Source organism: Shimia aestuarii, assembly GCF_022814865.1.
In the GTDB taxonomy this organism is placed as follows: domain Bacteria; phylum Pseudomonadota; class Alphaproteobacteria; order Rhodobacterales; family Rhodobacteraceae; genus Shimia; species Shimia aestuarii_A.
In genome coordinates this window covers 55898-111642 of record NZ_JAKVRD010000011.1, presented here as the reverse complement: position 1 = coordinate 111642, position 55745 = coordinate 55898, and the positions used below count along the sequence as shown (strand labels likewise).

Sequence of the window (55745 nt, the reverse complement as noted above, 5' to 3'; positions counted from 1 at the left end):
TTTCACTCGTGCTGGGTACGGGACAGAAAACCAATTCAACAAAGCTATGAAGAAGCTCCGAGACACTGGGAAAGTCCGCAAAGAGGGCGAAGGAAAAGGGGCGCGGTACTTCCCCATGTCCCCCGGATCGCCGACGCCCAAATGACCCCAAACCACCCATCGGATTGTTGGTGCCTTGGTTCCTTTCCTATAGGAAAGGAACGGGCACTAACACCACCCGGCCCCATTGAGCCATACCCAAAGGCTGCGCAATCGCCCTACCCTTGCGCAGCCTTCACATGGTCAATCATTGCATGAAGATCAAATCCGATGGCTTCCGCCAGCGCTACAACTTCAACAACATCAATTCGCCGCTGCCCGCTCTCAAGTCGAGCGATGAAGGACTGATGTTCGCCAATCTTTTCAGCAAGTTCAGACTGCGTCAGTCCTGCAGTGATACGGGCCTCGGTCAGGAAACGCACCAACTCGACCTGCCGCGCAGAACGCAAAGTTTTTTCCACTGGCTGCCCCATCTCGCCTTGACGGGGACACCAAGTACAGTTCAGCTTTCAGTATCTAAAAAGTAGATATTTTGAGGAATGTGTGCGATGTCTTTCTTCTATCCAGTTAAGGTCAATGCCGCTCTTGCGACAATGGGTTTCCATCCCAAGTTGGTTGACGGAGCTTGGCGCTCAGACATGCAACAGGCAGGGAAGAGAGCTGGTCTCACCGCGCAAGAAACAGCGTTCTGTATTGTCGGCGAATTCTTTCAAAACCGCCTTGATGTCCCCGATGCTGTCGAAAGGAGCCTTGCCATCTGGAAGCAAGATGGGAAGTTGAACATCAACGCTCGTCCCATCCAGGCAGCCCTGCAGCAGCTTGGTTACGCTACACCGGGCTTAAATCCGAGCACCACAGATCGCTTGGCAGCACAACTCTAGTCGTTTGGATTATCGCAATTGTTCTTCAATAAACGAAAAAACGCTGCTGCATTCATCTCGAACAAGATGCTTGATACATTCAGGCTTGGCTTCGCTACGTCAAGCTACCTCGACACATCAACCGGGCAAATAGCTTACCCCTATGGCTTCATGGCCGATGAATATGTCGTAGGCTATTCGACGGGTTTTACTTTCGCTTGGCTCGACATCAAATTCGAAGGCCACAAGATGTCTTATGCCCAGCGTGAGGAAGTCCTCCACAGGGTCTTCCATGCACTGGCACCGAACGACACACGCAGAATGTTAGAAATTGCGGGAACTGTGAACTCAAAGAGTGCAGCCACCCATGCCCAATTCTTCGAAGGATACGATGCGGCAAGCCTCTTTGTGGGATTGATGAATGGTGTGAGACTTAGAGCAGACTACACCAATCCAAAACTAGAAGCTGCCAAGAAGATCGCACCGACATTGCGACAAGCCGGGATTGCTCTTGGCGGCGCGGCTTCGGGCAGCAAAGACTCTGAAACGCTCGCTTCAGCACTTCTTCAAGTAACGCTAAGGGAGCACATACGCGAGCAATACTGAAATTCTCGTCAGTGTTCGTAAGTCGGCTTTGTCGAGTTGCCAGAGGCTTCCTGAACTTCCCTACTCTTGACCCTTTGCCGGGCTGTCTCCAACCGTTCGGCCAAGCCGCTCTTATCGTCAACTGTGGCTTTCGTCGAAGACAGTGCAGGCTTCTCGACGCGCAGAGCACGGGCAGCTGCTTGAAGCCTGATGACCAACGGAACGTTGGGGTCTTGATAGACCGCGCGTATGAACGCATGGGCATCCCCGTTGAACTCATTCTCAATTTCATTGTCCACGATGGCGGCGGATGCTTCCCGCATCGCCTCCTCCAACGCAAGTGTCTTGTTGTTCTTCCGCCCCGGCGGACGCCCCGGCCCCGGCTTGTAGTTTCCCTTGCGTTTCGACGTTGTTCGCTTCGGTTTCATTGTGCCAAACCTTTTATCCTTTTATGTGGTACAATATTACCTCAACTCATGCACGCAGTCGAAAGCTTTCTTCGATTTTTTTCTTGATTACAAAAAGGTATGGGCCTTTGCGAATTGGAAAAGTATGGTTGGAGAGCCATACCTGAAAACTGGCCTCAACTATTTTTGGGGTCATTCCCCGCGCGCGAGAGGGGGGCACTCGGCGAAAGGCCCCCCGGTGGCGGGGAGGTTGTGCGGCGAAAAAAGTTTCGCGGAATTCTGCGACATCAAGGCACCCATCGGAGCTATGAGCCATACCAATCAGAATTGGCCGTGTGGCGCGCCCAAATGCCGTTCCGCACCCATGCCACCCAAAACCAACGAATGCCCACCCACGCCCCCGGAGAACTGCGCAATGGCGGCATCGCGCGGCACATCATCGCGACCATTCCGCCAAATCGGTCAATCAACCGTGATCGGTTGGTTTTGGAAGGATACATACGTCACTGCGCGTATAGTCCGAAGCGCGATGAGCTTGGTTGTGATCATGAGTGATTGCACGCATCAGATCACTCACGGGGGATTATTTGGGGGATCGCATTTCTTCGCGCGCTGCAAGGGTGTTGTTTTTATTGCGAAAATTTGGAAAAATTGGTGCCCAGAAGAGGACTCGAACCTCCACGTCCATACGGACACTAGCACCTGAAGCTAGCGCGTCTACCAATTCCGCCATCTGGGCACGGGTTGGTGAGGCAGGCGTTTAGACCTGCTGCAAGGTACTGTCAACGGCGATTCTTTTGTTTCGAGCGATTTTTGGCCCCCTGTTTCTTGGGCTGAAACAGGGTTTGCGCCTTGCGTTTTGGGGGTCAAGAGGCGTATTTCTCTTGGCAGATTTCTGACCTCGGAGGGTTCCCATGCCGAAACTTGTGACCATCTATGGCGGTTCTGGCTTTGTCGGGCGGCACATCGCGCGGCGTATGGCGCAGGAAGGCTGGCTCGTGCGGGTGGCGGTGCGTCGTCCGAACGAGGCCATGTTCGTCAGACCCTATGGCGCGGTTGGGCAAGTGGAGCCGGTTCTTTGCAATATCCGTGATGATGCGTCCGTGGCCGCGGCGATGGCCGGGGCGGATGCGGTTGTGAACTGTGTCGGGGTGCTTGGCGAGCATCGCAAGAATACATTCGAAGCGGTGCAGGCCGAGGGCGCGGGCCGTGTGGCACGTCTCGCGGCGGAGGCCGGGATCGAGACGATGGTGCATGTGTCGGCGATTGGCGCAGATGCCGAATCCGACAGTGGCTATGCCCGCAGCAAGGCCGAGGGTGAGGCCAATGTTCTCGCGCATATGCCCAACGCGATGATTTTGCGCCCGTCGGTCCTGTTCGGGCCGGATGACAGTTTCTTCAATCGCTTTGCGTCGATGTCGCGGCTTGGTCCGATCCTGCCGCTCGTTGGGGCCGAGACGAAGTTTCAGCCGGTCTATGTCGATGACGTGGCCAAGGCGGCCGTGATGGGGATCAAGGGCGAGGCGACAGGCCTTTATGAGCTTGGCGGGCCGGATGTCGAAACGCTTCGGGATCTGATGAAAGAGATGCTCGAGGTGGTGCATCGTCGCCGTCTTATCCTCAACGTGCCGTTCTGGATTGCGCGCCTCATGGGGTTCGGGTTCGACATGGTGCAGGCGGTTCTCATGGGTCTCATCGAGAACAAGGTCCTGACCCGCGATCAGGTCAAGCTCCTGCGCAAGGACAATGTTGTGTCGCAAGGGGCCAAGGGCTTTGTTGATCTCGGGATTGCCCCGGTCAATATGGGCGCGATCCTGCCGGATTACCTTTGGCGCTTCCGCCCATCAGGGCAGTATGACGCGATCAAGGATTCGGCCCGGAACCTGCGCGCCTAAAGCACATACTCTCGAATGATTAAGGGGCGGATGCGAAAGTGTCCGCCCTATGTGTATGCGATGACGAGCAGCACCGCGCCGAGGATCACACGGTAGATCACGTAGGGCGTATAGCTCACCGATTTCAGAAGCCGCATCATGATGCCGAGGGCGAGCAGCGCGGCGACAAAGGCAAAAGCTGCGGCAATGGCGCCGTCGCGGGCGGTTGCCATGTCGGCATTGCCCGCGACCTCGATGCCGAGGAGCGTGCCGCTGGCGAGGATTGTCGGGATCGACATCAGCATGGCGATGCGGGCGGCCTCGCTTCGACCATAGCCGAGGTAGCGCGCGCCGGTGATTGTGATGCCGGATCGGGAGGTGCCGGGAACAAGGGCCACGGCCTGCCAAAGGCCGAGAGTGATAGCATCGCGCAGGGACCAATCTTCGGTTGTTTTTTCGGATGCGCCCGTCTGATCCATCCACCACAGCACAAGACCGAAGCCGAGCATCGTCCAGCCGATCACCGTTATAGACCGCATAGCATCGCTCAGGCCCGTGAGCTTGAGGATAAGACCCGCGATGACGACCGGGATCGTCGCGATGATGAGAAGGAAGGCGAGGCGGCTTCCGGGTGTGTCGATCTTCCCAGTAAGAAGGCGCGGCAGGCCCGCGAGAGCGATCCGCACATCAGCCCAGAAAAAGAGCACGACGGCGCCCAAAGTGCCGACGTGAACCGCGACATCTATGGCCTGCCCCTGGTCGTCGAGGCCGGTGAGATTCGGCAAGAGAATCAGGTGCCCTGAGGAGCTTACAGGGAGAAACTCTGTCACGCCTTGGATAATGGCGACCAGTAGGATGTGAAAAAAGCTCATGGTGGGTGAGTCCTTTCGCCGTTTAGCCTAGGGTATAAGCTATTGGAAATATTTAGAAAGTCCTAATTTATGTCCGAACCGGACATAAATGACGCCGGATTTCCGCCTATTGTTGCAGTGCAGCGACGATATTTCTTCATTTAGGTCAGCACATGTGACTTTATTCTTGTTTCGGCTTTATATAAAAGCGCGTGACCAAGATTATCAGGAGGCAGCTGTCGTGGCCAAGCAACCCATGCTGAAATTTGTGTCTGTTGAACGCACCATGCCGGAAAAGCGGGAGGCGGATGAGCGGGCAAAGGATTTCCACGAGATCTATGCGGAATACGCGGATGCGAAGGCGGCCGAACAGGCGAGCCGGTGCTCGCAATGTGGTGTGCCTTATTGCCAGTCGCATTGCCCTCTGCACAACAATATCCCGGATTGGCTTCGCATGACGGCAACGGGCCGTCTTGAAGAAGCCTACGCGATCAGCCAGGCGACCAACACCTTCCCGGAAATCTGTGGCCGTATCTGTCCGCAGGACCGTCTTTGCGAAGGCAACTGTGTGATCGAGCAATCGGGTCACGGCACGGTCACCATTGGTTCGGTCGAGAAATACATCACCGACACGGCATGGGAAAAAGGCTGGGTCAAGCCGATCTCCCCGGCGCAGGAGCGCCCCGAGAGCGTCGGGATCATCGGCGCGGGCCCCGGTGGTCTTGCGGCGGCGGACCGTCTGCGTCGCGCGGGCGTGCAGGTCACGGTCTATGACCGCTATGACCGTGCGGGCGGCCTTCTGACCTATGGTATTCCGGGCTTCAAGCTCGAGAAGGATATCGTCATGCGCCGCAATGCGCAGCTTGAAGAGGGCGGTGTCACCTTCAAGATGGACTGTAATGTGGGCGAGGACATCTCTTTCGATGAGATCCGCAAGGCACATGATGCAGTGATTATTGCGACGGGCGTCTACAAGACCCGCGATCTTAGCGGCCCCGGTTCGACCGCCAAGGGGATCGTGCGCGCGATTGATTACCTCACCTGTTCCAACCGTCTCAACTTTGGTGACACGGTCGCGGAATACGAGAGCGGCGAGCTTAATGCCGAGGGCAAAAAGGTTGTCGTCATCGGCGGCGGCGATACCGCGATGGACTGTGTGCGCACGGCGATCCGTCAAGGCGCGGAGAGCGTCAAATGCCTCTACCGTCGTGACCGCGCCAACATGCCCGGTTCGCAGCGCGAGACGCAGAACGCCGAGGAAGAGGGCGTCGTGTTCGAATGGCTTGCTGCGCCGAAGGGCTTTAGCGGCGATCCGGTCAACGGCGTGATGGTGCAGCGGATGCGCCTTGGTCTGCCGGATGCGACGGGCCGCCAATCGCCCGAGGTTATCGAGGGCGCGGATTACGTCGAAGAGGCCGATCTCGTCATCAAGGCGCTTGGTTTCGAGCCGGAAGACCTGCCGACCCTCTGGGATCAGCCGGAGCTTGAAGTGACCCGTTGGGGCACCGTCAAGGCCGAGTTCACCACAGGCGCGACCGCGATGGACGGGGTCTATGCCGTGGGCGACATCGTGCGCGGCGCGAGCCTTGTTGTTTGGGCGATCAAGGACGGGCGCGATTGCGCCGATGCGATCCTGGACCGCCTCAATGCGGGGGCCTCGGTGGCGGCAGAATAAGCGTTCTGTATCACGTCGGTATTACGTCGGTATTGCATCGGTGCGATTTAGAGAGCCGGAGAGACGGCCCCGCACCGAAGGTCAGCCAGCCTGACCAAAAGGATTGAGAAAGGGTTACACCATGACCAAGTATGATGAGAACTGGGTCCGCGAGGAAGAAGCCAAGCGCAAGTGGATGGCCGAGAACGGTCTCTATAGCGAAGAGGAAGAACATTCTTCCTGTGGCGTTGGCCTCGTCGTGTCGATTGATGGCAAACCGAGCCGCAAGGTTGTCGAGGCGGGGATCACCGCGCTCAAGGCGATCTGGCACCGGGGTGCGGTTGATGCGGATGGCAAGACCGGCGACGGCGCGGGCATCCACGTGCAGATCCCGGTTCCGTTCTTCTATGACCAGATTGAGCGCACCGGTCACAAGCCGCGCATGGACGAGCTTATTGCTGTTGGTCAGGTGTTCCTTCCGCGTACGGATTTTGGCGCACAGGAAGCCTGCCGGACCATCGTTGAGACCGAAGTCCTGCGTATGGGCTATCACATCTATGGCTGGCGCCACGTGCCGGTCGACACGACCTGCCTTGGTGAGAAGGCCAATGCGACGCGTCCCGAGATTGAGCAGATCCTGATCTCGAACGAGAAGGGTGTCGACGAAGAGACCTTTGAACGCGAGCTTTACGTGATCCGTCGTCGGATCGAGAAAGCGGCGCTGGCGGCGAATATCACCGGCCTCTACATTGCGTCTCTTTCCTGCCGGTCGATCATCTACAAGGGCATGATGCTCGCCGAACAGGTCGCGGTGTTCTACCCGGACCTCGAGGACGAGCGGTTCGAGTCAGCCTTTGCGCTTTATCACCAGCGCTATTCGACCAACACCTTCCCGCAGTGGTGGCTCGCCCAACCGTTCCGCATGTTGGCGCATAACGGCGAGATCAACACGCTCAAGGGTAACCTGAACTGGATGAAGAGCCATGAAATCCGCATGGCGAGCGCCTATTTCGGCGAGCTTGCGGATGACATCAAGCCGATCGTGCCGGGGGGTGCGTCGGATTCGGCCGCGCTTGACGGTGTGTTCGAGGTTTTCGTGCGCGCCGGACGGTCTGCGCCGATGGCCAAGACGATGCTTGTTCCGGAATCCTGGTCGCAGAGCGCGGTCGAACTGCCGGAGACGTGGCGCAACATGTATTCCTACTGCAACTCGGTCATGGAACCGTGGGACGGTCCGGCTGCGCTTGCGATGACGGACGGTCGCTGGGTCTGTGGCGGTCTTGATCGGAACGGCCTGCGCCCGATGCGCTATGTTGTGACGGGCGATGGCCTCCTGATCGCGGGCTCCGAGGTTGGCATGGTGCCGACCGATGAGGCGACGGTTGTGGAAAAAGGCGCGCTTGGTCCGGGGCAAATGATCGCCGTGGACATGAAAGAGGGCAAGCTGTTCCACGACAAGGAACTCAAGGACTGCCTTGCCAATGCGCGCCCCTATGACGAGTGGGTCGACAAGATCAAAGACCTTGAAGGCGACCTTGCCGACGTGCCGGAGAAGCCGATCTTCTCTGGGGCCGAACTGCGCAAGCGCCAGATCGCAGCGGGCTATACGATGGAAGAGCTCGAGCAGATCCTGTCGCCGATGGCAGAGGACGGGAAGGAATCGCTCGCTTCGATGGGTGATGACACCCCGAGCGCGGTTCTTTCGAAGAAATACCGCCCGCTGTCGCATTTCTTCCGCCAGAACTTTAGCCAGGTGACCAACCCGCCGATCGACAGCCTTCGCGAATACCGCGTGATGAGCCTCAAGACGCGGTTCGGCAACCTCAAGAACGTGCTCGACGAGGACGGCTCGCAGACGGAGATCGTCATGCTTGAGAGCCCGTTTGTCGGCAACGCGCAGTTCGACAAGCTTCTTGCGGCGTTTGACGACACGGTTGTACGGATCGACTGTACCTTTGGGGCGGGCGAGGGCGCGGGTGCGCTTCAGGCCGGACTCAAGCGGATCCGGGCCGAGGCCGAGGACGCGGTGCGCTCCGGTGCGGGCCACATCATCCTCAGCGACGAGAAGCAAGGCGAGAGCCGTGTGGCGATGCCGATGATCCTTGCCACCAGTGCAGTGCATAGCCACCTGACGCGCAAGGGGCTTCGGACCTTCTGTTCGCTCAACGTGCGGTCGGCGGAATGTATCGACCCGCATTACTTTGCCGTGCTGATCGGCGCGGGTGCGACGGTCGTGAACCCCTATCTTGCCGAGGACAGCCTTGCCGACCGTATCGAGCGCGGGCTTCTTGAGATGGACCTGACCACCGCCGTTGCGAAATATCGTGAGGCGATTGACCAGGGTCTCCTCAAGATCATGGCGAAGATGGGTATCTCGGTGATCTCGTCCTATCGCGGCGGTCTCAACTTTGAGGCCGTGGGCCTTAGCCGTGCGATGTGTGCGGAATTCTTCCCCGGCATGACGAGCCGTATCTCCGGGATCGGGGTGAGCGGTATTCAGCGGAAGGTCGAGGAAATCCACGCGCAGGGCTTTGTCTCGGGGCAGGATGTGCTTCCGATTGGCGGCTTCTACAAGGCGCGGAAATCGGGCGAGACCCATGCTTGGGGCGCGCAGACGATGCACCTCATGCAGGCGGCCTGTAACAAGGCATCCTACGAGCTCTGGAAACAGTATTCGGGTGCGATGCGGAGCAACCCGCCGATCCACCTGCGCGATCTTCTCGACATCAAGCCCATCGGCAAGCCGATCCCACTTGAAGAGGTCGAATCGATCACCGCGATCCGCAAGCGGTTCGTGACGCCGGGCATGTCGCTTGGGGCGCTCAGCCCGGAAGCGCATAAGACGCTCAACGTCGCGATGAACCGGATCGGGGCTAAGTCCGACTCGGGTGAGGGCGGGGAAGATCCGGCGCATTTCGTACCGGAGCCGAATGGCGACAACCCGTCGGCCAAGATCAAGCAGGTTGCGTCGGGGCGTTTCGGTGTTACCGCCGAATACCTCAACCAGTGTGAAGAGCTTGAGATCAAGGTTGCGCAGGGCGCCAAGCCCGGCGAGGGCGGTCAGCTTCCGGGGATGAAGGTCACCGACCTGATCGCGCGTCTGCGGCATTCGACGAAGGGCGTCACGCTCATCTCGCCGCCGCCGCACCACGATATCTACTCGATCGAAGACCTTGCGCAGCTGATCTATGACCTCAAGCAGATCAACCCGCGCTGTAAGGTGACGGTCAAGCTCGTCGCGTCGTCGGGTGTCGGCACGATTGCCGCCGGTGTGGCCAAGGCCAAGGCGGACGTGATCCTCATCTCGGGCCACAATGGCGGCACGGGTGCATCGCCGGCGACCTCGATCAAATATGCGGGTCTGCCGTGGGAGATGGGCCTTACCGAGGCGCATCAGGTTCTCGCAATGAACAACCTGCGCAGCCGTGTCACGCTTCGGACCGATGGCGGTCTGCGCACGGGTCGCGACATCGTCATGGCGGCGATGATGGGGGCCGAGGAATATGGCATCGGCACCGCCGCGTTGATCGCGATGGGCTGTATCATGGTGCGTCAGTGCCAGTCGAACACCTGCCCGGTGGGCGTCTGTACGCAGGATCCGGAGCTTCGTGCGAAATATACCGGCAATGCCGATAAGGTCGTGAACCTCATCACCTTCTACGCGCAGGAAGTGCGCGAGATCCTCGCGTCGATCGGCGCGCGGACTTTGGATGAGGTGATCGGGCGCGCGGACCTTCTCGCGCAGGTGAGCCGGGGTGCCGCGCATCTCGATGATCTCGACCTGAACCCGCTCCTGATCACGGTCGATGGTGCGAAAGATATCGTCTATGACCGCAACAAAGAGCGTAACGCCGTGCCGGATACGCTCGATGCGGAGATCGTGCGCGATGCGCATCGCTTCCTCGAGGATGGCGAGAAGATGCAGCTTTCCTATGCGGTGCAGAACACGCACCGGACCGTGGGCACGCGCACCTCGAGCCATATCGTGCGCAACTTCGGTATGCGCAACGCGCTTCAGGACGATCACCTTACCGTCAAGCTTACCGGCTCTGCGGGTCAGTCGCTTGGTGCCTTTGCTGCGCCGGGCCTCAAGATCGAGGTTTCGGGCGATGCCAACGACTATGTCGGCAAGGGCCTTTCGGGCGGCACGGTTGTCGTGCGCCCGCCGCAGGTCAGCCCGCTCACGGCGTCGGACAACACGATTATCGGCAACACGGTGCTTTATGGCGCGACCGATGGGCATCTCTTTGCCGCGGGCCGCGCGGGCGAGCGTTTCGCCGTCCGTAACTCGGGCGCGAAGGTTGTGGTCGAGGGCTGTGGCTCGAACGGGTGTGAATACATGACAGGCGGCGTCGCCGTGATCCTTGGCGAGATTGGTGCGAACTTTGGCGCCGGCATGACCGGCGGCATGGCCTATCTTCATGATCCGGACGGCAAGGCGGAGAACGTCATGAACCTCGAGACGCTCGTCATCGGCCCGGTTGCAGTTCAGCATTGGGAAGACCAGCTCAAGGGCCTTATCGAACGCCATGTGCGCGAGACCGGAAGCCGCAAGGCCGCCGATATTCTTCAGCACTGGGACATCGAGAAGGCGAACTTCCTTCAGGTTTGCCCGAAAGAGATGCTGGCGCATCTGCCCGCACCGCTTACGCAAGAGCCAGAAGCGATGCCCGCAGAGTAGTCGCGGCACAGATCATCAGGATTGGCCCCGTCGAGAGCATCGGCGGGGCCTTTTCTTTGGTGGGGGCGACATGGTGCCGGTTGCCTCGGCGCGCTGGGGGCCTTATTCCCGAGAGTATTTTGAGCAGCAGGGTTTCATGGCCAAGTCGAAGACCAAGAAAGCAAAGCGAATTGGCATTGGGGCACGTCTTTGGGGTCGCGTGCGCAGGCCGTTGCGACAGATCGCTCTCTGGAGCGTGTCGATCCTGATTCTCTCGGTGCTTGTCTTCCGGATCATCAATCCGCCAACCACTATCACGATCCTGAGCGAGAAGGCCCGCCTTGGCGAGGTGGATCGCGAATGGGTCGCGATCGAGGAAGTGGCCCCGGTTCTCTTGCGGTCGGTCGTAGCCGCGGAAGACGCGAACTTCTGCCTGCATTGGGGATTCGACGTGCAGGCGATCAAGGCCGCGCTCGCCGAAGGTTCGGGGCGCGGGGCCTCGACCCTTAGCCAGCAGACGGTCAAGAACGTCTATCTCTGGCAAGGGCGGAGTTGGTTGCGTAAGGCGCTTGAGGCGCTGATCACACCCTTGGTCGAAATTGCATGGACCAAGAAGCGCATCCTAGAGGTCTATGTGAACGTGGCAGAGTTTGATGAGGGCGTGTTCGGGATCGAGGCGGCGGCACGGCATCACTTTGGGGTTGGACCGGATGCCTTGACCCCGGTGCAGGCGGCGCGGCTCGCGGCGGTGCTGCCCTCGCCCAAGCGGTATTCCGCTGTCCGGCCGGGCAATGGTCTTCGGGCGCGGTCGGCGCAGATTCTCGATGGTGCAGAGACGATCCGCGTTGATGGCCGCGCAGATTGTTTCGCGGGCGGAGCCTAGGTTTTCGAGGATTGAAAACCGGACCCTGAACGGGCATTGAGGGAGGACCGTCCCAAAGCCTAGTGAAGTTTCGATGAATCGCCTGTTCCATTTCCCACTCTCACCGTTCTGCCGCAAAGTCCGCCTCACGCTGGCGGAGAAACGCATTGAGGTTGAACTTGTCGATGAACGGTATTGGGAACAGGATGCCGATTTCCTGCGCCGCAACCCGGCGGCAAAAGTCCCGGTTCTCAAGATCGACGGCAAGATGATGGCCGAGAGTATGGCGATCTGTGAGTATCTCGACGAGAAATACCCCGAGACGCCGCTCATGCCGAAAGATGTGGATGCACGCTATGAAGTGCGCCGCCTCGTGGCGTGGTTTGATGACAAGTTCCACCACGAGGTGACGTCGAAGCTCCTTTACGAGCGGGTCAACAAGAAGGTGATGGGCCTCGGCTATCCCGATAGCAAAAACGTCAAGGCGGGCGCGCAGAAGATCAAGTACCACCTCGATTACATGGCCTGGCTTCTCGATCATCGCCGCTGGCTTGCCGGGGATGCGATGAGCCTCGCGGATTTCGCCGCGGCCGCGCATCTGTCGTCGCTCGACTATATCTCGGACGTGGATTGGAACCGGTCGGCGGCGGTCAAGGATTGGTACGCCAAGATCAAGTCACGGCCTGCCTTCCGGTCGATCCTTGCCGACCAGATTCCGGGCTTCCCGCCGCCTGCGCACTATGCCGATCTCGACTTCTAATGACGATCTCAAGGCGCGGCTTGTGGCCGAAGCCAAAGAGATCGGGTTCGATCTCTGCCGGATTTGCCGCCCCGACGCCGTGCCGCATGTGCCGGAAGGGTTGGCCGGGTTTCTGGGCAAAGGGTATCAGGGGCAGATGGGTTGGCTTGCCGACCGGGCGCATTGGCGGGGCGATCCGTCCGCGCTCTGGCCCGAGGCGCGGTCGGTCATCGTTCTTGGCGAAAGCTACACGCCCGCGCATGATCCCACGGCGGTGCATGGAGAGGCGGATCGCGGGGCGATCTCGGTTTATGCGCAGAACAAGGATTACCACGACCTCGTCAAAAAGCGGCTGAAGCGGCTTGCCCGATGGCTCATTGCCGAGACGGGGGATGCGACGCAGGTCAAGGTTTTTGTCGATACCGCGCCAGTGCCGGAAAAGCCCTTGGGACAGGCGGCGGGCTTAGGTTGGCAGGGGAAACATACCAACCTCGTGAGCCGCGATCTTGGGTCGTGGTTCTTTATCGGGTCGGTGTTCACGACGATAGAATTAGACCCTGATCCGGCGGAAATCGACCATTGTGGGTCTTGTCGTGCCTGTCTTGATGCCTGTCCGACCAACGCCTTTCCAGCGCCGAACAAGATCGATGCGCGGCGCTGTATCTCTTACCTGACTATCGAACATCACGGACCGGTGGATCATGAATTCCGACCGCTGCTCGGGAATCGGATCTATGGTTGCGACGATTGTCTTGCGGCCTGTCCGTGGAACAAGTTCGCCGTCGAGGCACGCGAATTGCGATATCATGCGCGCGAGGATCTTGTCGCGCCGAAGCTCAGTGAGTTGGCGGCGCTTGATGATCCGGCGTTTCGGGCGAAGTTCTCGGGCAGTCCGATCAAGCGGATTGGGCGGAACAGGTTCGTGCGCAATGTGCTCTATGCCATCGGAAATAGCGGCGATCCGGCGTTTCTTACCCAAGTGCGCGGATTGAAGAGCGACCCGGACGAGACGGTGGCCGATGCCGCGACTTGGGCGGAAGAGCGGCTTGCAAAGGTCGCAAACAGGCAGGATTAGAGCCTGATTTCAGGGCAGAACAAGCGCGCGAACAAGGGGACGATGCGATGACGGTAGCACTCGGCGTTGATACGGGCGGCACCTACACGGATGCGGTGTTGATCCGGGACGAGCGCGAGGTACTGGCCTCGGCCAAGGCGCTCACGACGCGCCACGACCTTGCCGAGGGGATCGGCAACGCGGTGGCGGCGGTTCTTGCAGAGGCCGGGATCGCGCCGGAGGAGATTTCCCTCGCCTCGCTTTCGACGACGCTTGCCACCAACGCTCTTGTCGAGGGACAGGGCGGGCGTGTGGCGTTGATCCTCATTGGTTTTGCAGAGAGTGACCTTGAGAAGCATGGTGTTCTCGACGCCTTGGCCGGTGATCCTGTGCTCATTCTTCAGGGCGGGCATAATTACGCGGGCGACCAGAAGGCACCGTTGGATGAGGAGAGCCTCGCAGCATGGCTTGCCGAACATGGTCAGGACGTATCGGGCTATGCGGTTGCGGCGCAGTTTGCGACGCGCAACCCGGCGCATGAGCAACGCGCCGCAGCGATGGTGCGCGAGATCACCAAGCGCCCCGTGAGCGCCTCGCATCACCTGTCTTCGAAACTCAACGGGCCGAAGCGGGCGCTTACGGCAGTGCTCAATGCCCGCCTGATCGGGATGATTGACCGGCTCATTTCGCGGGCCGAGGCGCGGCTGGGCGAACTTGGCGTGACCGCGCCCTTGATGGTGGTGCGGGGCGATGGGGCGCTTATCTCGGCGGAGTTCGCCCGGCGGCGTCCGATCGAAACGATCCTGAGCGGGCCGGCGGCGTCGATTGTCGGGGCACGGTGGATGACGGGAGCAGTCGATGCGCTTGTGTCGGATATTGGCGGCACGACCACGGATATTGCCGTGCTGCGCGACGGGCGGCCCGCGATTGACCCAGACGGTGCACGAGTCGGTCCTTATCGCACGATGGTCGAGGCCGTGGCGATGCGGACCTTTGGGCTTGGCGGCGATAGCGAGGTACATTTCATCGGAGAGGGGCTCAAGGGGGGTGTGACGCTTGGGCCAAGGCGTCTTATGCCGGTGTCCCTTGTCGCGATGGAGGCGCCGGAGATCGTGCATCGCGCGCTGGACGCGCAACTTCGCCAGAGCGCGCCGGGGGAATATGACGGGCGGTTCGTGCGTGCCGTGCCGGGGATTGAGGCCGGGGGTCTCTCGCCGAAAGAGGCGGCGCTCCTTGAACGGATTGGCGCGGGTGTGAGGCCGGTGGGCGAGATCATTCGCACACGGATGGAGCAGAAGCCCCTGCGCCGCCTTGTCGAGCGCGGATTGGTGCAGATCGCGGGTGTCACGCCGTCGGACGCGAGCCATGTCCTCGGCACGGTTGCAGCGTGGGACAAGGAGGCGGCGCAAAAGGCGCTCATGCTCTTTGGGCGGCGGCGCACGGGGTCGGGTAACCGGCTCGCGCCGGAGGCGGAAGACATGGCACGGATCATCGTGGATCAGTTGACGGAACAGACCGTTCTGGCCTTGCTAGAGACTGCTTTTGCCGAGGAGGGGGAGGCGTTCGACCTGCCGCCAGAGGTGCTTGCGCGGCATGTGTTGATGCGGCGCGGGCTTGAGGGACACAAGGGGTTGGTGCGGATCGAGGCCGGGCTGAACCAGCCGGTGATCGGCCTTGGTGCCTCGGCGGGGAGCTATTACCCAGCGGTTGGTGCGCGGCTTGGCTGTGCGATGGAATTGCCGCGCCATGCGGGGGTTGCGAACGCGATTGGCGCGGTCGTGGGGCGGGTGACGATCCGGCAAAGCGGCGAAGTCAGCGCGCCGGCCGAAGGGCGGTTCCGCGTGCATCTCGAGGCGGGGCCAGAAGATTTCTCAGAGTCTGAAAAGGCTCTAACTCGCCTTGAAACGCATCTTTCCGAGCTGGCCCGGCAAGAGGCCGAGGCAGCGGGAGCGGAAGGTATTCGCATCACCGTCACGCGCGATATCAAGACCGCCGAAACCGAAGGGCGCGAAGTATTCATTCAGGCGATTATCTCGGTCGAGGCGTCGGGCCGACCCCGGATTACCGAAGGTTAAACCGGGTCGCCCCGGTCGATGGCGCTCAGGAAGCGGGCGGCATCTTCGCGGTTGGCCTCGTGTTTCTCGTCGCTCATGCGCGATAGCGTTCGGTAAGGCAGAGCAAGGCGCGGGTTTTGGCCGAGGGTTCCGGCGTTGCGATCAAGGAAATCCCAGTAGAGATAGTTGAACGGACAGGCATCTGGGCCGTTCTTTTTCGTCGGGCTATAGCGGCAGGATTTGCAGTAGTCCGACATGCGATTGATATAGGCGCCGCTTGCGGCATAGGGCTTGGACGCGAGAAGCCCGCCATCGGCAAAGAGTACCATGCCCGTGACGTTCGGCATCTCGACCCATTCATAGGCATCGGCATAGACGATCAGATACCATTCGTTGACCTCTTCCGGCGACAGGCCCGCAAGGAGGGCGAAGTTGCCAAGTACCATGAGGCGTTGGATATGGTGGGCATAGGCCCATTTTCGGGTGTCTCCGACGCATTGCGCGAGGCAGTTCATCTGCGTCGGTGCGCCCCAGTAGAGCGGCGGCAGGGGGCGGTCGGCGTTGAGGGCATTCTCCGCGGCGTAGTCTGGCATCTCAAGCCAATAGATCCCGCGTACGAATTCGCGCCAGCCGAGGATTTGGCGGATGAAACCCTCGACCGCATTCAGGGGGGCGTGGCCTTCGTGATAGGCGCGTTCGGCGGCGCGGATGCATTCGATGGGCAGAAGCAGCCCACAGTTCAGGTAGAAGCCGAGATGGCTATGATACATCCACGGCTCGCCGGTGAGCATCGCATCCTGGTAGTCGCCAAACCGGGGAAGACGGTGGGCGATGAAATGATCGAGCATCTTGCAGGCATCTGCGCGGGTCACGGCGAAATGAAACGGGCGTAGGTCGCCGAAGTGGTCCGGGAAGGCCTTGTCGACAAGGGAGAGGACGGCCTCTGTCATCTCGTCCGGCGCGATCTGGTAGGGGTTGGGAATATTGAGCCCGTCCTTGGGCGGTTTGCGGTTCTCCGCGTCGTAGTTCCATTGCCCGCCGACAGGGTTCGTGCCGTCCATCAGAACGCCATGGCGCTTGCGCATCTCGCGATAGAAATACTCCATTCGCAGTTGCTTGCGCCCTTGGGCCCAGACGCGGAACGTCTCGTGGTCGCAGAGAAAGCGCGGATCTGGGAGGATATCGACGGCGAGCTTCAGCCGTTCAGACCATGTCTCGAACTCTGACGAAAGACGGTATTCGCCTGGTTCAGTGACACATACCGCGTCGAAATCCCCCTTGGAGAGTGTCTCGGCCACGGCGTCAAAGAGCGAGGCCACGGGCGCGGCGGGGTCATAGGCGATATAGGTCACGGTCCAGCCGAGGCTGCGCAATTCTTCGGCGAAATGGCGCATGGCAGAAAAGACCAGCGCGACCTTCTTCTTGTGGTGTTTGACATAAGTCGCCTCGCCAAGAACCTCGGCCATGAGGATCACATCGCGGGCGGGATCGCCCCCGGAAAGAACCGGGAGCGTGTGGGTGAGCTGATCCCCGAGGATCAGGCGCAGGGTTGATTTGCTCATGCCCGTGATACGCACGGGGAAGGGCGTTGGATCAACCGCGCTTGGGCAGAACCCAGTCGGGGCGCGGGAAATGGCAGGTATAGCCGTTGGGGTGTTTCTCGAGGTAGTCCTGATGTTCTTCTTCGGCCTGCCAGAAATCGCCGACCGGCGCGACCTCGGTCACGACCTTGCCGGGCCAGAGACCGGAAGCTTCGACATCGGCGATGGTGTCGAGGGCCACGGCCTTCTGATCTTCGTTCACGTAGTAGATCGCCGAGCGGTAGGACATGCCGAGGTCATTGCCCTGACGGTTCTCTGTCGTGGGGTCGTGGATCTGAAAGAAGAACTCGAGGATCTCGCGATAGCTGATCTTGGCGGGATCAAAGAGGATCTCGATGCCTTCCGCATGGGTGCCGTGGTTGCGATAGGTCGCGTTGGGAACATCGCCGCCGGTATAGCCGACCCGGGTTCCCACGACGCCATTCATCTTGCGGATGAGGTCTTGCATCCCCCAGAAACAGCCCCCGGCGAGTACAGCGCGTTCAGTCATCTCAGATCTCCTCCACTTGCGGAATATAGGCGCCATAGCCCTCGGCCTCCATGTCGTCGCGATGCACAAAGCGCAGGCTTGCCGAGTTGATGCAATAGCGCAGGCCGCCCCGGTCGACGGGGCCGTCGGGGAAGACATGGCCAAGGTGGCTATCCCCATCACGCGAACGGACCTCGGTACGGATCATACCATGAGTCGCGTCGTGATGCTCGGTCACGTGGGTGGTATCGATGGGTTTGGTGAAACTTGGCCAGCCGCAGCCGGATTCGTATTTGTCGGACGACGCAAAGAGCGGTTCGCCAGAGACGATATCGACATAGATGCCCGGCTCCTTGTTATGCAGGTGTTCGCCGGTGCCGGGGCGTTCGGTGCCGCTCTGCTGGGTGACCCAGTATTGTTCCTCCGTGAGCGCAGCCACGGCTTCGGGGGTTTTTCGGTAGGTGGTCATCGCGGCCTCCATGTCCTGTTTTCGCCTGAATAGTAGATGGTGTGGCGGCGAGAAATACAAACGCCTTGTTACCAATCCTGACGCGAAGGTGATCTGATCGGGGCCGGGATGCGTATAGAAAGGCAAAAAGGGAGTGTATCATGCGCTATGTGGTTGCTTTTGTTTTCGCCCTCTTGGCCGCGCCGTTGAGCGCGCTTCAGCTCGACGCGCCGTTTCAGAATATCGACGGTGGTAGCCTTCGGATTTCCGACTGGGCCGGACAGCCTGTGCTTGTCGTGAACACGGCGTCGCGTTGTGGCTTCACGCCGCAATATGAGGGGCTTCAGGCGCTCTATGATCGCTATCGCGATGCGGGTCTTGTGGTGTTGGCCGTGCCGTCGGACGACTTTCGTCAGGAGCTTTCGAGCGACGAAGAGGTCAAGGCGTTCTGCGAGATGACCTATGGGATCGACATGCCGATGACCGGTGTCACCCATGTGAAAGGCAGCAAGGCGCATCCTTTCTTTGCCTCGCTCAAGAAGGAGGCCGGGTTTGCGCCGCGGTGGAATTTCAACAAGGTTCTGATCGCGCCGGACGGGTCGGTTGCGGCGACATATCGGTCCCGCACGCAGCCTCTTTCGGGCGCGATCACCAAGGAGGTCGAGGCGCTATTGGCGCAGTGACCTCCCTGTCTTCTTAGGCCATGGCCGCCTTGAGCGCGGTATCCATCAACGCCTTGATCCCGTCGCGCGAGGTTTCGGCGACGACGCGGCCAAGTTCTTCATCGCCACGCAGGACGACGAGAGTCGAGCGGCGCGGGATTTGCAGGCGGCGGGTCAGATCGTCCTTGGCGTAGTCGTCCCAATCCACATTGATGAAGGTGATGTTGGCCTCATACGCGGGGTCTTCGGCCTTGAGCGCGTTAATGACCTTTTCCTGTGCTTTACAGGTGCCGCACCAGCTTGCCTTGAAATCAAGGAAGACGGTTTCCCCGGCGGCGAGGCGCTCGTCGACGAGGCCGGGGGTATAGGCTGTGGCCGATGCGAGGGCGGTGCGGGGGAGCGCGAGGGTTGCGGCTGAGAGGGCAAGAAAGTCGCGACGTTTCATGGGCTTTTCCTTTTTGGTCAGAGGGAAACAGAGAGGTTGAGGAGCCAGTCCGGCATCACGCCAAGGAGCCATGCCTCGACCATGTGATGCAGGTTGAAGAGAAGGGCGAGGCCGACAGCGACAAAGACAACCCCCATCGCCGGGCGCGCGGCATGGGCGATGCGGCGCATGAGGGCTTGGCGGCGTTGCAGGGCCGATCGCGCGCCGTAGCCAAGGACGAGGATGATCGTCGAGACGCCAAGGGCGAAGGCGACCATGATAAGGCCGGCCCAGAAGAGATCATTGCCTTGGCTTGCCAGTGAAATCGCGCCGCCGAGGGTCGGGCCGACGCAGGGGCTCCAGACCGCGCCGAGCAGCATACCGCCAAGAAACTGCCCGCGCAGTGTTGAGCGGTCGACGGTATCTAGGCCGCTATCGGCGGAGGCTGCGACGCCCGCCGTCGCCGTTGTGAAGGCGGCAGAAAAGCGCGGCACGAGAAGCACGAGGCCGAAGGCGACCATAAGCGCCGCGCCGCCCTTGGCGATGTCTTCTTGGGTCAGGCCGAGCGCATAGCCGAAGGCTGTGACGCCGAGGCCAAGCACCACGAAAGAGAGCGACATGCCGAGGGCAAGAAAGGCGGGGCCATGGCGCGACGCCTGTAGCGCGGTGGCCAACACGATGGGCAACACCGGCAGGACGCATGGGTTGATCAGGGTCAGCAGACCAGCGGCATAGGCAAAGACGAGTTCCATATATAGGACATGCCGCGATGGGGCCGTCCTGTCATCTCAAAGCTTCTGACGCGGGATCACTTGGGCGTGTGGGTTTGTTTCGAAAGCTGCACGGCGAGGATCCCTGCCGAGATGATGGCGACGCCGATTACGTCCATGATCCCAAGGGCTTCGCCAAGGAGGAGCGCAGCGATGGCGACGCCGAAGAAGGGATTGAGGAAGTGGAAGGTTGCGGCCTTCACGGCCCCGATCCGGGCGACAAGCGCGAACCAGATGAAGGTCGCAAGCAGGCCCGGCGCGAAGATCGTGTAGGTCAGCGCGGTGATCATTTTCGGGTTCCAGTTGAACTCCCACGTCTCAAAGAGAAGCGAGGCGAAGAAGAGCACGATGGCGCCGACGAACATCTGTAGGCCGACGATCATCATCATGTTGCCGCTCGCTGTGACGCCGCGCATGGTCAGGGTGGCGACGGCAAGGGCGACGGCGCCGATCAGGCAATAGGCGATGCCGAGCATATCGACCCCGGCGCTCATTCGGGAGCCCATGATGAGGATCACCCCGGCAAAGCCGAGGACGAGGCCGAGTGCGGCAAGTTTGGTCAGTCTTTCCGACAGGAAAGCCCAGCCTGCAAAGGCCACGATGAGCGGCATGGAGGAGGCGATGATCGAAGCGAGGGAGGCTTCGACCGTGGTCATGGCGAGGAAATTCAGGCCGAGATAGAGCGCGTTCTGGCAGAGGCCAAAGACGAAGGTCGCGCGCCATTGTTCGCGGGTCAGGTTCCAGTTCTGGCCCATGGCGCGGGCGATGAGGACGCCGATGATGCCGGCGATGGCAAAGCGGATGGCGGAGATCGCGAAGGGCGGGGCGTCGGCGACGATGATGCGGGCAGAGGTGAAGGCCGAGGACCAAATGAGGGCAAAGAGGAGGCCCATGCCGATTGCGCGAATGTCCATGGGCTTTGCCTCACATGTTAATCTTGCCGGGATGTAAACGCATTGTGCGCCGGGCTGCAAGCAGCCGGGCGAATCACCCGCGCGTCACCGTGGTTAACAAAGGCCCACATGGGAAAATCGCGGCTCGGTATCGCGTCGGTATCACGTCGGTATTGCGGTGGTGTGCGAGACGGTGAACCCCGTCCTTACCGCAACGCGCGATGGTAAATCAGCCGTGCGGACGCAACGCGAACTCGATCACCTGCACCTCGTCCGAGAGCGTGATTTCTGGGTAGTGCTCACGCATCCCTTCGAGCATGACGGGATCAGGCCAGTCTTTGGCTCGGCCGACAAAGGCGGCGGCCTTGGACAGCGGCATATCGGTGCAGCGCGTGGCGGTCACGTCGACGGTTTTCGAGGGGTCGCCCTCCATCGCAAAGCGCAGGGGGCCGGGAACGATCCGCGCCTCGCGCCAGCGGATGGTCGAGGTCTTGGCCCCGCTCAGGATCTCGGGGAAGAGCCGGTCCACGACAAGGAGCGTCTTCGCCGGGATTGGCCCGGTCATGCCATATCGTCGGCGTGGGAGGAGGACATTTCGCGGAAGCGTTCGAACATCATCACGTATTCCGCCGGGATGTCGCGGAAGGAGAGCAGGCCAACCAAGCGGCCGTCTTCCAGTACCGGCAGATGGCGGAAGGCATCGCCAAGTTTCGCGGCGAGCGCGTCGGACACCTTGTCGTCAATCCCGACGGTGACGGGGTCGGGGGTCATGACCTCGGCGGCAGTCGCGGTATCGGAGGCAAGCCCGGCTGCCGTGCCTTTGAAAACGATGTCGCGTTCGGAGATGATCCCGACAAGCGCATCGCCGGAGAGAACAGCCACAGCGCCGACCCGTTTCTCGGCCATGAGCCGCGCCGTCTCGCGCAGCGTGGTGTCGGGGGTCACGGAATAGACGGGGCGAGTGCCAAGGATCTTGCGGAGGGTTGTTGTCATCGTGGGTCTCTTTCTTTTCGCCACTATGAGACGCGGAAAAGGACGCTGCAACACAAGAAAAAAGGGCCGCCGAAGCGACCCTTTTCGGAATATCCAGATCTTGAAGGGATCAGCCGTTGACGCTGTCCTTCAGGGCCTTCGCGATGGTCATTTTGACCACTTTGTCGGCGTCTTTCTTGATCTGCTCGCCGGTGGCGGGGTTGCGCACCATGCGCTCGGGGCGCTCGCGGCAGTAGATCTTGCCGACGCCCGGAAGGGTCACGGCACCGCCGCCCGACACTTCGCGGGTGATCACGGCGCACACGGCTTCGAGTGCGGCGTTAGCGGATTTTTTGTCTGCGCCCATTTCTTCGGCCAGAGCGGCAACGAGTTGGGTCTTGGTCATCGGTTTTGCCATATTACAGGTCTCCTGTTCTGCCCGAAGTTGGGCCTCGTGCCGGGCATTTAAGGGGATATGAACCGGGAACACAACGAATTGTCAGACGAAAAATTGCGAAAAACAGCGGTTATCCACCGATTTTTGACCAAAAGGGCTGAAAATTTGGGGTTTGCCGTCGCGACAGGGCCGAATAGGCGGGAAAATACGCGTTCTCGGAGAGGTTGCGCCGGGGGTGCTTCGCGCGGCGTTGACAGGGGTGACAGGTGCGATCAAGGCTTCGCTCGGTAGGATTGCAGGTTGTGGGAGGCCCCTATGGATTACGACGCCGTTGGCCCGGCAGAGTTCGGCGCGTCGCTGCGCGGGATTGGGTTGAACCTCTTGGTGCGGGATGTGACCGCCCATTGCACCCTTCTCAAGACGGTGTTCGGGATCGAGGCGTTTCAGCCGACGGCGGATTTCGCGATCCTGCGCTATGGGGATCAGGTCTTTCAGATTCATAGCGATGCCACCTATGCGACCAATCCGCTCCTCGGGCTTCTACCGGAGGCCCCGCCACGCGGCGCGGGGATCGAGATTCGGCTCTATGATACGGACCCGGACGAGGCGGTGGTACGGGGCGAAGAGGCCGGGATGCATGTGCTTCAACCGCCTACGGACAAGCCGCACGGGCTACGAGAAGCCTATCTCTTGTGCCCGGATGGCTATGCATGGGTGCCGTCGCGGGCCCTTTAGATTTCTCTTTGCAAAGCGCGGGCCGGGCGGGCAGGCTCGGACGGGTGAGAGCAAGGAGAGACGAGATGAGCGTGACCGACATTCGGCCCAACATGGATTTCTGGCAAGAGCGGGTCGACCTCGCGGCGGCGTTCCGTTGGACCGCGCGGCTTCATATGCATGAGGGCGTGGCGAACCACTTCAGCCTTGCGATCAACGAGGACGGCACAAAGTTCCTCATGAACCCCAACCAGATGCATTTCAGCCGCATCAAGGCGAGCGACCTGATCGTGGTCGATGCCAATGATCCCGAGACGCTTGAGGGGCCAGATGCACCGGACCCGACTGCCTGGGGGTTGCATGGGGGGATTCACCGCCATTGCCCGCATGCGCGTTGTGCGATGCATGTGCATTCGATTCATGCGACCGTGCTGGCGAGCCTTGCCGATAGCACTCTGCCGCCGATCGACCAGAACTGTGCCACGTTTTTCAATCGCTATGTGATCGACGATGGCTATGGCGGGTTGGCGTTCGAGAGCGAGGGGGAGCGCTGTGCGGCGCTTCTCACCGATCCGAAGAAGAAGGTCATGATCATGGGCAACCACGGGATCATGATTATCGGCGAGACCGTCGCGGAGACGTTCAACCGGCTCTACTATTTCGAGCGCGCGGCGGAGACCTATATCCGCGCGTTGCAGACGGGGCGGCCCCTTCGGGTCTTGTCCGACGAGGTGGCGGAGAAGACGGCGCAAGAGCTTGAGGATTACCCCGAGCAGGACGCGCGCCATTTGGCCGAGTTGAAAGCGATCTTGGACGAAGAAGGGTCGAGCTACGCGCGCTGACGCAAGGCGCGCGGGGTTGTGGCGAATTCCGCCCGAAAAGCGCGGGTCATGGCGGCGGGGTCGTCATAGCCGCTCCGAAGGGCGATCTCGGCAATGGAGAGGTCACTATCGAGGGTCAGCTTGCGCGCAAGGTTGAGGCGCAGGCGGCGGTAGACCTTGGCCGGGGCGGCGCCGAGCGTGGCCCGCATCCGCGCCTCGAGAGATTTCTGCGACAAGCCTGCGCGCCGCGCGACTTCGGGGATGGGAAGGGGATCTTCGAGGTGATCCTGCATCAAAGCCAGCGCACGGTTGACCGCGCGGCTTGCGGGCTGGGCGCTATGAGAGCGGGCGGAGTCGCGGGTCATGAAAAGCTGGGCCACCTCGAGGGCAAGAGCGTGGCCGTGTTCGGCGGCGATCCTGTCCATCACAAGGTCAAACGCGGCCATGGCGCCGGAACATGTCACCCGCGCGCCGTCGATGACAAAGCGGGCGCGCTCCGTTGTGATCTCGGGGAACCGTTCGGAAAAAGCGGTCAGTTCTTCCCAGTGGATCGTGGCGCGCGACCCATTGAGAAGACCGGCCTCGGCCAAGAGCCAGCTTCCGGTATCGAGCCCTGCGAGGGTCTTGAAGCGCGGCGCGGAGGCGCGCAGGGCCGCTCCGGTCTTCCAATCAGCATGGGCGCGAAAGCCGTAGGACGGCATCACCACAAGCCAATCGCCCCGCGCCCCCGCCACACCACGATGCGGCGTCACGGGCAATCCGCTTGAGGACGCGACGAGCGCGCCGGAGAGCGACAGGAACTCCCAGCTATAGAGCGCTCTGCGCGAGAGCGTGTTGGCGGCGCGCAGGGGTTCGACCGTGTTGGCAAGGCAATGGTTGGAGAAGCCCTCGAAAAGGAGGACGCCGAAATGCTGCGAAGCGGCGGATGTTTTTTCCCATTTCTGCATGATTGAAGGGTAATTCTGCATGAAGGTTTGCGGCAAGCGGTTTCTCATGGGGGGAACCAGAGGGAGAGCCGCATGCATTTCGCGATGACCGAGGAACAGGCGATGATCGCCGAGACGACACGCGCCTTTGTCGAGACCGAGCTATACCCGCACGAGGCGGAGATCGAGCGTACCGGGCATCTTGATATGGACGTGGTGCGCGAGGTTCAGGCCAAGGCGATGGAGGCCGGGCTATACGCCGCCAACATGCCCGAAGAAGTTGGCGGCGCGGGGCTCGATACGCTGAGCTGGCTTCTTTATGAGAAAGAGCTTGGGCGGGCGAATTACGCGCTGCATTGGACCGGAGTGGCGCGGCCGTCGAATATCCTTTTGGCCGGGACCGAGGCGCAGAAGGAGAAATACCTTTTCCCCTGTATGCGTGGCGAGAAATGGGACTGTCTTGCCATGACGGAGCCGGGGGCGGGGTCGGACCTGCGCGGTATGCGGGCAAGTGCGCGACGCGACGGCGGCGACTGGGTTCTCAACGGCACCAAGCATTTCATCAGCCATGCCGACATCGCCGATTTTGCCATCGTGTTCATGGCGACGGGCGAAGAAGAGACACCGCGTGGACCAAAGAAGAAGATCACGGCGTTTTTCGTCGACAAGGGCACGCCGGGGTTCACCGTCCGCGAAGGGTATCGGAATGTCTCGCACCGGGGCTATTCCAACGCGGTGATGGAGTTTGACGATTGCCGCCTGCCGCAGGAGGCCGTGCTCGGCGAGGTCGATAAGGGATTCGAGGTCGCCAATACCTGGCTCGGCGCGACGCGGTTGCAGGTCGCGGCGACCTGTCTGGGCCGGGCCGACCGGGCGCTTGGCCATGCGGTCTCTTATGCCGCCGAGCGCAAACAGTTCGGCCAGCAGATCGGCAAGTTTCAGGGCGTGTCCTTCAAGCTCGCCGATATGGCGCTCGAGTTGAAGGCGGCGGAATTGCTCACATGGGAAGCCGGGTGGAAATTCGATCAGGGCACGGTCTCTGAGGCGGATATGGCGATGGCCAAGTTGAAGGCGACAGAGATGCTTGCCTTCGTGGCCGACGAGGCGATCCAGATCCATGGCGGGATGGGGCTGATGGACGAGCTGCCGCTTGAACGGATCTGGCGCGATGCGCGGGTCGAGAGGATCTGGGAAGGCACAAGCGAGATTCAGCGTCACATCATCAGCCGCGAGCTTTTGCGGCCACTGGGGGGATGAGATTTCATGCCTCCGGCGGGGATATTTCTGGCAAGAGGAAAAGGGGGTGCCGCGAAAGCACCCCCCACGGAAAAGGCGATGCCTCTTCCCCTTGCACGGCCATCGGCGTCCCCGCCTGTGCCGCAAGACCATCGTGGCGCATTAAGGTTAATGCTTCGTGTCTTCCTCTTGCTGAAAGTATCCCCGCCGGAGGCTCCGACATTTCCATCACAGACCGAGGTTTGAGGGAATGAGCCGGTTTTCGAGACTATTTCAGCCCAATAGCGTCGCCGTGATCGGTGGCGGTGCGTGGTGCCGGGCGGTGATCGCGCAGTGCCGTGCGATGGGATTCGCGGGAGAGATCTGGGCCGTGCATCCCAAGGCAGAGGTGGTCGCGGGCGTGCCGGCGGTGGCGCGGATCGAGGACCTGCCCGGCGTGCCGGATGCGGCGTTCATCGGAGTCAACCGGCATGTGACCGTCGACGCCGTGCGCCTTCTGGCCGAGCGGGGCGCGGGCGGCGCAGTCTGTTTCGCCAGCGGATTCCTTGAGGCAGAGGCCGAGGATGCGGCGGGCGCGGGGCTACAGGCGGCGCTTCTTGAGGCGGCGGGAGAGATGCCGATCCTTGGGCCGAATTGCTATGGCTTCATCAACTACCTTGACCGGGTACTGCTCTGGCCGGATCAGCATGGCGGCAAGCCGGTTGAGAGCGGTGTCGCGATCCTTACGCAGAGTTCGAATATCGCGCTCAACATGACGATGCAGGCACGGGGCGTGCCGTTGGCCTATGTCGTCACGGCGGGCAATCAGGCGCAGGTGGGCGTTGCCGAGATCGGGCGGGCGCTTCTCGCCGATCCGCGGGTGACGGCGCTGGGCCTGCATCTTGAGGGGATTGGCGATTTGCGGGCCTTTGAGGCGCTGGCCGCGGAGGCGCGCCGCGCAGGGAAAAGGATCGTCGCGCTCAAGGTCGGAAAATCGGATCAGGCGCAGGCGGCGACGGTGTCGCATACCGCTTCGCTTGCCGGTGGCGACGCGGGGGCGGATGCGCTCTTGCGACGGCTTGGTATGGCGCGGGTCGGCTCTGTTCCGGCGTTTCTCGAGACGTTGAAGCTCTTGCATGTGACGGGGGGGCTCGAGAGCAATCGGATTGCTTCGGTCAGTTGTTCGGGCGGCGAGGCGAGCCTCATGGCGGATATGGGCGAAGGGCGGGACGTGGTGTTTCCGCCGCTCAACGCGCGGCAGGAGGGCGCGTTGCGCGCCGTGCTTGGGCCGATGGTGGCGCTGGCCAATCCGCTCGATTACCACACCTATATCTGGCGCGACACGGAGGCGATGACGCGGGCCTTTGCGGCGGTCGCCGATCCGGGGCTTGGCATGGTGCTTGTCGTGGTGGATTTCCCGCGCGCGGATCGCTGTGATCCGGGCGATTGGGATTGCGCGATTGAGGCGGTGATCGGGGCGCGGGCGCGCAGTGGGCGGCCCGTCGCGATGGTGGCGAGTCTGCCGGAGTTGATGCCGGAGGCGGTTGCCGAGCGGCTCATGCAGGCCGGTGTGGTGCCGTTCTTTGGCTTTGACGAGGCGCTTGCGGCCTGTGCCGCGGGGGCGATTCCGATGCCGGGGGATGTGCCGCCGATCTACCTTCCAACAGAGACTATTTCAGCGGAACTCGTCCCTGAAGCAGAGGCCAAGGCGCGGCTTGCGGGCTATGGGCTGCGGGTGCCGGGGGCGGCGCGCGCAGCGAGCCCGGAGGCCGCAGGCGCGGCGGCGGACCGGATCGGAGTTCCTGTCGTTCTCAAGGGCGAAGGGGTGGCGCATAAGAGCGAGGCGGGGGCGGTTGTCCTTGGTCTTGAGAGCGCAGAGGCCGTGGAGGCGGCGGCGCGCGCGATGCCCTGCGAGGCGTTCCTTGTCGAAGAGATGGTGACGGGGGCGGTGGTCGAATTGTTGATCGGGGTGGTGAAAGACCCGGCGCATGGGTTTGTCCTCACGATTGGCGCGGGGGGCGTCCTGACCGAGATCATGCAGGACAGCCAGAGCCTCCTCTTGCCCGTGACCGACGACATGATCGACGGGGCGCTTGATGCGCTGCGCATGGCGCCGATGCTTGCCGGGTTCCGGGGACAGAAGGCGGCGGACCGGCCTGCGATCCATGCAGCGATCCGCGCGGTGGAGGCCTATGTCCTTGCCAATGCGACGGGTCTTGAAGAGATTGAAATTAACCCGCTTCTCTGCACGCCCGAGGGGGCGATTGCGGCGGATGCGTTGATGCGACGAAAGGATAGGCAATGAGCGACAGCCCGGTAAAAACACGGCGCGAAGGCGCCATTCTCGAGGTGACGCTCGCCCGGCCCAAGGCGAACGCGATCGACCTTGAGACGAGCAAGATCATGGGCGACGTGTTTGCCGATTTCCGAGATGATCCGGAATTGCGGGTCGCGATCATCACCGGGGGCGGCGAGAAGTTCTTTTGTCCCGGTTGGGATCTCAAGGCGGCGGCGGGCGGCGATGCGGTCGATGGCGATTATGGCGTCGGGGGCTTTGGCGGCCTTCAGGAAATGCGCGACATGAACAAGCCGATCATCGCGGCGGTCAATGGGATTGCCTGTGGCGGGGGGCTCGAATTGATGATTTCCGCCGATATCATCCTTGCCGCCGATCATGCGCAGTTTGCCTTGCCGGAGATCCGGTCGGGGACGGTCGCGGATGCGGCGACGGTCAAGCTTCCGAAGCGGATACCGTATCACGTTGCGATGGAGCTTCTCCTGACGGGGCGGTGGTTCGATGTGGAAGAAGCGCGGCACTGGGGGCTCGTGAACGAGATCGTGCCGGGCGAGAGGCTCATGGAGCGAGCTTGGGTGATGGCGCGGCTTTTGGAGAGCGGGCCGCCGCTTGTCTATGCGGCGATCAAGGAGATCGTGCGCGATGCCGAGGATTCGAAGTTCCAGGACGCGATGAACCGGATCACCGGGCGGCATTTGCGGACGGTGGATATCCTCTATGGGTCCGAGGACAATCTCGAAGGGGCAAAGGCCTTTGCCGAGAAGCGCGATCCGGTGTGGAAGGGCAAATGAGGGAAGGGCTGGAGCCTTTCCTCGCGCGGCAGGCGGAGACACATGAAACCGCGCTGGCGGAGCTCTGTGCGGGGCGGAAGGTCACGCATTGGATTTGGTGGGAGTTGCCGCAGTTGCGGGGGCTTGGCCGGTCGCCGCGGGCGCATGACTATGGGTTGGAGGATTTGGCGGAGGCGGAGGCGTATCTTGCGCATCCGGTGCTCGGGCCGCGCCTGATTGAGATGTGCGCGGCGTTGCTCGCCCATGCCGACAAGAGCGCAGAGGATATCCTCGGGCCTGTGGATGCGATGAAGGTTCGGTCGACGGCGACGCTTTTTGCCCATGTAGAGGGCGCGCCGGATGTGTTTCGCCGTCTGCTCGAGACGTTTTATGGCGGGCAGGCATGCGCCGCCACGGAGGCGGAAATCAGTCTCTAACCCGCCTGAAAAGGGCAATATAGCCGGTGTCGTTCTTGTGTGGTCCGGTGGTGTTCGGGCCATAGAAGGCGCGTTCGGGGAGGGCGAGGTCGCTAATCCGGTCCGAAAGCGCGGCAAGCTTGGCTTCGAACCCGGCCGAGGCGAAATGCTTCTTGTTGATCGAGATCGCGAGGAGGCCGCCGGGTGCCGTGATCCGCAAGAGTTCGTCAAAGGCCTCGGGACCGACATGGCCGGTTGTGAAGGTGCCGGAGCTTATGATGCCGGCATAGGTCTTGTCCGGGACAGGAAGCGTCGCGGTCAGGTCGCCGGTAAAGAGGGTGCGGTAGATGCCCTTGGTCGCGGCCACGTCGAGCATTTCCTGCGAGATATCCGTAGCGTCGATCGGGCCGATCCCATGCCCCGCGAGCGCCGCGGCGCAAAGGCCCGTCCCCGCACCAACATCGAGGACCGGGGCGGGGCCGCCCTGTTCGGCGTAGAGGTCCGCGACGACCTTGGGCAGGAGGTAGTCATGATTGACGGCAAAGTCGCTGTCGTAGCTCTTGGCCCAGTCGGCATAGAGGCGTTTGGAATCTTCCGGGGTTTTGAGCGCGTAGGCCGCGTCGAGGCCGAGTTTGTCCTGATCTGTCATGGGGCCAGTGAAGCGCGCATGGACGCCGGGATCAAGTCTTGCCCTTGCAGAGGGCAGGCGCGCGCGGCAGGGTGCGCGCATGACACGCACAGTTCTATGTCTTGGATACGGGTATTCGGCGCAGGCGTTGGCTCGGCGGCTCTTGCCGCGGGGCTGGCGCGTGATTGGGACGACACGATCCGCGGAGAAGGTCGAGGCGCTTCGGGCGGGTGGGGTCGAACCGCTTTTGTGGCCCTGCGATCTTGGTGCCGCGTTGGACGGGGTGAGCCATGTGCTTGTCTCTATTGGGCCGGATGCAGAGGGCGATCCGGTCCTGCGCGAAGGGCGGGCGGTGCTCGCCAAGGCAAAGCTCGATTGGGTCGGCTATCTCTCGACCACTGGGGTTTATGGCGATCACGATGGCGGTTGGGTCGATGAAGAGACGCCCACCGGCGCCGCGACGGAGCGCGGGCAGCGGCGGGTTCTTGCAGAGCAAGACTGGCTCGGGATCGATGGCCTGCCGGTGCATGTGTTCCGGCTTGCCGGGATCTATGGCCCCGGGCGCGGGCCGTTTGCGAAATTGCGCCGGGGGGTGGCGCAGCGGATCATCAAGAAAAACCAGGTGTTCAGCCGCATTCATGTTGAGGATATCGCGCGGGTGCTTGAGGCGTCGATCGCGCGGCCCGATCCGGGGCGGGTCTATAACGTCTGTGACGACGATCCGCAGCCGCCGGAAGTTGTCCTTGAACATGCCGCCGAGATGCTCGGGATTGCGCCGCCGCCAGCCGTTCCGTTTGAAGAGGCCGAAATGTCGCCCATGGCGCGCAGTTTCTATGCCGATAGCAAGCGGGTCCGGAACGACCGGATCAAGGATGAACTTGGGGTCAAACTGGCCTACCCGACGCATATGGACGGGTTAAGGGCGATCTTGAAGGCGGAGGGCGCCTAAGCGCGTTTGCTTCCGATCTGGGCGATGCCGAGCGTGTCGAGCACCTTGGCCTCGATATGTTCGGCGTTCATCTTGGCGTCGGCATACATGGCGGTGGGGCTGCCGTGGTCGATGAAGGTATCGGGCAGGACCATGGAGCGGTATTTCAGCCCGGTATCAAAGACACCGTTTTCCGCCAGAAGCTGCGCCACGTGTGAGCCGAAACCGCCGATGGCGCCTTCCTCGATGGTGATGAGCGCCTCGTGATTGGCGGCGAGGGTGAGGATTAGTTCCTCATCAAGCGGCTTGGCGAAACGGGCGTCGGCGATGGTCGGCGTGATGCCGCGCGCGGCGAGGGCCTCGGCAGCCTTGCGGACCTCTTCGAGGCGGGTGCCGAAAGACAGGATGGCGACGCGCTTGCCGTCCTGGATCATGCGGCCCTTGCCGATCTCGAGCGGCGTGCCGCGTTCGGGCAGATCGACACCGACACCTTCGCCACGCGGGTAGCGGAAGGCGATGGGGCCGTCGTCATGGGCCACGGCGGTGGCGACCATATGCATCAGCTCGGCCTCGTCGGCGGCGGCCATCACGGTCATGCCGGGGAGGTTGGCCATATAGGCGATGTCGAAGCTGCCGGCGTGGGTCGCGCCGTCGGCGCCGACAAGGCCTGCACGGTCGATGGCGAAACGCACGGGCAGGCGTTGCACGGCGACATCATGCACGACCTGATCGTAGCCCCGCTGTAGGAAGGTCGAATACATGGTGCAGAAGGGTTTCATCCCGCCCGCGGCGAGCGCGGCAGAGAAGGTCACGCCATGTTGTTCGGCAATCGCCACGTCGAAACAGCGGCTTGGGTAGCGTTCGGCAAAGAGGTTGAGGCCAGTGCCGTCAGGCATGGCGGCGGTCACGGCGCAGATGCGGCTATCGCGAGCGGCCTCGTCGACAAGCGCCTTGCCGAAGACCGAGGTATAGGAGGGCGCGTTGGAGGGCGCTTTGCGCTGTTTGCCGGTCGGGACGTCGAATTGCGCCGTGGCGTGGCCCCGGTCACGGGCGGTCTCAGCCGGGGCATAGCCCTTGCCCTTTTTGGTGATGATATGGAGCATCACAGGCCCGGTGGCGCGCTGGTGGATGGTGCGCAGGACGGGGAGGAGCTGATCCATGTCGTGGCCATCAATGGGGCCGACATAGGAAAAGCCAAGTTCCTCGAAGAGGGTTCCGCCGACGGTCATGCCCTTGAGCATTTCCTTGGCGCGTTTGGCGCCTTCGCGGAAGGGTTCGGGCAGAAGCGAGACCGCGCCCTTGGCGGCGGCCTTGAACTCCTGAAAAGGTTCGCCCGCGTAGAGGCGCGTGAGGTAGTTGGACATGGCGCCGACGGGCGGCGCGATGGACATTTCGTTGTCATTTAGGACGACGAAGAGGCGTTTGCCGAGGTGGCCGGCGTTGTTCATCGCCTCATAGGCCATGCCCGCCGAGATCGCGCCATCGCCGATCACCGCCACGGCATCGCCAAGCCCGCCTTCGCAGGAGCCGCCAAGATCGCGCGCCACGGCAAAGCCGAGGGCGGCGGAAATCGAGGTCGAGCTATGGCCCGCACCAAAGGGATCGTGGATATTCTCGCTCCGCTTGGTGAAACCCGAGAGGCCGTCCCGTTGGCGCAGGGTGCGGATACGGTCGCGACGACCGGTGAGAATTTTATGCGGGTAGCATTGGTGACCCACGTCCCAGATCAGCTTGTCCTTGGGTGTGTCAAAGATGGCATGAAGCGCGACGGTCAGTTCCACGACACCAAGCCCCGCCCCGAGATGGCCACCCGTTTCCGACACGGCCGAGATCGTCTCGTTGCGCAGCTCACCGGCGAGCTGGGTCAGCTCGGCATCGGACAGTTTCTTGAGGTCCGCGGGGCTTTGCACACGGTCAAGAAGCGGGGTTTCGGGTCTGGCAGACATGCGCCATGCCTTTCTGTGTTAGCTATCGCGCGCAATAACGAAACGGGCGGCTTCCCGCAAGGTTTCGGCCTCGTCTCCATAAGAAGATAGGGCGTCACAAGCGTCCGTCACGAGGTCGGCTGCGCGGCGTTTTGCCCCGTCGAGGCCAAGGAGCGAGACGAAGGTCGCCTTGCCCGCGTCGGCATCTTTGCCGACGGCCTTGCCGACGGTGGCGGCGTCGCCTTCGATGTCGAGGATATCATCTGCGATCTGAAACGCGAGGCCGAGATCGGCGGCATAGCGCGCAAGCGGCGCCATATCGGCGCGCGCCATGCAAGCACCGGCGGTTGCGGCCCATGTGATAAGCGCGCCGGTCTTGCCGGCCTGAAGATGAGTGATCTCGTCGAGGGAGAGCGGCGTTGCGGCGGTTTCGGCGGCAATATCGAGTGCCTGACCAAGCACCATGCCCTTGGCCCCGGCGGCGCGGGCGAGGCTTAGCACCAGATCGGCGCGCACCAGCGGGTCCGGGTGGCAGTCGGGGCGGCTCACACATTCAAACCCAAAGGTCTGAAGCGCGTCCCCGGCGAGGACGGCGGTTGTCTCGTCCCATTTGACATGCACTGTCGGCAGGCCACGGCGCAGATCGTCGTCATCCATACAGGGCAGATCGTCATGAACGAGGGAATAGGCGTGGATCGCTTCAATCGCCGTGGCGGGCCAGATCGCGTTGTCCGGCGCGACGCCATGCAGGCGGGCGCTTTCCAGAACGAGGAAGGCGCGCAGGCGTTTGCCCCCGGCGCTCGCGTAGCGCATCGCCTCGTGCACGGGCAGGTTTCCGAGCGGCGAGAGCGTCGCGTCGAGATGCGCCTGCACCATGGCGGCACTCTCTTTTAGGCGAGATGGAAACACGGGTTACTGCCCTTCGACGGGTGTCAGGCCGTTGGGGGTGCCGTCGCTATCAGTGGTGATCGCGGCGACCTTTTCCTCGGCTTCCTTGAGCTTGGTCTCGCAGCGTTTCTTGAGCGCCGCGCCGCGTTCGTAAAGCGCGATGGATTCCTCGAGCGCCACGTCGCCGCGCTCGAGCTTGCCGACCACCTGTTCCAGTTCGGCCATGGCCTGTTCAAAGCTCAGGCTGTCTACGGGCGTCTCAGTCATCCGGCATTCTCCCTCAATCGGCATGTGTTTGGGCAAAAGCATATCTGCCCGCGCATGTCGAGACAACGCGGGCGATTTCGCGCCTTAGGCGCCTTTCTCCAGAAGCACGCCGACATGGGCGGCGACGGATTCGGCAAGGGCGGTCAGGTCATAGCCGCCTTCCAGCGTCGAGACGAGACGGCGGTTGCAGTGTTTCTCGGCCAAGGCGCAGAACTTCTCGGTCAACCAGACGAAATCCTCGATGGCCCAGTTGAGTTGAGCCAGGGGGTCATCGGCATGGGCGTCGAATCCGGCGGAGAGGATGATGAGTTCGGGTTTCACCCGCTCGATCACCGGAAAGACCTCGGCCTCGTAGGCGGCGCGCATGGTCGCGCCGTTGGTCTCGGGGGCGAATTGGATGTTGTGGATGTTGTTCGCAGCGCCCGTCTCCTCGGGAAAGCCGGTCCCGGGCCAGAGCGGGTGTTGATGTGAGGAGAAGAAGGTCACGCGGGATTCGTTCCACAGAAGCGCCTGTGTGCCGTTGCCGTGATGCACGTCGAAATCCACGACGGCGACGCGCGAGAGGCCATGACGCTCCATCGCGTGCCGGGCGGCGATGGCGGCGTTGCCAAAGAGACAAAAGCCCATCGGAGTTTCCGTCTCGGCGTGGTGCCCCGGCGGGCGACAGGCGACAAAAGCGTTTGTCACATCGCCAGAAAGCACCGCATCGACCGCCGCCATGGTGCCGCCAACGCCACGGCGTGCGGCCTGCACCGAACCGGGGGACATGTGGGTGTCTTCATCGAGAGCGCGGATGCCGTCCTTGGGTTCCGAGGCGATGATGGCGTCGAGATGGGATTGCGGATGGCACAGGAGAATGTCCTCGTCCGCACAAAGCGGCGCCTCGCGACGGTCGAGCGCCTCAAAACCTGGCGCAGCAAGGGCGGTCTTGATCGAGTCCATGCGCGCGACCTGTTCGGGGTGGCCCGGCGGGGTGCGGTGGTGAAGGCAATCATCGTGGGTAAAAAGCGCCGTGCTCATCGCGGTCTCCGTTGGTTGTTCGGGGGGACCGTAGCGGCGCGGATCGGGAGAAACCAGCCCCCGCGATCGGGTCAATCGGGGACGAGCATATAGCCCGCGCCGCGCACCGTCTGGAGGTAGCGGGGTTGCTTGGGGTCGGCCTCGATTTTGCGGCGCAGGCGGGTGATCTGCACGTCAACGGCGCGCTCCTGTGCCTGTCCCCGGTCGCGGCCCAGATCCTCGACCAGCTTGGCGCGGGAGATCGGCTCGCCCGGTGTGGCCGAGAAGATTTTCATCAATTGGCTTTCGGTCGCAGTCAGCCGCAGGATGGCATCGCCCTGCCACATCTCGCCGCGCTCGATATCATAGCGCACCGGGCCGAGGTTGAGCATCTTGGGTGCGGTGTCGGCCTCTTGCGTTTCGGGCATCCGGCGCAGGATCGCGTTGATCCGCAGCAGAAGCTCTTTGGGTTCGAAGGGTTTGGGGAGGTAATCGTCCGCCCCGGCCTCGAGCCCCATGATGCGGTCCTCGGTCTCGCCCTTGGCGGTCAAGAGAAGCACCGGCGTCGTCTTGTCTTCGCGGATGGCGCGGGTGAGGCTCATGCCGTCCTCGCCGGGCATCATCACATCAAGTACGATCAGGTCGAAATCGAGGCCAGAGAGAATGCGCCGGGCCTGAGCCGCGTCGCGGGCAGAGGTCACGAGGAAGCCGTTGCGTTTGAGGAATTTCTTCAGCAGGTCGCGGATGCGTTCGTCGTCATCCACGATCAGGAGATGGGGGGCAACGTCGCTCATTGGCCGCTCTCCCGCAGGCGGGCATAGCGACGGCGCATTTCCGGGTCCATCATCGCCTCGAGCACGCGGCGAAAGCCGGCCACGGCCTCGGGTCCAGCCTCACGGTAGGCGGCGCGCATGCGCGTGCGCTGGGCATCGGAAAGCCGGTTCTCAAGGGCGATCCCGGCGTCAGTCAGGTAAAGGTTCCTTTCGCGCCGGTCGGAAGAGCCGACGCGGCTTTCGACGAGGCCATCCTCGATCAACGTGCGCAGCACCCGGTTGAGCGATTGCTTTGTCACCCCGAGGATTGCGAGCAGGTTTGTGACTGTCGTGCCCGGCGCGCGGTTGATAAAGTGGATCGCACGGTGATGCGCGCGGCCATAGGCCATGGTGGCGAGAATGCGGTCGGGATCGGCGGTAAAACCACGATAGGCAAAGAAAACAGCCTCGATTCCCTGTCTGAGTTGTTCGTCTGTCAGAAAGAGAAGGCTTTCGCCGCTGCTATGAGAGTCTGGCATTGCTCTCCCCGTCGTTCACAATTTGCCGTCTTAAACGTCACAATACGTCAGCTTTGTTGACACTCCAAGAGCGGAATGATAGCGAATCGCAGATTTTGCGCAATTTTGTGACCGGATCGGCCATAAGACGCGCAACAAATGCAAAACTAAGTAGCTGGAGGAAAGGCCATGGCTGGGTCTTATGACGATCGTGACGGCAAGATCTGGATGGATGGGAAACTCGTCGAATGGCGCGATGCCAACGTCCACATCCTGACCCACGCGTTGCACTATGCGAGCTCGGTATTCGAAGGGGAGCGTTGCTATAATGGCAAGATCTTCAAGAGCCGCGAACATTCGGAACGTCTTTTGAACTCGGGTGCGTTGATCGACATGCCGATCCCCTACACCGTCGATGAGATCGAGGCGGCGAAGGAAGAGGTGCTCAAGGCCAACGGCCTCAAGGATGCCTATGTGCGTGCGGTGGCATGGCGCGGGTCGGGCGAAGACATGGGTGTCGCGTCGTCGAAGAACCCGGTGCGCATGGCGGTCGCCTGTTGGGAATGGGGCGCCTATTATGGCGATGCCAAGATGAAGGGCGCCAAGCTCGACATCGCCCAGTGGAAGCGCCCCTCGCCCGAGACGATCCCGACCGCGGCCAAGGCGGCAGGTCTCTACATGATCTGCACCATCTCCAAGCATGCGGCGGAGGCCAAGGGCTGTTCTGACGCGCTCTTCATGGATTATCGCGGCTACGTGGCCGAGGCGACCGGCGCCAACGTGTTCTTCGTCAAGGACGGCGAAGTGCATACGCCGATCCCCGACGCGATCCTCAACGGCATCACGCGCCAGACGGTGATTGGCATGCTCAAGGACAAGGGCGTTACAGTGCATGAGCGCCGGATCATGCCGGAAGAGCTCGCGGATTTCGAACAGTGTTTCCTCACCGGTACGGCGGCCGAGGTGACCCCGGTTGGTCAGATCGGCGACTACATGTTCGAAGTCGGCGCGCTGACCCGGCAGATCGCCGAAGACTACGAGGCGCTTGTGCGTGCCTGAGACCACGCGCCGCGCGATCCGTGCGGCGATTGAAACGGCAGATGTGAAGGACGGCGCGACGCTGTCCTTCCATCACCACCTGCGCAATGGCGACGATGTCATGCGACAGGTTCTTGCGGACTGTGCCGTGCTGGGCCTGCGCGATCTGCATATTGCGCCCTCGTCGCTTTTCCCGTGTCACGAAGCACTGATCCCTTTCCTGCGCGATGGCGTGGTGACGCGGATCACCACCTCCTACATGACCGGCCCGCTTGCGGAGGCTGTGCGCGCGGGCGTTTTGACCCATCCGGTGCAGTTGCAGAGCCACGGCGGGCGCGCGGCGGCGATTGCCTCGGGGCGGTTGCCGATTGATGCCGCGTTTGTTGCGGCGCCTGCGGTCGATGCGGCGGGCAACCTGTCCGGAGCGGTCGGGCCATCGGCCTGTGGTCCCTTGGGCTATGCGATGGTCGACGCAGAACATGCCCGGCACGTGGTGGCGGTGACGGATCATCGTTGCGAGGCGGTGCCGCGGGTTTGTATCCCGGCGGCGCAGGTCGACCAGGTGGTCGAGGTCGCGCAGATCGGCGACGCGGGACAGATCGCCTCGGGCACAACTGGCCGCGCGCCCTCGGAGAAGGGGCGGGTGATTGCGGATCTGACAGCGCGGCTTATCGCGGTTTCCGGCCTGCTTAGAGACGGTTTCCGGTTCCAGACCGGGGCGGGCGCGACCTCGCTTGCGGTGGCCCATGCGCTCGCGCCCGAGATGGTGGCGCGGGGCATCGTTGGGGATTTCGCGGCGGGCGGCATCACTGGCGCGCTGGTTGATATGTTCCGCGCCGGGCTGTTCCGAGGCTTGCGTGATGTGCAGGCCTTCGACCTTGCCGCCGTGCGCTCCTACGCAGAGGATGCGGCCCATCTCGCCATGTCGGCGGAGGAGTATGCCAGCCCGGAGCGCCCGGATTGCGTCGCGAAACAGCTTGATGTGATGATCCTCGGCGCGGCGGAGATCGACGCGGACTTCAACGTCAACGTGACCTGCGCAAGCGATGGGCGGATCATTGGCGGCTCGGGCGGGCATGCGGATACGGCGGCGGGGGCGATCCTGCCCATCGTGACGACGCCCTTGCAGGCGGCGGGACGGCCCAAGCTGGTTGAGGCGCTGACCTGCCTGACGACGCCGGGCAAGACGATTGGCGCGCTGGTGACAGAGGCGGGAATCGCCATACATCCGTCGCGTCCTGATCTCATCAAAGCGGCGCAAAAGGCGGGCCTGCCGCTCAAGAGTTTCGAAGATCTGCGCCGCTTGGCGGGAGATCAGGCCGGTTCGGGGCGCGGCCAAGGGCGCGTTGTAGCAGAGAGCCTGTCGCCTACGGGACATGTGCTCGATCAGGTGCGCATTTCCTGATCTCTTCCTCTTGCCGGAAATATCCCAGGGGGTCTGGGGGGCTGGCCCCCCAGTTGAAACTGGGGTCTGGGGGGCTGGCCCCCCAGCCATGCCAAACCCTTTGACGGTGCGAGCCTTGGCCCGCGTCTCAAAGGGGCGGGAGTGCCCCCCGTCAACCTTGCGGTGTCAGGGTCTGACGCGAGCCACGTTTGAGGCCAAGCTGTCTCTCGCGCCAGATGATAAAGATCCCGGCAGCGATGATGAGGCTCACCCCGGCGAGCATGATCTCCGTCGGCACCTCTTCGAAGATGAAATAGCCAATGGCGATGGCAAAGAGCATCGAGGCATAGTCGAACGGCGCAACCGTCGAAGCGTCGGCAAAGCGGTAGGCCGAGGTTAGAAAGATCTGCGCGATGCCGCCAATGAGGCCGGCGGACACGAGGAGCACCGCCTCGGTGCTTGTCGGGATGACCCAGCCGAAGGGCAGCGTCAGGAGCGACAGTCCGGTGGCGGTCAGGGAGAAATAGAACACGATGGCCGAGGTCTGATCCGTCTGCACCAGCTTGCGGATATGGATCTGTGCCAGAGCCCGAAACGCCGCCGAGCCAAGCGCAAGGAACGCGCCGAGTGTGGCGACGGAATAAGGGTCCGCGCCGCCAAGGATCGTCAGGCGCGGGTAGAGCACAATGATGACCCCGACAAGCCCGATCCCCACCGCCGATAGCCGGAAAAGCCGCACCCGTTCACCAAGAAACATCGCCGCAAAGATGACCGTCAGGAGCGGTGCGGCATAGCCGATGGCTGTCACCTCGGGGAGGGGCAACAGGCCGAGCGCGGCAAAGCCCATCGCCATGGCCGATGTCCCGATGAGGCCGCGCCAGAAATGGCCCATCGGGTTCTTGACCTTGAGACCGGTGCGCAATTCGCCGCGATGCGCGAGCCACATGAAGATGATCGGCATGGCAAAAAGCGAGCGGAAGAACACGGCCTGTCCGGGCGGGACATGCTCAGCAGCGGCCTTGATGCAGGCGGCCATGATGGAAAACAGGAAAATCGATACGAGTTTGAGGGCGATGCCTCGGAACGGTGTCATGGGATGGGCCTGTGCGTGCGTGAAGGTGTATCGTGCAACTAGATTGTCGGATTGGCAAGGCGGGGCTTGATCTTGGTCGGGGGGCAGGGGAGAACGGGACAAATCCTTTTGGAGGCCCTGCCATGTATGACGACAACTACCTTATTTCGCGCCTGCATGCGTCCTCGGTCGGTCAGGAGACGCGGAATTTCGCTCGTATTCCGAAACGCGCCAGCATGACCTTTGGCGAGTTGTTCGCGGGGGCCGAGCGGATGGCGGGGGCGTTGGTCGCGCTTGGGGTAGAGCCCGGCGACCGGGTCGCGGTGCAGGCCGACAAGACCATCGAGGCGATTCAGCTCTACCTCGGGACGGTGATGGCGGGGGGCGTGTTCCTGCCGCTCAACACGGCCTACACGGTCTCAGAGGTGGCGTATTTCCTCGGCGATGCCGCGCCGCGCGTCGTCGTCTGTGATCCGGCGCGGGCCGAGGCGATCGAAGAGATCGCCGGGGATGCCAAGGTTAAGACGCTCGACGCCAAGGGGCGCGGCACGATGGAAGAGGCTGTGGTCGGGCGCGGCGCGTTCGAGCCGGTTGCGCGGGGCGCGGAGGATCTTGCGGCGATCCTTTACACCTCGGGCACTACGGGGCGTTCCAAGGGGGCGATGCTCAGCCATAAGAACCTTGCCAGCAATTCCGAAATGCTGCGCGACTATTGGCAGTTCACCAAGTCCGACACTCTCATCCACGCGCTGCCGATCTTTCACACGCATGGGCTTTTCGTGGCGACCAACGTGGCGCTTTTGGCGGGGGCGTCGGTCGAGTTTCTGGCGAAGTTCGATGCCGACCAGATCCTTGAGGCGATGCCGCGGGCGACGGCGATGATGGGGGTGCCGACCTTCTATACCCGCCTCCTTGATGACCCGCGCCTGACCAAGGAGCGGGCGGCGAATATGCGGCTTTTCATCTCCGGCTCTGCGCCGCTCCTCGTTGATACGCATGAGAAATGGGAGGCGCGCACGGGGCACCGGATTCTCGAGCGTTACGGCATGACAGAGACGAATATGAGCACGTCGAACCCGTATGAAGGCGAGCGGCGCGCCGGGACGGTGGGCTTTCCCTTGCCCGGTGTCGAGGCGCGGATTCGCAAGGATGGCGAAGAGGTACCGACGGGCGAGATCGGGGTGCTCGAGGTGCGCGGCGACAACGTGTTTCAGGGCTATTGGCAGATGCCGGAGAAGACCGCGGAAGAGCTTTTGCCGGATGGGTGGTTTATCACCGGCGACCTCGCGAAGTTTGATGAGGACGGCTATGTGACCATCGTGGGCCGGTCCAAGGATTTGGTCATCACCGGCGGGTTCAACGTCTATCCGAAAGAGATCGAATCGATCATCGACGATCTTGACGGTGTGCTTGAAAGCGCGGTCATCGGCGTGCCGCATCCCGATTTCGGCGAGGCGGTTGTGGCCGTGGTCGTGCCCGAGGGCGAGGGGACGAGCGAGGCGGCGATCATGGGCGCCTTGTCCGAGACGGTGGCCAAGTTCAAGCAGCCCAAGAAGGTCATCCTCCTGCCTGAGTTGCCGCGCAACACGATGGGCAAGGTGCAGAAAAAGGCGCTGCGCGAGGACTATGCGGGGCTATTTTCCTGACTTTCAGTCAGGGCCTGCGGCGCGAGTATTTTGACAGAGAAGAAGAGCCGTGTTGCGCGAAAGCGGGGCCGGCCGCAGAGTAGGGCATGGGTTTCAAGGGAGGAAAACCATGTCTAATGCACCCGTGTTCGAGATCGACCCGAAAGCGTTCTGGGATGATCCCTATCCGACTCTCGCCAAGATGCGGGCCGAGGCGCCGATTGCCTATGTGCCGCAATTGGGCGCGACGCTTCTGACCAAGCGGGATTCGATCTTTGAGAATGAGAAGAAGATCGAGATTTTTTCGTCCGATCAGCCAGAGGGCCTTATGACGGTGCTCATGGGGCAGAACATGATGCGCAAGGACGGGGCCGCGCATCTTGCGGAGCGCAAAGCGGTCTTCCCGACCGTATCGCCCAAGACGGTGCGTGATGTCTGGAAGGCGCAGTTCGAGGCGGCCACGGCGGAGGTTCTTGACCGGGTCGGGCCGGAGGGGGGCGTCGACATGGTTGCCGAGATCGCGCGTCCGATTTCGGGCGAGGCGCTCAAGGCGATTACCGGGCTTACCAATATGACGTGGCAGGAGATGGACCGCGTGAGTCAGGGGATGATCGACGGCTGTGCGAATTATGCGGGCGATCCGGAGGTCGAGGCGCATTGCCATGATTGCACCGCCTCCATCGACCGCCATATCGACGCGCGCATCCCGGCTCTACGGGAACAGCCCGATCATTCGCTTCTTTCGGTGCAGATGCAGGCGGGGCTTTCGAATGAACAGATGCGCGCCAATGTGAAGCTTGCCATTTCGGGCGGGCAGAACGAGCCGCGGGATGCGATTGCCGGGGCGGTTTGGGCCCTGCTTCAACACCCCGCACAGCTCGCCAAGGTGCGGGGCGGCGAGGCGAGTTGGCTACAGGCGTTTGAGGAATACGCGCGCTGGGTCTCGCCCATCGGCATGTCGCCGCGCCGCGTTGCGCAGCGGGCTGAGGTCGAGGGGGTGGTATTTGAGCCGGAGGACCGGGTGTTCCTTATGTTCGGGTCGGGCAACCGCGATGAGGATGTGTTCGAGCGCCCTGAGATTTTCGACATCACGCGCGACCTTGCGCCGTCGATCAGTTTCGGAGCGGGGCCGCATTTCTGTGCCGGGGCGTGGGCGTCGAAATGTCTTATCGCGGAGGTGGCCTTGCCGATGATTTTCGAACGTCTCGAGGGCCTGCGCCTTGTAGGCGAGACACGGTTTGGCGGTTGGGCGTTTCGCGGGCCGCTGACCATGCCTGTGGCGTGGGGTCAGGTCAGGTAGAAAAGCAGCGCCGAGAGGGTCACAAAGGCGGCCGAGGTTGCCATAAGCATGGCGATGGAGGCGACGCCCTGAAGCCCGTGTTCTTGTGCGAACACCGTATAGAGGCCAAACATCGGGATGGCGGCGGAGAGGATCACGGCGGCGAAGAGGTCGGGGGGCAGGGCGAAGAGACCGAGGCCTGCCAGCCCCGTGGCGGCAAGCGCCACCATGGCCGGATGCAGGATCAGCTTGGCGCCCGAAATCTGTGCGGCGAGGCGCCAGTTTCCCTTGAGCGGCAGACCGACCAGTGTTCCCCCGATCACCACGAGCGAGAGCGCAGAGGCGGAGGCGGCGAGCATCTGGAACAGGCGGGTGAGTGGCTCCGGGATCGGCAGCGACAGGAGAGAGGCGGCGAGGCCGAGAAGGAGTCCGATGACCATCGGACGCTTGAGGACGCCAAGGAGGATCGCGCCGATGCGGCGGGCGAGGGCCATGTCCGAGCCACCGCGCGCCATGTCGAGCAGGATCAGGCAGATCGGGATCAAGAGCACGTTCTCCACAAGCATGTTGAGCGCGAGGATCACGGCGGCATGGTCGGGAAAGACAAGGAGCATCAGTGGAAAGCCGATAAAGCCGGAGTTGGGACAGGTCGATCCCATGACGGCGATGGCGCGGCGGCCTTTGTCCGGCGCGGTGGCCGAAAACCAGAGGAAGGCGATTGTAATCGTGGCCAACCCTCCAAGCGCGAAGGCGGCCATATAGCCGGGGTTCAGTACCTCTGCGAAATCGCGACTTGCCACCGCATGAAACAGAAGCGCCGGGAGCGCGATGTCCATCACGTAGCGGCCCAGAACCTGTAGATCCGCCGGTTTGAACCAGCCGCGCCGCACAGTGACGTAGCCGATGGCGATGGCGGCGTAGATCGGGAAGGTGATGGAAAGGATCGCGCCCAAGGCTTAGCCGATCTTGCCGCGATTCTCGCCGACCTGACCGCGATGCAGCAGAAGGTGATCGAGGATCACGCAGGCCATCATCGCCTCGCCCACGGGCACGGCACGGATGCCGACGCAGGGGTCGTGGCGGCCTTTGGTGATGACTTCGATCGGCGTGCCGTCCTTGCGGATCGAGCGGCGGGGCGAGAGGATCGAGGAAGTCGGCTTGACGGCGAAACGCACGGTGATGTCCTGACCGGTGGAAATGCCGCCGAGGATGCCGCCGGCATGGTTCGAGCCGTATTCGGGACCGTTCTCGCCCATGAAGATCTCGTCCGCATTGTCCGTACCCGTGAGCCGGGCGGCGGCCATGCCCTCACCGATCTCGACGCCTTTGACGGCGTTGATCGACATCATCGCGGCGGCAAGGTCGGTGTCGAGCTTGCCATAGACCGGCGCGCCAAGGCCCGCAGGCACGTTGCGGGCGACCACTTCGATGATCGCGCCGACAGAGTTGTGAGCTTTGCGCAGTTTCTGGAGGTAATCCTCCCAGTCTTGCGCGACCTCCGGCCCTTGCGGAATCCAGAACGGATTCTGGTCGATCTGATCCCAATCGAATTTGGCGCGGTCAATATCGAGCTCGCCCATGGCGGTCATGTAGCCCTTGATCTCGATCCCCGGCACGAGCGCATTGAGCGCCTCGCGCGCCACGCCACCAGCGGCGACACGCGCAGCGGTTTCGCGGGCCGAGGAGCGGCCACCGCCGCGATAATCGCGGATGCCATATTTCTGCCAATAGGTGATATCGGCGTGGCCCGGGCGGAAGGTCTCGGAAATGTCGCCGTAGTCGCGGCTACGCTGATCTGTATTTTCGATCATGAGCTGGATCGGGGTGCCGGTCGATTGCCCCTCGAACACGCCGGATAGGATCTTGACGGCGTCGGGCTCATTGCGTTGTGTCGTGTTCTTGTTCTGGCCGGGGCGGCGCTTGTCGAGCCAGTGTTGCAGCATCTCCGCCTCGATTGGCACACCGGGAGGGCAGCCATCGACCGTCGCGCCAAGAGCGGGCCCGTGGCTCTCGCCCCAGGTGGTGACGCGGAAGAGATGTCCGAAACTGTTCATCGACATGAGAAACGCTCCTTTGTTCCCGGTCGCAATAGCTGCCGGGGGGCGGTTTCTCAAGGTTTATCGCGGCTGGAGAAGGGTTTGAAGATTTCATGCCTCCGGCGGGAGTATTTGCCACAGAGAAGAAAGCATGGACGGTTTTGTCTTCTTCTCTGGAGAAATACCTCCGGGGGGCTTGGGGGGCTGGCCCCCCAATTGGAAATGGGGTCTGGGGGCTTGCCCCCAGCCGCGCCCAACGCTTGCGAGGCGCGGCTTGCCGCGCGTCGAAGGGGCGGGAGCACCCCCTCTCCGGGAATTCGCTTGTCATCAGAACACACGCTGTTAGGGTCGCGCTCACCTCGGGGTGCCTGTTCTGTGAGGGAACAGGCTGAGATGCGATGCATGCGAACCCGTTGAACCTGAACCGGTTAAGACCGGCGGAGGGAAGGTATGGCTCGCTCCAGAACTTGCCCCGCCCGTCGCATTTTGGAGGATGCCATGAAGTATCTTGCGCTTGCAGCGGGAACCTTGATGTCCACGGCCGCATGGGCCGAGACACCTGTTCTCACCGTATACACCTATGACAGTTTCGTCGCCGATTGGGGCCCCGGCCCACAGATCGAGGCGGCGTTTGAAGAGACCTGTGACTGTGATCTGAAATTCGTGGCCGCGGGCGATGGCGCGGCGCTTCTGGCGCGGTTGCGTCTCGAAGGCGCGCGCAGCGACGCCGATATCGTGCTTGGCCTCGACACGAACCTAGCCGGCGCTGCGGCCGAATCGGGCCTTTTTGCGCCGCATGGTCAAAGCGTTGCGCCGGATGTGCCGAATCCGTCCGGTGAGGCCGGTGCATGGGAAGACCCGCTTTTCCTGCCGTATGACTGGGGCTATTTCGCGTTTATCTATGACACGGAAAAGCTCGCCGATGTGCCGGGGAGCTTTGAAGAGCTGGCGGCGTCGGATGTCTCCATCGTGATCCAGGATCCGCGGTCTTCGACGCCGGGGCTTGGCCTTCTGCTCTGGGTTAAGGAGCAGTATGGCGACGAGGCGGGTGCGATCTGGGAAGGGCTTGCCGACAATGTCGTGACGGTCACCAAGGGCTGGTCCGAGGCGTATGGCCTTTTCCTTGAGGGCGAAGCGGACATGGTTCTGTCCTACACGACCTCGCCGGCCTATCACATCGTGGCCGAAGAGGACGAGAGCAAGGCCGCCGCGCCGTTCCCGTCGCACTACATGCAGATCGAGGTGGCCGGTAAGCTCGCCAATTCGGATCAGCCCGAGCTGGCCGACAAGTTCCTTGCCTTCATGACCACGGACGCGTTCCAATCGGTCATTCCGACGACCAACTGGATGTACCCGGCCTTTACGCCGAACGAGCCGCTGCCGGATGCCTTTGCCAAGCCCATCGGGCCGGAGCAGGCACGGCTTATCCCGGCGGGGGATGTCGCGGCGATCCGCGAAGAAGCGATGGCGGAATGGCGCGCGGCGCTCTCCAAGTAAGGCGGTGGCCAGGCGGCGTGGCGGCGGTATGTGTCGCCACGCTTATCCTTGGCACGCTTCTGGCTGTCGTCCTGCGCGCCGAGGCAGGGCGGGGGCTTGGGCCGTCCGATTGGGCGGCGATCCGTTTTACCGTCTGGCAAGCGCTGCTGTCGGCGGTGCTGAGCGTGTTGCTCGCCATTCCGGTGGCGCGGGCCTTGGCGCGGCGGGCCTTTCCGGGGCGACGGGCGATCATCGGGTTTCTTGGCGCGCCATTCATCCTTCCGGTGATTGTGGCGGTGCTTGGCCTATTGTCGGTCTTTGGTCGGGGCGGGATTCTCAATGTCGCGCTGCGCTGGGTCGGGCTTCCGGAGGTACAGATCTACGGGCTGCATGGCGTCGTCCTTGCGCATGTGTTCTTCAATGTGCCGCTGGCGACGCGGTTGATCCTTCAGGGCTGGCAGGAGATCCCGGCAGAGCGGTTCCGCCTCGCCGCGCAGCTTGGCTTTGGTCCGCGGGAGATGGCGCGGGTGATCGAGCGGCCGATGCTGCGCCGGGCGGTGCCGCTTGCGGCGGTGGTGATCTTCGCGCTCTGTATCTCGAGCTTTACCGTCGCCCTGACGCTTGGCGGCGGGCCGAGGGCGACGACCGTGGAATTGGCCATCTATGAGGCATTTCATTTCGAGTTTGATCTTGGGCGCGCGGCGCTTTTGGCGACGGTACAGATCGTGCTTGTCGGGGTGGCGGCGCTTTTGGCGCTCAGGGCTTCGGTCGCGGAAGGGTTCGGCGCGGGGTTGGACCGGGTTGTGACGCGTTCGGATTCGGGCGGATTGGGCAAGGTTAGTCTCGATTTCGTCTCTATCACGGCGGCGTCCCTGTTCCTTCTGGTGCCGATTGTCATGGTCGCGGTTGAGGGTGCGGCGGGGCTTTGGAAGATGCCTGCACAGGTCTGGACGGCGGCCGTTGTGTCCTTCTGCGTGGCGCTGGCCTCGACGGGGATCATGCTCGCGCTGGCGCTGCCAATCGCGATTGCGGCGGCGTCCTGGCGCGGGTTCGAGGCGGTCGGACTTTTCGGGATTGCCGCCTCGCCATTGGTCATCGGGGTGGGGCTTTTCGTGGTGATCTTTCCGATTGCCGATCCGTTCGCGCTTGCCCTGCCGGTCACTGCGCTGGTCAATGCGGTGATGGCGCTTCCGTTTGCTTTGCGTATTCTCGTGGGGCCGGTGCGCGACGTGGTTGAGAGCTATGGGAGGCTTTCCGCGACGCTTGGAATCGGGGGATGGGCTTGGATGCGCCTGATCCTGTTGCCGCGTCTCAAGGGGCCGCTTGGCTTTGCGTCGGGCCTCGCGGCGGCGCTCTCGATGGGAGACCTTGGCGTGATCGCGTTATTCGCGGATTCGGAGACGGCGACCTTGCCGCTCCAGATGTATCGCCTCATGGGCAGTTACCAAATGGAGGCGGCGGCGGGGGCGGCTGTTGTGCTTTTGGTGACGAGTTTCGGCCTGTTCTGGGCTTTTGACAGGGGAGGGCGCAGCCATGTTGATGCTTGAGGATGTGAGGCTCCGGCAGGGGGATTTCGCGCTGCGGGCCGATCTCGCGGTCGAGACGGGCGCGCGGGTCGCCGTCATCGGGCCATCGGGGGCGGGGAAATCCACGCTCCTGTCGCTCATCGCGGGGTTCATTGCGCCGGATCGCGGGCGCATCCTATGGGACGGGAAAGATATGACAGGCGCGGCACCGGGCAAGCGGCCTGTGGCGATGCTTTTTCAGGACAACAACCTTTTCCCACATCTCACGGTGGCGGAGAACGTGGGGCTTGGCCTGCGGCACAACCTACGTCTGACGGAGACCGAGCGGGACCGGGTTGAGACAGCGCTTGGGCGCGTCGGTCTTGAGGGATATGGCACGCGCAAGCCGGCGGCGCTTTCCGGCGGACAACAGAGCCGCGCGGCGCTGGCGCGGGTATTGGTGCAGGATCGGGCCTTTGTCCTTTTGGATGAGCCGTTTGCGGCGCTTGGTCCGGCGCTCAAGGCAGAGATGCTCGACCTTGTGGAAGAGGTGCTCGAGGAGACGGGCGCGGGGCTCTTGATCGTGAGCCACGAACCGGAAGATGCGCGCCGGATCGCGCCGCAGACGATCCTCGTCGCCGATGGGCGGGCGGAACCGCCGGTCACGACGCAGGACTTGCTCGACAATCCGCCGCCCGCGCTCCGGGCGTATCTCGGTTAGAGCGCGGCGAGGGCGTCCACGGCGTCGGCAATCGGGTAGTGGTGGTTGCCGACGAAGAGGCCATTGGCGTCGATGTAGTCGGCATTCTTTAACTCTGCGTGAATGGAATAGTCGAAGTATTGCATCACGTCGTTCTTGGCAAAGTTGCCGCCGACGATGGGGCGACATTCAAAGCCTGTCTCGATCAATTCCTTGACCAGATCGGCGCGTTTCAGGCCCGCCTCGGGACGGATCACGAGGGAGAAACCGAACCAGCTTGAGTTGCCGATTTCCTTCTGGATCATGAATTTCGGATGGCCGGAAAGGCGCTGTTGCACGAGGGCGCCATTGGCGCGACGGCCTTCGATCAGGGCGGGGAGCTTTTCAAGCTGGGCAATGCCGAGCGCGCCTGACATCTCGAGCGGGCGCAGGTTGTAGCCGGGCAGGACGAAGCGGAAGCTCTCCTCGAAGGGATCGTCGGATTTCTCGCCGGTGACGTGGTTGAACTTGGGGAGGTTGCGGGTCCAGCCGTGGGCGCGCAGAACGAGCATGACGTGGTAAAGCTCCTCGTCATCCGTCACGACCATGCCGCCTTCCATGGTCGAGATATGGTGCGAGAAGAAGCAGGAATAGGTGCCCATGACGCCGAAGGTTCCGGCCTGTTTGCCACCGAGCGTCGCGCCCATGGATTCACAGTTGTCCTCGATCACGACGATGTCGCGCCCGTCGATGATACGGGTGATGGCGTCGAAATCATTCGGGTTGCCAAGCAGGTTCACGACCATGATGGCGCGGGTCTTGTCGGTGACCGCCTCTTCGAGTGCGGCGAGATCATAGTTCAGTGTCTCGAGGTCGATATCGACGAATTTGAGGTGCAGCCCGTATTGGTTGAGCGGGTAGTAGGTCGTCGGCCAGCTTACGGCGGGGACGATGATTTCGTCGCCGGGCGCGAGCTTGAGCGCGGGGTTCTTGGTATAGGCCAGCGCGGCGGTCATCAGCAGGTTCGCGGAGGAACCGGAATTGACCATAACCGCATATTTAGAGCCGAAATACGCGGCAAATCGGCGTTCGAACTCGGCCACCTCATCACCCATGGAGTAGCGATCGGAGGCGATCACACGTTGCAGCGCGTCGAGCTCTTTCTGGTCCCAGGAAGAGGTGGCAAGCGGGAAGCGAAAGCTCATTTCGTGGCCTCGTTCAGATAGAAATCATAGGTGGTCTTGATGCCGTCGCGGAGCGAGGTCGGCGCGCTCCAGCCCCAGCCGTCCTGTCGGTCGGTGGCGCAGAGTTTTTGCTTCATGCCGACGGGTTTGGAGAGATCATGGGTGAACTCTCCGTCCCAGCCGATCACATCGGCGACGGTCTCGTAATAGGCGTTGATCGTGTGGTCATGGCCTAGGCCGCAATTCATCAGCTCGGGCAGGGCGTCGAGATCGGCGGCGGCCTTCATCACCGCGTCGGCCAGATCGCCCGCATACATGAATTCGCGCCGCGCCGTGCCATCGCCCCAGATTTCGACGGTCTTTTCGCCGTTCTGCTTGGCGAGGTGGACCTTGTGGATGATGGCGGGCAGGAGGTGCGAGTGTTTCGGGTCGAACTTGTCGTGGCGACCATAGAGGTTGCAGGGGATGAGCGTCTTGTATTGCGCGGTTTCATCCTCGCGGCGGATATATTGGCAGAGGCGTGTCGCCATGATCTTGGCCAGCGCATAGCCCTCGTTGGTCGGCTCCAGCTCGCCCGTGAGGATCATCTCTTCGCGCAGCGGGTTTGCGGCGGCGCGGGGATACATACAGGTCGAGGCGAGGTTTAGAAGGTTGCGCACACCGGATTGGTAGGCGGCCATGATGATATTGCGGCCCATCGCCGTGTTGCGTTCGAGAAAGGCGACGGGGTGGGCCATGTTGGCCTGAATCCCACCGACCTGACCGGCGGCGTGGATCACGAGGTCGGGTTTATGTGTCTCTACATAGGCGGAAACGGCCCCGGCATCCGTCAGGTCCAGTTCGCGCGAGGCGGGGGCGAGGATCGTCCACTCTGATGCTGAGGGATGTTCGAGTATGTTGCGCCCGACCATGCCGGAACCGCCCGTGAGGAGCAGGGTTTGCTTGGCCATGGTGATCAGCTTTCCGTTGAGACCGGGAGTTCGAGGCCGTGCTCGCGCAGAAGGCGGGTGCGGCGGGCGTTCTTGAGGTCATGGGCGACCATCTCGGCGCACATTTCCTGCACGGTGATTTCCGGGGTCCAGCCAAGTTTGGCCTTGGCCTTGGAGGGGTCTCCGAGAAGGGTCTCGACCTCTGCGGGACGGAAATAGCGCGGGTCGATGCGCAGGATCACGTCGCCGACGGAGAGCGCGGGGGCGTCGTCGCCCTCGATCGCTTCGACGATGCCGATTTCCTCAAGCCCTTCGCCTTCGAAGCGGACTTTGATGCCAAGCTCGGCCGCCGTCCATTCGATGAACTGGCGGACGGAATATTGCACGCCCGTGGCGATCACGAAGTCGTCCGGTGTCTCCTGTTGCAGCATCATCCACTGCATGCGGACGTAATCCTTGGCGTGGCCCCAATCGCGCAGGGCGTCGATATTGCCCATGTAGAGGCAGGGCTCGAGCCCTTGGGCGATATTGGCGAGGCCGCGGGTGATCTTGCGGGTCACGAATGTCTCGCCGCGGCGGGGGGACTCGTGATTGAAGAGGATGCCGTTGCAGGCATACATGCCATAGGCCTCGCGGTAGTTCACCGTGATCCAATAGGCATACATCTTGGCCACTGCGTAGGGGCTACGTGGGTGGAAGGGGGTGGTTTCGGTCTGTGGGATTTCCTGCACGAGACCGTAGAGTTCGGAGGTCGAGGCCTGATAGAAGCGGGTCTTTTTCTCGAGACCGAGAAAGCGGATCGCTTCGAGTAGGCGCAGCGTGCCGGTGGCGTCCACGTCGGCGGTATATTCGGGGCTTTCAAAGCTCACAGCGACGTGGCTCTGGGCGGCGAGGTTATAGACCTCGTCTGGCTGCACCTCTTGCAGGATGCGGGTCAGGTTCGAGCTATCGGTGAGATCGCCGTAGTGCAGCTTGAGCCGGGCATTGGTCGTGTGCGGGTCTTGGAAGATGTGGTCGATCCGCTGGGTGTTGAACGAGGAGGCGCGGCGCTTGATCCCGTGGACCTCGTAGCCTTTCTCGAGCAGGAATTCGGCAAGGTAAGAGCCATCCTGACCTGTGACGCCGGTTATCAGGGCTTTTTTCATCGTCTGCGTCCTCATTCACGGCCCGTAAGGGGGCGATATTTCGGGTCTCGTCTACGCTTTTGGGGCCTTGTTTGAAAGTAAAAAGGGCTTCAGGCGAAGGGCAGGTCGGCCAGTGTCACCGTTCGAGGGCCTTCTGCAAGCGCGACGGAGAGGCCGGTTGTGCCCGTGGGCAGATCAACAGCGACGAGGCCAACGCCGATATTCTTGCTGAGGCGTTTGGAGAAGGCGATTTCGGCGGCAAAGCCGACCTCCTTGCCCTCGTGAAAGAGCGGCAGGGGGTGTTCATTGCCTGCGACCGGCGCGCCGTCGAGGACAAGACCGGTGCGGCGGCGGGTCTGGCCGCTTTCGCGCAAGGCGCGTAAGGCCGGTTTGCCGACGAACTCATGCGGGCCATTGAGGTCGAGCATCTTGCCAAAGCCCATCTCGAAAGGTGTGACGGGGTGGGTCTGATGGCGCATGTCGGCGCCGTAGGAGATCAGCCCGCTTTCGAGGCGTTCGATGTCGTTTGGGGCACCGGGGCCGATGCCAAAGGGCGCGCCAGCCTCCTTCACGCGATCCCAAAGGGCGGTGCCGAAGCGGGCGTCGCGCAGGTAAAGCTCGAACCCGCCCTGTTTTGACCAGCCAGAGCGGGCGACGAGGAGCGGCATGTCGTCGAGCATCACTTCGCGGAACCAAAAATACTTGAGGTCGCGCACCCAGTCGCCAAGAAGCGCGGCGGTCACGTCCTCGGCCTTTGGACCTTGGATCGCGAGGGGGGAAACGTCCGGTTCGCGCACCGTGACGTTCAGGCCGCGCTCATGTGCGATGGCCTTGGCCCAAAGGAGGAGGTCACTGTCGGCGATGGAGAGCCAATAACGATCCTCGGAGAGCTTTTGCAGGACTGGGTCGTTGATCAGGTGGCCGTCATGGTCGCAGATCGGGACATAGCGGCCTTGGCCGACCTTGGTCGCGTCGAGATTGCGGGGTGTGAGATATTGCGCGAGGGCACCTGCGTCGGGGCCGTGAAGCTCGACCTGTCTCTGGGCGGCGACGTCCCACATGGCGACACCGTTCAGGAGGCGGTCATATTCGGCCTCCGGGTCGCCGAAATTGCCGGGGATGAACATGTGATTGTAGACCGAGAAGGTTGCGACCCCGTCGCGCACGGTCGCGTCGAAATAGGGGGATTTGCGGATGTTCGGGCCGATATGGAGGCGGTAGCTCATCGGGCGCTCCTTTTCATGAAAAACGCGGCGCCGGGGGACCGACGCCGCGCTTGGAAAACAAGGCTGAGTCGCGGGTTCAGAAGTCGAGGTTTTCCACGCTGAGCGCGTTCTTCTGGATGAACTCGCGGCGCGGCTCGACCACGTCGCCCATCAGCTTGGTAAAGAGGTCGTCGGCCTCGGCCATGTCCTCGATTTTGACCTGTAGAAGGGTGCGCGCATCCGGGTCGAGCGTGGTTTCCCAAAGCTGATCCGGGTTCATCTCGCCAAGGCCCTTGTAGCGTTGCAGGGTCAGACCCTTTTCACCCTCGCTCAGGATCGCGTCGAGGAGGTCGAGCGGGCCGTAGATAAGCTGCGAGCGATCCTTGCGATGCAGGGTGGCGGGGGTGTTGTAGATGTCCTGAAGGCTCTGGGTGAAGCTGCCGGTTTTGCGGGCTTCGCCAGAACGCAGCATCGGGCCATCGAGGGTGCGCACTTCCTCCACGCCGCGCAGGATGCGGGCGAGGCGGATGCCGTGATCCTGCGTGATGCGCCCGGTCCAGCCGCGCTCATATTCAAGCGCGATCAGGTCGAGGCGGGCGGCGACCTTGTCGGCCACGCCTTGCAGGTCGGCATCGACCGCGCCGGGCACGAAGGCCCCGGCGATGGCGGCCTGTTCGAGGATATGGCGCGGGTAATGCGTCGGGAAGGCATCAAGCACGCGCTTGAGCTGCCGCGCTTCGCCGACCACGCGGGTCAGGTCTTGTCCGACGATATCTTCGCCAGAGCCGAGGCGCAGCGTCGCGCCATCAACGCCCATATCGATCAGGTAATCGTCAAGCGCCGCCTGGTCCTTGAGGTAGACCTCGGATTTGCCGCGCGCGACCTTGTAGAGCGGCGGCTGGGCGATGAAGAGATGGCCCTTCTCGATCAGTTCCGGCATCTGGCGGTAGAAGAAGGTCAGGAGCAGCGTGCGGATGTGCGCGCCGTCCACGTCGGCGTCGGTCATGATGACGATCTTGTGGTAGCGCAGTTTCTCAAGGTTGAATTCGTCGCGGCCAATGCCGGTCCCGAGCGCCATGACGAGGTTGCCGATCTCCTGAGACGAGAGCATCCGGTCAAAGCGCGCGCGTTCTACGTTGAGGATCTTACCGCGCAGAGGCAGGATCGCTTGCGTGCGCCGATCGCGGCCCGTTTGGGCCGAGCCACCAGCGGAGTCCCCCTCGACGAGGAAGACTTCGGTTTGGGACGGGTCTTTTTCCGAGCAATCCTTGAGCTTGCCTGCGAGGAAGTTCACGTCCATCGCCGATTTGCGCCGGGTCAGTTCACGCGCCTTGCGGGCGGCTTCGCGGGCATGGGCGGCCTCGAGGATCTTGGTCACGATCATCTTGGCGATGTTGGGGTTTTCCTCGAACCACTCGGAGAGCTTTTCGTTCATCAGACCCTCGACCGCGGGGCGCACCTCGGAGGAGACGAGCTTGTCCTTGGTCTGGGACGAGAATTTCGGGTCCGGCACCTTGACGGACAGCACACAGGTCAGGCCCTCGCGCGCGTCGTCGCCTGTAAAGGTGATTTTCTCTTTCTTGGCGATGCCGCTTTCCTGCGCATACTTCTGCAGGGTGCGGGTCAGCGCGCCTCGGAAGCCCGCCATATGGGTGCCGCCATCACGCTGGGGAATGTTGTTGGTAAAGGGCAGGACGGTTTCGTGGTAGCTGTCGTTCCACCACATCGCGACCTCGACGCCGATATCGTCACGCTCGCCGTTGACGTAGATCGGCGCGTCCATAAGCGCGGTCTTGTGACGGTCGACGTATTTGACGAATTCTTTCACCCCGCCATCGTAGAAAAGCTCGGAGTGAAGCGGTTCGGCAGGGCGTTCATCCTCGAGGATGATGCGGACGCCGGAATTGAGGAAGGCCAGTTCGCGTAGGCGTTTCTCGAGCGTCTCGAAGGAATATTCGAGGTTCGAAAACGTGTCGGTCGAGGCGAGGAAGCGGACCTCGGTCCCGGTGCGGTCGCCGCAATCACCGACGACCTTGAGGTGTTCGGCGGTCTCACCACGCTCAAAACGGGCGATATGTTCCTTGCCGTTGCGCCAGATGCGCAGCTCGAGCCAATCGGAGAGGGCGTTCACAACCGAGACACCCACGCCGTGCAGGCCGCCGGAGACCTTGTAGGAGTTGGAGTCAAACTTACCGCCAGCGTGCAGCTGGGTCATGATGACTTCGGCCGCGGAGACGCCTTCTTCCTTGTGGATATCGACGGGAATCCCGCGCCCGTTGTCGGAGACAGACACAGAGGAATCGGCGTGGATCTTGACGGTGACGGCGTCGGCGTGACCGGCCAATGCCTCGTCAATGCCGTTATCCACGACCTCATAGACCATGTGGTGCAGGCCGGAGCCGTCGTCGGTATCGCCGATATACATCCCCGGACGTTTGCGCACGGCTTCCAAGCCTTTGAGAACCTTAATAGATTCCGCGCCATACTCCGGATTGTTCTGTGTCTCTTCGGACATGTGGTTTTTCCCCTACTCAGTCCGGTCAAAATATGGGTTTTGGCGGGGAATGTCACGCAAATGAGACAAGATTTTTTACCCATTCGGCGGCGGGACTCAGCCGGTCGAAATCGCCGAGATACCGTTCTCTTCGGTGACTTCAAGAGACTGGGCGCGAGCCCCGAGCTCGGCAAAGAGCTCTGGGCCTGTCCCGGTCATCCAGGCCTGGGCGCCGAGGGCGCATATCTCGTCATAGAGCGCGGCGCGGCGGGTGGCGTCGAGATGGGCGGCGACCTCGTCGAGAAGGAGGATTGGCGGCGCGCCGAATTCTGCGGCGAGCGCCCGCCCATTGGCAAGGATCAGCGAGATCAGGAGAG

Annotated in this window: 54 protein-coding genes, 1 tRNA gene and 1 riboswitch (2 of these 56 running past the window's edge); of the genes, 25 read left to right on the top strand and 30 right to left on the bottom strand. The window is 62.3% G+C overall.

Features of this window, described 5'->3' with window-relative positions; genetic code table 11:
• Positions 1-145 carry the end of an AAA family ATPase gene (locus MK745_RS12490; protein WP_243613635.1) on the top strand. 851 nt of this gene lie to the left of the window's left edge, so the window shows 145 of its 996 coding nt (coding positions 852-996); its start codon lies beyond the left edge, outside the window; the stop codon is at positions 143-145.
• 112 nt (positions 146-257) lie between these two features.
• Here MK745_RS12490 and MK745_RS12485 read toward each other — a convergent pair whose 3' ends face one another.
• Entirely contained in the window at positions 258-500 is a 243-nt protein-coding gene (locus tag MK745_RS12485) for a helix-turn-helix domain-containing protein (protein WP_243613634.1), read from the bottom strand.
• An 87-nt stretch (positions 501-587) separates the two neighbouring features.
• On the opposite strand from MK745_RS12485, the gene MK745_RS12480 reads away from it, so the two are divergent.
• Positions 588-920 (top strand): hypothetical protein, encoded by a 333-nt coding sequence (locus tag MK745_RS12480; protein ID WP_243613633.1) that lies wholly within the window; start codon positions 588-590, stop codon positions 918-920.
• An 18-nt stretch (positions 921-938) separates the two neighbouring features.
• Positions 939-1505 (top strand): hypothetical protein, encoded by a 567-nt coding sequence (locus tag MK745_RS12475; protein WP_243613632.1) that lies wholly within the window; start codon positions 939-941, stop codon positions 1503-1505.
• 8 nt (positions 1506-1513) lie between these two features.
• Here MK745_RS12475 and MK745_RS12470 read toward each other — a convergent pair whose 3' ends face one another.
• Entirely contained in the window at positions 1514-1807 is a 294-nt protein-coding gene (locus MK745_RS12470) for a hypothetical protein (RefSeq protein ID WP_243613631.1), read from the bottom strand.
• Positions 1808-2543: 736 nt separating this feature from the next.
• Positions 2544-2630: transfer RNA gene (locus tag MK745_RS12465), tRNA-Leu, on the bottom strand.
• Positions 2631-2805: 175 nt separating this feature from the next.
• Here MK745_RS12465 and MK745_RS12460 point away from each other — a divergent pair.
• Positions 2806-3786, top strand: a complete 981-nt coding sequence (locus MK745_RS12460; RefSeq protein WP_243613630.1) for a complex I NDUFA9 subunit family protein — start codon at positions 2806-2808, stop codon at positions 3784-3786.
• 47 nt (positions 3787-3833) lie between these two features.
• On the opposite strand, the gene MK745_RS12455 is transcribed toward MK745_RS12460, so the two are convergent.
• Positions 3834-4637 (bottom strand): undecaprenyl-diphosphate phosphatase, encoded by an 804-nt coding sequence (locus tag MK745_RS12455; protein WP_243613629.1) that lies wholly within the window; start codon positions 4635-4637, stop codon positions 3834-3836.
• A 220-nt stretch (positions 4638-4857) separates the two neighbouring features.
• On the opposite strand from MK745_RS12455, the gene MK745_RS12450 reads away from it, so the two are divergent.
• The 6 genes from MK745_RS12450 (at position 4858) to MK745_RS12425 (ending at position 15660) form a co-directional block, all read left to right on the top strand.
• Positions 4858-6291 (top strand): NAD(P)-dependent oxidoreductase, encoded by a 1434-nt coding sequence (locus MK745_RS12450; protein ID WP_243613628.1) that lies wholly within the window; start codon positions 4858-4860, stop codon positions 6289-6291.
• Positions 6292-6412: 121 nt separating this feature from the next.
• Positions 6413-10951 carry a glutamate synthase large subunit gene (gene gltB, locus MK745_RS12445; RefSeq protein ID WP_243613627.1) on the top strand — a complete coding sequence of 1513 codons (4539 nt, stop codon included), beginning with the start codon at positions 6413-6415 and terminating at the stop codon, positions 10949-10951.
• A 136-nt stretch (positions 10952-11087) separates the two neighbouring features.
• Positions 11088-11813: a monofunctional biosynthetic peptidoglycan transglycosylase gene (gene mtgA / locus MK745_RS12440; RefSeq protein WP_243613626.1), complete on the top strand. Its 726-nt coding sequence runs from the start codon at positions 11088-11090 to the stop codon at positions 11811-11813.
• Positions 11814-11886: 73 nt separating this feature from the next.
• Positions 11887-12552, top strand: coding sequence for an FtsZ-binding protein FzlA (gene fzlA, locus MK745_RS12435; protein WP_243613625.1), 666 nt, complete (start codon positions 11887-11889; stop codon positions 12550-12552).
• Positions 12533-13606, top strand: a complete 1074-nt coding sequence (gene queG / locus MK745_RS12430) for a tRNA epoxyqueuosine(34) reductase QueG (protein WP_243613624.1) — start codon at positions 12533-12535, stop codon at positions 13604-13606. Before fzlA ends, queG begins: the two co-directional genes overlap by 20 nt.
• A 47-nt stretch (positions 13607-13653) precedes the next feature.
• Complete coding sequence (locus tag MK745_RS12425; RefSeq protein WP_243613623.1) at positions 13654-15660, top strand: hydantoinase/oxoprolinase family protein; 2007 nt, start codon at positions 13654-13656, stop codon at positions 15658-15660.
• On the opposite strand, the gene MK745_RS12420 is transcribed toward MK745_RS12425, so the two are convergent.
• From MK745_RS12420 to msrB, 3 genes are read right to left on the bottom strand one after another with little or no spacing between them, the layout of a single operon-like run.
• Positions 15657-17201, bottom strand: a complete 1545-nt coding sequence (locus tag MK745_RS12420) for a cryptochrome/photolyase family protein (protein ID WP_243613622.1) — start codon at positions 17199-17201, stop codon at positions 15657-15659. The genes MK745_RS12425 and MK745_RS12420 overlap by 4 nt on opposite strands.
• Before the next feature lie 31 nt (positions 17202-17232).
• On the bottom strand, positions 17233-17730 hold the full coding sequence (gene msrA, locus MK745_RS12415; RefSeq protein ID WP_243613621.1) for a peptide-methionine (S)-S-oxide reductase MsrA: 498 nt from the start codon (positions 17728-17730) through the stop codon (positions 17233-17235).
• Between the two features lies 1 nt (position 17731).
• Complete coding sequence (msrB, locus tag MK745_RS12410) at positions 17732-18178, bottom strand: peptide-methionine (R)-S-oxide reductase MsrB (protein ID WP_243613620.1); 447 nt, start codon at positions 18176-18178, stop codon at positions 17732-17734.
• Between the two features lie 140 nt (positions 18179-18318).
• Between msrB and MK745_RS12405 the strand changes: the two genes are divergently transcribed.
• Positions 18319-18840 (top strand): glutathione peroxidase, encoded by a 522-nt coding sequence (locus tag MK745_RS12405; protein ID WP_243613619.1) that lies wholly within the window; start codon positions 18319-18321, stop codon positions 18838-18840.
• A 13-nt stretch (positions 18841-18853) separates the two neighbouring features.
• Here the strand turns inward: MK745_RS12405 and MK745_RS12400 are convergent, their stop codons facing one another.
• The 6 genes from MK745_RS12400 to MK745_RS12375 all read right to left on the bottom strand — a co-directional run bounded on the left by MK745_RS12400 (position 18854) and on the right by MK745_RS12375 (position 22296).
• Positions 18854-19264, bottom strand: coding sequence for a thioredoxin family protein (locus MK745_RS12400; protein ID WP_243613618.1), 411 nt, complete (start codon positions 19262-19264; stop codon positions 18854-18856).
• Between the two features lie 17 nt (positions 19265-19281).
• Positions 19282-19995: a cytochrome c biogenesis CcdA family protein gene (locus MK745_RS12395; protein WP_243613617.1), complete on the bottom strand. Its 714-nt coding sequence runs from the start codon at positions 19993-19995 to the stop codon at positions 19282-19284.
• Positions 19996-20051: 56 nt separating this feature from the next.
• Positions 20052-20927, bottom strand: coding sequence for a DMT family transporter (locus MK745_RS12390; RefSeq protein WP_243613616.1), 876 nt, complete (start codon positions 20925-20927; stop codon positions 20052-20054).
• Between the two features lie 208 nt (positions 20928-21135).
• Positions 21136-21471 (bottom strand): ASCH domain-containing protein, encoded by a 336-nt coding sequence (locus MK745_RS12385; protein ID WP_243613615.1) that lies wholly within the window; start codon positions 21469-21471, stop codon positions 21136-21138.
• On the bottom strand, positions 21468-21899 hold the full coding sequence (locus MK745_RS12380; RefSeq protein ID WP_243613614.1) for a CBS domain-containing protein: 432 nt from the start codon (positions 21897-21899) through the stop codon (positions 21468-21470). The genes MK745_RS12385 and MK745_RS12380 overlap by 4 nt, the downstream gene beginning before the upstream one ends.
• A 109-nt stretch (positions 21900-22008) precedes the next feature.
• Entirely contained in the window at positions 22009-22296 is a 288-nt protein-coding gene (locus tag MK745_RS12375; protein ID WP_243613613.1) for an HU family DNA-binding protein, read from the bottom strand.
• 294 nt (positions 22297-22590) lie between these two features.
• On the opposite strand from MK745_RS12375, the gene MK745_RS12370 reads away from it, so the two are divergent.
• Positions 22591-23010: a glyoxalase gene (locus MK745_RS12370; RefSeq protein WP_243613612.1), complete on the top strand. Its 420-nt coding sequence runs from the start codon at positions 22591-22593 to the stop codon at positions 23008-23010.
• Positions 23011-23075: 65 nt separating this feature from the next.
• The gene (locus MK745_RS12365; RefSeq protein ID WP_243613611.1) at positions 23076-23831 is read left to right on the top strand and encodes a class II aldolase and adducin N-terminal domain-containing protein; all 756 of its coding nucleotides are present in this window, start codon (positions 23076-23078) and stop codon (positions 23829-23831) included.
• Here MK745_RS12365 and MK745_RS12360 read toward each other — a convergent pair.
• Positions 23819-24757 (bottom strand): GlxA family transcriptional regulator, encoded by a 939-nt coding sequence (locus MK745_RS12360; protein WP_243613641.1) that lies wholly within the window; start codon positions 24755-24757, stop codon positions 23819-23821. The two genes, MK745_RS12365 and MK745_RS12360, sit on opposite strands and share 13 nt — an antisense overlap.
• A gap of 72 nt (positions 24758-24829) precedes the next feature.
• On the opposite strand from MK745_RS12360, the gene MK745_RS12355 reads away from it, so the two are divergent.
• From MK745_RS12355 to MK745_RS12340, 4 genes are all read left to right on the top strand, one after another.
• The gene (locus MK745_RS12355) at positions 24830-25993 is read left to right on the top strand and encodes an acyl-CoA dehydrogenase family protein (RefSeq protein WP_243613610.1); all 1164 of its coding nucleotides are present in this window, start codon (positions 24830-24832) and stop codon (positions 25991-25993) included.
• A 229-nt stretch (positions 25994-26222) separates the two neighbouring features.
• Positions 26223-28256 (top strand): acetate--CoA ligase family protein, encoded by a 2034-nt coding sequence (locus tag MK745_RS12350; protein WP_243613609.1) that lies wholly within the window; start codon positions 26223-26225, stop codon positions 28254-28256.
• A complete protein-coding gene (locus MK745_RS12345) occupies positions 28253-29038 on the top strand; it encodes a carnitinyl-CoA dehydratase (RefSeq protein ID WP_243613608.1) in 786 nt (261 codons plus the stop codon). Before MK745_RS12350 ends, MK745_RS12345 begins: the two co-directional genes overlap by 4 nt.
• Complete coding sequence (locus MK745_RS12340) at positions 29035-29454, top strand: DUF1810 domain-containing protein (RefSeq protein WP_243613607.1); 420 nt, start codon at positions 29035-29037, stop codon at positions 29452-29454. The genes MK745_RS12345 and MK745_RS12340 overlap by 4 nt, the downstream gene beginning before the upstream one ends.
• Here MK745_RS12340 and MK745_RS12335 read toward each other — a convergent pair.
• Positions 29444-30082 (bottom strand): class I SAM-dependent DNA methyltransferase, encoded by a 639-nt coding sequence (locus tag MK745_RS12335; RefSeq protein WP_243613606.1) that lies wholly within the window; start codon positions 30080-30082, stop codon positions 29444-29446. The genes MK745_RS12340 and MK745_RS12335 overlap by 11 nt on opposite strands.
• Positions 30083-30161: 79 nt before the next feature.
• Between MK745_RS12335 and MK745_RS12330 the strand changes: the two genes are divergently transcribed.
• Entirely contained in the window at positions 30162-31010 is an 849-nt protein-coding gene (locus MK745_RS12330; protein WP_243613605.1) for an SDR family oxidoreductase, read from the top strand.
• Here the strand turns inward: MK745_RS12330 and dxs are convergent.
• The 6 genes from dxs to MK745_RS12300 form a co-directional block, all read right to left on the bottom strand.
• Positions 31007-32935 carry a 1-deoxy-D-xylulose-5-phosphate synthase gene (gene dxs / locus MK745_RS12325; RefSeq protein WP_243613604.1) on the bottom strand — a complete coding sequence of 643 codons (1929 nt, stop codon included), beginning with the start codon at positions 32933-32935 and terminating at the stop codon, positions 31007-31009. The two genes, MK745_RS12330 and dxs, sit on opposite strands and share 4 nt — an antisense overlap.
• An 18-nt stretch (positions 32936-32953) precedes the next feature.
• On the bottom strand, positions 32954-33823 hold the full coding sequence (locus MK745_RS12320; protein WP_347813653.1) for a polyprenyl synthetase family protein: 870 nt from the start codon (positions 33821-33823) through the stop codon (positions 32954-32956).
• Positions 33824-33826: 3 nt separating this feature from the next.
• A complete protein-coding gene (locus MK745_RS12315; RefSeq protein WP_243613602.1) occupies positions 33827-34069 on the bottom strand; it encodes an exodeoxyribonuclease VII small subunit in 243 nt (80 codons plus the stop codon).
• Between the two features lie 84 nt (positions 34070-34153).
• Entirely contained in the window at positions 34154-35089 is a 936-nt protein-coding gene (locus MK745_RS12310; RefSeq protein ID WP_243613601.1) for a histone deacetylase family protein, read from the bottom strand.
• Positions 35090-35160: 71 nt separating this feature from the next.
• Entirely contained in the window at positions 35161-35862 is a 702-nt protein-coding gene (locus tag MK745_RS12305; RefSeq protein WP_243613600.1) for a response regulator, read from the bottom strand.
• Positions 35859-36359 carry a MarR family winged helix-turn-helix transcriptional regulator gene (locus tag MK745_RS12300; protein ID WP_243613599.1) on the bottom strand — a complete coding sequence of 167 codons (501 nt, stop codon included), beginning with the start codon at positions 36357-36359 and terminating at the stop codon, positions 35859-35861. The genes MK745_RS12305 and MK745_RS12300 overlap by 4 nt, the downstream gene beginning before the upstream one ends.
• Positions 36360-36527: 168 nt before the next feature.
• Between MK745_RS12300 and MK745_RS12295 the strand changes: the two genes are divergently transcribed.
• The gene (locus MK745_RS12295; protein ID WP_243613598.1) at positions 36528-37397 is read left to right on the top strand and encodes a branched-chain amino acid aminotransferase; all 870 of its coding nucleotides are present in this window, start codon (positions 36528-36530) and stop codon (positions 37395-37397) included.
• Entirely contained in the window at positions 37390-38781 is a 1392-nt protein-coding gene (locus MK745_RS12290; RefSeq protein ID WP_243613597.1) for a citrate lyase subunit alpha, read from the top strand. The genes MK745_RS12295 and MK745_RS12290 overlap by 8 nt, the downstream gene beginning before the upstream one ends.
• A 151-nt stretch (positions 38782-38932) precedes the next feature.
• On the opposite strand, the gene MK745_RS12285 is transcribed toward MK745_RS12290, so the two are convergent.
• Entirely contained in the window at positions 38933-39853 is a 921-nt protein-coding gene (locus MK745_RS12285; RefSeq protein WP_243613596.1) for a DMT family transporter, read from the bottom strand.
• A 122-nt stretch (positions 39854-39975) separates the two neighbouring features.
• Here MK745_RS12285 and MK745_RS12280 point away from each other — a divergent pair, with 122 nt between their 5' ends.
• Both MK745_RS12280 and MK745_RS12275 read left to right on the top strand, forming a co-directional pair.
• Positions 39976-41478, top strand: coding sequence for a malonate--CoA ligase (locus tag MK745_RS12280; RefSeq protein WP_243613595.1), 1503 nt, complete (start codon positions 39976-39978; stop codon positions 41476-41478).
• Between the two features lie 109 nt (positions 41479-41587).
• Positions 41588-42757: a cytochrome P450 gene (locus MK745_RS12275; protein ID WP_243613594.1), complete on the top strand. Its 1170-nt coding sequence runs from the start codon at positions 41588-41590 to the stop codon at positions 42755-42757.
• Here the strand turns inward: MK745_RS12275 and MK745_RS12270 are convergent.
• Both MK745_RS12270 and aroC read right to left on the bottom strand, forming a co-directional pair.
• A complete protein-coding gene (locus MK745_RS12270; protein ID WP_243613593.1) occupies positions 42745-43689 on the bottom strand; it encodes an AEC family transporter in 945 nt (314 codons plus the stop codon). The genes MK745_RS12275 and MK745_RS12270 overlap by 13 nt on opposite strands.
• Positions 43690-43692: 3 nt before the next feature.
• Complete coding sequence (gene aroC / locus MK745_RS12265; protein ID WP_243613592.1) at positions 43693-44796, bottom strand: chorismate synthase; 1104 nt, start codon at positions 44794-44796, stop codon at positions 43693-43695.
• A 326-nt stretch (positions 44797-45122) separates the two neighbouring features.
• A riboswitch (TPP riboswitch) is annotated at positions 45123-45235 on the top strand.
• A gap of 35 nt (positions 45236-45270) precedes the next feature.
• Here aroC and thiB point away from each other — a divergent pair.
• Genes thiB through thiQ form a run of 3 tightly spaced genes read left to right on the top strand, consistent with a single transcriptional unit; the run spans position 45271 to position 48474 of the window.
• Positions 45271-46269, top strand: coding sequence for a thiamine ABC transporter substrate binding subunit (gene thiB / locus MK745_RS12260; protein WP_243613591.1), 999 nt, complete (start codon positions 45271-45273; stop codon positions 46267-46269).
• Entirely contained in the window at positions 46245-47795 is a 1551-nt protein-coding gene (locus MK745_RS12255; RefSeq protein WP_243613590.1) for a thiamine/thiamine pyrophosphate ABC transporter permease ThiP, read from the top strand. Before thiB ends, MK745_RS12255 begins: the two co-directional genes overlap by 25 nt.
• Positions 47782-48474 (top strand): thiamine ABC transporter ATP-binding protein, encoded by a 693-nt coding sequence (gene thiQ / locus MK745_RS12250; RefSeq protein ID WP_243613589.1) that lies wholly within the window; start codon positions 47782-47784, stop codon positions 48472-48474. Before MK745_RS12255 ends, thiQ begins: the two co-directional genes overlap by 14 nt.
• On the opposite strand, the gene MK745_RS12245 is transcribed toward thiQ, so the two are convergent.
• From MK745_RS12245 to recF, 6 genes are all read right to left on the bottom strand, one after another.
• A complete protein-coding gene (locus MK745_RS12245) occupies positions 48471-49637 on the bottom strand; it encodes a DegT/DnrJ/EryC1/StrS family aminotransferase (protein WP_243613588.1) in 1167 nt (388 codons plus the stop codon). The two genes, thiQ and MK745_RS12245, sit on opposite strands and share 4 nt — an antisense overlap.
• Positions 49634-50566: a GDP-L-fucose synthase family protein gene (locus tag MK745_RS12240; protein ID WP_243613587.1), complete on the bottom strand. Its 933-nt coding sequence runs from the start codon at positions 50564-50566 to the stop codon at positions 49634-49636. Before MK745_RS12240 ends, MK745_RS12245 begins: the two co-directional genes overlap by 4 nt.
• 5 nt (positions 50567-50571) lie before the next feature.
• Positions 50572-51690: a GDP-mannose 4,6-dehydratase gene (gene gmd, locus MK745_RS12235; RefSeq protein ID WP_243613586.1), complete on the bottom strand. Its 1119-nt coding sequence runs from the start codon at positions 51688-51690 to the stop codon at positions 50572-50574.
• 89 nt (positions 51691-51779) lie between these two features.
• Positions 51780-52895, bottom strand: a complete 1116-nt coding sequence (locus MK745_RS12230; RefSeq protein ID WP_243613585.1) for a glycine cleavage T C-terminal barrel domain-containing protein — start codon at positions 52893-52895, stop codon at positions 51780-51782.
• 76 nt (positions 52896-52971) lie between these two features.
• Positions 52972-55389 (bottom strand): DNA topoisomerase (ATP-hydrolyzing) subunit B, encoded by a 2418-nt coding sequence (gene gyrB / locus MK745_RS12225; protein ID WP_243613584.1) that lies wholly within the window; start codon positions 55387-55389, stop codon positions 52972-52974.
• Positions 55390-55485: 96 nt separating this feature from the next.
• A protein-coding gene (gene recF / locus MK745_RS12220; RefSeq protein ID WP_243613583.1) for a DNA replication/repair protein RecF crosses the window boundary here: on the bottom strand, positions 55486-55745 show its final stretch. The gene runs 844 nt beyond the window's last position; only the last 260 of its 1104 coding nucleotides appear in the window; its start codon lies off the right edge, out of view; the stop codon is at positions 55486-55488.

Coding starts and splice junctions, on each gene's coding strand:
- MK745_RS12480 (WP_243613633.1), top strand. CDS start 588: ATGTCTTTCTTCTATCCAGTTAAGGTCAATGCCGCTCTTGCGACAATG.
- MK745_RS12470 (WP_243613631.1), bottom strand. CDS start 1,807: ATGCGGGAAGCATCCGCCGCCATCGTGGACAATGAAATTGAGAATGAG.
- MK745_RS12460 (WP_243613630.1), top strand. CDS start 2,806: ATGCCGAAACTTGTGACCATCTATGGCGGTTCTGGCTTTGTCGGGCGG.
- MK745_RS12455 (WP_243613629.1), bottom strand. CDS start 4,637: ATGAGCTTTTTTCACATCCTACTGGTCGCCATTATCCAAGGCGTGACA.
- gltB (WP_243613627.1), top strand. CDS start 6,413: ATGACCAAGTATGATGAGAACTGGGTCCGCGAGGAAGAAGCCAAGCGC.
- mtgA (WP_243613626.1), top strand. CDS start 11,088: ATGGCCAAGTCGAAGACCAAGAAAGCAAAGCGAATTGGCATTGGGGCA.
- fzlA (WP_243613625.1), top strand. CDS start 11,887: ATGAATCGCCTGTTCCATTTCCCACTCTCACCGTTCTGCCGCAAAGTC.
- queG (WP_243613624.1), top strand. CDS start 12,533: ATGCCGATCTCGACTTCTAATGACGATCTCAAGGCGCGGCTTGTGGCC.
- MK745_RS12425 (WP_243613623.1), top strand. CDS start 13,654: ATGACGGTAGCACTCGGCGTTGATACGGGCGGCACCTACACGGATGCG.
- MK745_RS12420 (WP_243613622.1), bottom strand. CDS start 17,201: ATGAGCAAATCAACCCTGCGCCTGATCCTCGGGGATCAGCTCACCCAC.
- msrA (WP_243613621.1), bottom strand. CDS start 17,730: ATGACTGAACGCGCTGTACTCGCCGGGGGCTGTTTCTGGGGGATGCAA.
- msrB (WP_243613620.1), bottom strand. CDS start 18,178: ATGACCACCTACCGAAAAACCCCCGAAGCCGTGGCTGCGCTCACGGAG.
- MK745_RS12405 (WP_243613619.1), top strand. CDS start 18,319: ATGCGCTATGTGGTTGCTTTTGTTTTCGCCCTCTTGGCCGCGCCGTTG.
- MK745_RS12400 (WP_243613618.1), bottom strand. CDS start 19,264: ATGAAACGTCGCGACTTTCTTGCCCTCTCAGCCGCAACCCTCGCGCTC.
- MK745_RS12395 (WP_243613617.1), bottom strand. CDS start 19,995: ATGGAACTCGTCTTTGCCTATGCCGCTGGTCTGCTGACCCTGATCAAC.
- MK745_RS12390 (WP_243613616.1), bottom strand. CDS start 20,927: ATGGACATTCGCGCAATCGGCATGGGCCTCCTCTTTGCCCTCATTTGG.
- MK745_RS12385 (WP_243613615.1), bottom strand. CDS start 21,471: ATGACCGGGCCAATCCCGGCGAAGACGCTCCTTGTCGTGGACCGGCTC.
- MK745_RS12380 (WP_243613614.1), bottom strand. CDS start 21,899: ATGACAACAACCCTCCGCAAGATCCTTGGCACTCGCCCCGTCTATTCC.
- MK745_RS12375 (WP_243613613.1), bottom strand. CDS start 22,296: ATGGCAAAACCGATGACCAAGACCCAACTCGTTGCCGCTCTGGCCGAA.
- MK745_RS12370 (WP_243613612.1), top strand. CDS start 22,591: ATGGATTACGACGCCGTTGGCCCGGCAGAGTTCGGCGCGTCGCTGCGC.
- MK745_RS12365 (WP_243613611.1), top strand. CDS start 23,076: ATGAGCGTGACCGACATTCGGCCCAACATGGATTTCTGGCAAGAGCGG.
- MK745_RS12360 (WP_243613641.1), bottom strand. CDS start 24,757: ATGCAGAAATGGGAAAAAACATCCGCCGCTTCGCAGCATTTCGGCGTC.
- MK745_RS12355 (WP_243613610.1), top strand. CDS start 24,830: ATGCATTTCGCGATGACCGAGGAACAGGCGATGATCGCCGAGACGACA.
- MK745_RS12350 (WP_243613609.1), top strand. CDS start 26,223: ATGAGCCGGTTTTCGAGACTATTTCAGCCCAATAGCGTCGCCGTGATC.
- MK745_RS12345 (WP_243613608.1), top strand. CDS start 28,253: ATGAGCGACAGCCCGGTAAAAACACGGCGCGAAGGCGCCATTCTCGAG.
- MK745_RS12340 (WP_243613607.1), top strand. CDS start 29,035: ATGAGGGAAGGGCTGGAGCCTTTCCTCGCGCGGCAGGCGGAGACACAT.
- MK745_RS12335 (WP_243613606.1), bottom strand. CDS start 30,082: ATGACAGATCAGGACAAACTCGGCCTCGACGCGGCCTACGCGCTCAAA.
- MK745_RS12330 (WP_243613605.1), top strand. CDS start 30,162: ATGACACGCACAGTTCTATGTCTTGGATACGGGTATTCGGCGCAGGCG.
- dxs (WP_243613604.1), bottom strand. CDS start 32,935: ATGTCTGCCAGACCCGAAACCCCGCTTCTTGACCGTGTGCAAAGCCCC.
- MK745_RS12315 (WP_243613602.1), bottom strand. CDS start 34,069: ATGACTGAGACGCCCGTAGACAGCCTGAGCTTTGAACAGGCCATGGCC.
- MK745_RS12310 (WP_243613601.1), bottom strand. CDS start 35,089: ATGAGCACGGCGCTTTTTACCCACGATGATTGCCTTCACCACCGCACC.
- MK745_RS12305 (WP_243613600.1), bottom strand. CDS start 35,862: ATGAGCGACGTTGCCCCCCATCTCCTGATCGTGGATGACGACGAACGC.
- MK745_RS12300 (WP_243613599.1), bottom strand. CDS start 36,359: ATGCCAGACTCTCATAGCAGCGGCGAAAGCCTTCTCTTTCTGACAGAC.
- MK745_RS12295 (WP_243613598.1), top strand. CDS start 36,528: ATGGCTGGGTCTTATGACGATCGTGACGGCAAGATCTGGATGGATGGG.
- MK745_RS12285 (WP_243613596.1), bottom strand. CDS start 39,853: ATGACACCGTTCCGAGGCATCGCCCTCAAACTCGTATCGATTTTCCTG.
- MK745_RS12280 (WP_243613595.1), top strand. CDS start 39,976: ATGTATGACGACAACTACCTTATTTCGCGCCTGCATGCGTCCTCGGTC.
- MK745_RS12275 (WP_243613594.1), top strand. CDS start 41,588: ATGTCTAATGCACCCGTGTTCGAGATCGACCCGAAAGCGTTCTGGGAT.
- aroC (WP_243613592.1), bottom strand. CDS start 44,796: ATGTCGATGAACAGTTTCGGACATCTCTTCCGCGTCACCACCTGGGGC.
- thiB (WP_243613591.1), top strand. CDS start 45,271: ATGAAGTATCTTGCGCTTGCAGCGGGAACCTTGATGTCCACGGCCGCA.
- MK745_RS12255 (WP_243613590.1), top strand. CDS start 46,245: ATGGCGCGCGGCGCTCTCCAAGTAAGGCGGTGGCCAGGCGGCGTGGCG.
- thiQ (WP_243613589.1), top strand. CDS start 47,782: ATGTTGATGCTTGAGGATGTGAGGCTCCGGCAGGGGGATTTCGCGCTG.
- MK745_RS12245 (WP_243613588.1), bottom strand. CDS start 49,637: ATGAGCTTTCGCTTCCCGCTTGCCACCTCTTCCTGGGACCAGAAAGAG.
- MK745_RS12240 (WP_243613587.1), bottom strand. CDS start 50,566: ATGGCCAAGCAAACCCTGCTCCTCACGGGCGGTTCCGGCATGGTCGGG.
- gmd (WP_243613586.1), bottom strand. CDS start 51,690: ATGAAAAAAGCCCTGATAACCGGCGTCACAGGTCAGGATGGCTCTTAC.
- MK745_RS12230 (WP_243613585.1), bottom strand. CDS start 52,895: ATGAGCTACCGCCTCCATATCGGCCCGAACATCCGCAAATCCCCCTAT.
- gyrB (WP_243613584.1), bottom strand. CDS start 55,389: ATGTCCGAAGAGACACAGAACAATCCGGAGTATGGCGCGGAATCTATT.